Source organism: Streptomyces sp. KL116D (assembly GCF_030766975.1).
Classification (GTDB): domain Bacteria; phylum Actinomycetota; class Actinomycetes; order Streptomycetales; family Streptomycetaceae; genus Streptomyces; species Streptomyces longispororuber_A.
In genome coordinates this window covers 1-40,463 of the sequence record NZ_JASERH010000065.1, presented here as the reverse complement: position 1 = coordinate 40,463, position 40,463 = coordinate 1, and the positions used below count along the sequence as shown (strand labels likewise).

The window sequence follows — 40,463 nt, the reverse complement described above, 5'->3', positions numbered from 1 at the left end:
AGAGCTGCGCGAGATCCCGCTGCCCACAGCGAAGGCCATCGAGATCGTCGCGTTCGTGCCCACGAATCGATCGACCTGGATCCGCATCGGTGAGGGCGCCACCTCGAAGTCGACGGCCAGGTCGCAGCGAAACCGTATGTCCTGCTCAGACATGGCCCTGGAGCGGAATGCTGTGCGCCGCTGTCGCGTTCCGCCTGGCACGGGCGGGAACGACTGCCTGCCTGGGTGGTCGAGGCGTCATCGTTTCACGCCATGAAGTGGCCCGACGAGATCCGCTCCCGGAGTCCTTGCTCCTGACTCCGTCGACATCACCGACAAAGAGATCGACGAGGCCATCCTCCTGATCGACTCGATGACCCGCGAGGAGCCAATCGCCGACGCCGACTGGGCCACTGACCGCTACACGGACGCCCTCTCCGACGTCATCCGCGCCAAGTCCCAGGGCAAGAAGCCACCGACCGTCGAGGCCGAGGAAGCAGCCGGGCAGGTAGTCGACCCTATGGCGGCCCTGGAACAGTCCGTGCAGAAGGCCAAGGCATCCCGCGGCGACAGCGGCGACGCGCGACGGTCCACGAGATCAAGCCGAAGAAGAAGGCAGCGAAGAAGGCGCCGGCCAAGACGACCGCGAAGAAATCCGCGGCGAAGAAGACCACCAGCAAGAAGACGGCCGCGAAGAAGCCAAAGACTGCTTGACCAGGCGCCCTATCGCGCTACCCTCCGTCGCGCCGACCGCCTCCGGGGTGCTGGATCGGTCGCACACGTCGCACGAGGGCACCGTGAACTGCGTCAGCCGCCCGTTGAGCGCTATGCACGCCTTTGATCGCATCCAGGGGCATGGGACCGTCCTGATCACCCAGCAGTCCGCCCGGTGCAGGTGCGGCTCCGGGCGCTGGGCTTCGACTCCGCCGTGAAGCACCCCGGTCGAGCTTGGCCCACTGCTCATCCAGCTCACTGATGCTGCGCGTTCTTACGCCGAGCTGGTAGTGCGGTGGCGGCCATCGGGCGGCGCTGAGCCGGTCGTGGCGCCTCCCCGCTCAACTTCTTGACGGCGCCTTTCAGGCCCGGGGTGGTAGCCCAGCCAGGTCCGGTGGATGTGGTGCCGGCTTATGCCCTGCTCAATATTGTTCACCAGCCCACATGCTCGATGGCGCGGGCTCGTCGGCGCCTCCAACATCCACAGGCGACGCCTCGACCAGCCCACAGCCGCGGGCCCACTGCGTCATGCGCTGACAGGCGGCGAGACCTCTCGGGTCGGGAGCGACCTACTCCTCGGCTCCGCGAAGGGTGCCGCGACCTGCCGGAGTTCTTCTCGACATCGAACCGCTGAGACCTTGCTCGTCGGCGTGCGCGACCGCGGCCTGAGCCGCGGCCGCTCGAACTGCCGCGCGCTGCGTCAGCGGTCGCCCGTGTCGAGGTGTTCCATCTTGCGACCCTCGTCGTCGGCCGCTCGCTGCAATTCGATCAGTCACCGGGAAGATCCACGAGCGATCTTAAGCAGGCGCGCGGTGATCGGCGCGGTGGATGCGACGTAGCGCCCACCCACCAGAAAGACGGAGGCCTTTGACAGTGACCCGAATCCGGCCGACCGCGGCACTCGGACGGAAGATTCACCTGATCACCGACCGGAACGGACTACCCCTGCCTCCCTTGGCATCTAGGGCGCGAACGAGCACAACGGTCAGCTTGGAGCCGCTCGTCCTGAGCAATCCCGCCCATCCGCTCCTCGCTGTGGACCCCGGCGCCGCAAACTGGCGAAACTCGCACGCCGACAGGGGATACGACGACGTCCACCGGCGCCGATGGCTCCGTCGGCGGGGCATCCGCCGCCGCATCGCCCGCAAGAGCGTCGAATCACCGAAGGACTGGGGGCGACATCGTTGAGTGGTCGAGCGAACGTGTCCTGGATGGCTGGTCCGCCAACGGCCTCACCGCCGCTACGAACGCAAGGCCGAACACTTCCTCGCCTTCGTCGGCATGGCAGCGATCCTCATTGGCTAACACCGATGGGCGGCACCGATCAGCGCCCTGAGCCGGCCCCGCTGCACGTCGAAGCAGACCAGTCCCATGGACTCCGCGGCAGCCACCGCGTAGGCGGATCGCCTCTCCTCGGCCATGCTCCACCGCATGGCGAAGTAGATCAGCGGGCCGCTGGCCTCATCAATCAGCGGACCGGTCGACCAGGGCGAGGTGTCCTCGTCGTCCTCAGTGATGTCGCACCACCGCTCAAGCAGCACGGAGACGTAGGCCGCGATGCGTTGCGACGGAGGGTACCCACCTCGCCGTCGATGTAGCGGTCGTAGAGGTCGCTGAAGACCGCTGGCAGTCCTGCCATCCGCCGGCCCTCTCGCCTTCCCAGACAGCAAGGTCGTAGCTCATGACCGGAGGCTCTCATGCCGCTCCGACACCCACAGGAAGCAACGTCTAGAAGGTGCCGCACGAGACTGTGAGCGATCTCCAGGAGGCACGCGCAGCGCCAGATTCGAAAAATTTACCTCTGCACATCTCTGGCATATGACAAGCATGGATGGCACACCCTCCGCCGTGCGCAACTCGGTTAACTACGTGTTCAGTTTCGACATCTGTAGCCCCAAGTTGCCCGTGATTCTTACAGAGTTGGGACACACAACCAGTCAACCCGTGGGTACGTGGCCGCAACGCACGGAGATCAAGGCCGCTCACGGCCACTTTCGGAGATCGGATCGGAGGCGCCACCTGAGTGGAGAGGCCACAGCAGACTCACGCTCACACGGGGAGACTTCATGACACGACCAGGACACCACCAGGCATATTCCGTTGTTCGCAGGCGAAAAGCGGGCGCTCAATCGGTTCTGTACTTGCGGTTGCTGCCGCGCGCCACCGCAACCGCACTCACCGCCTGCTCTGCCACCAGCAATGAGGGTCCGGAAGCGACACTCGCCCCATCCACTCCAACGACAGCGTCGAACGAGTCGAGGTCCGCGCCCAGCCCCAGCCATAGGCCGCACCCCGATGCCGCCCCTCAAGAAGACCGTCTCAACACCTACGACCGCATGTGGGACGAGAGCAGGCTTCAGCGCCTACGCGCAGGGCAGCGTCAAGGGCACCGATCTTCGGAAGTTCTCCGCTGGGCCTCGCCTTTAGCGGACACACGGAGATCGCCATGGACTCCTACCGCGAAAAGGGCATAGTCGCCCAGGCGCTCCGGACCCACGACGTCACACTCACAGGGCTGAAGGCCGGACAAGAAGGCGCCCTGGGCCAGCCTGACTGACTGCCTTGACACCAGCTGGAAGCGTGTGTACGAGAAGACCGGTAAGCCAGCGGAAATGCCGAAGAACCGCGTCTTGAAGTACGCGACTGTCCAAGCCGAGAAGTGGGGGAAGGAATGGAAGATCGTCGAGGTCAAGCCATCCGCAACGTCCTTGCTGATCGGCACCTTCAGCGTAGCGCTTCTGCACCCCGCCACAAACCGCGATTTCGCCGATGTGCCACTGCTGGATGCAACGCACCCGACCCGTTCATTACCTGTGAAGCCAGCGGTAAAGCGGCCAATCGGATGGCACTTCCCGGCCAGGGTTGGCGAGCAAGCGTCCCCACAGGCAGCACTGAGAAAGTGACACAAGACCTCAGACTGCAAGGTGAAGAAGCTTGGACCCACAGCCACCGCCAGACAGTGCGTTTTTATAAGGGCGAGGGCAAGACCGTGTACGAGCGTGTCTCGTCCTGGTGGAGGCGCAACAGATCACTTTGGCGTTGTCGAGAGGGTGCCGCCGTTCCAGCCATCGACCCAGCAATTGTCGCCCAGCAGGCAGTGGACCAAACGAAGTTGCAGGTCCTGGCAAGGCGCGAGACTCGCGCACAGGTGCGGAAGTGCGCGGTCGGGGTCCCGATGTGGTTGTGGGTGACCCCGAGTGCGACGACGTTCGACCGAACACGCGTCGGCGTCGGCGGGAGGGGTGATCGGTCTCCGCGACGGCGAAGGTCTCGAAAGATCGTGTGGAACATGGGTGATGGCGAGAAGGTCGTCTGCAACGGGCCCGCACTCCGTTCCACGAGCACGCGCAGCGGCGTCGAGTCGCCGGACTGCGCCGCCACTCTACCAGGAGCCCTCCACTCAGGAGCCGGGCGCGAAGCGATCGGCTGTCGGCGACCGCGTACTGGGACGTGACGTGGCAGGCCAGCACCGGCGAACAGGGCCAGATCCCGACGACCCGGCAGACCGATGTGAGCGCCACCGTGCGTGAGTAGCAGGCGGTGGGCAGCTGGACACGCGCCGGACCGGAGCAGCGGATGAAAGGCAATCAAGCGAGCAGGACGGAAGTGCCCTCCGCAGACAGTAAGCCCGACGACGGCTGTCGTGACCCCCGGTGGGGGTGCGCAGGCGAAGTGGCAATCACGTCGTCGTCGGCCGGGGATGCTGGCGGTGCGGCGGTGGCGTGTATCGCGGCGTGTGCAGTGGGCAACTACTGGTACTGGACGCAGAACGGGCAGCGGCAGCCGGTGATCGAGCTGGGCCCGGGATGTCCCGCCGGCAGTGTCATCAGCGACAGTGACCTGCAGTGGAGGCGTCGGTTGCGCTGGATCCGTCGATGAAGGTGGCGGGAGTCCAGCAGCGCGACGAGGTGGGTGCCGGCATGCGCGCGGTCTCCGCGCTGCAGTCCGGTGCGCTGCTGCACTCCCGGCAGGTCACCCGCACGACACTGGTGAAGGCCGGTGAGCAGCTGGTCGGCTGGCGCTGAAGCCGGGGCAGTTGCCGGATTCGGTGCTGCGGCCGGGTGACACGGTGCAGGTGGTGTTCACCAGTGACGATCCGGCGGCCGATGCGGCGAAGGATACGGCTGGCCCTGCGTCGGTGCAGGCGCGTGGTGCGGGTCGGTGCGGCGCGGGAGTCGACGGGTGAGCGGGTCGGACGTCGCGGTGCCGCGCTCGCAGGGCGGCGCTGGCTGCCCAGGCAGCGTCCGGTGATGTGGCGCTGGCGGTGAACGGGGCGAGTGGGCTGATGGCGGTCATCGCGTTAGCCGGTTCCGCCCGGGCGCCCGGTGTGACCATTACGCGTTGGCCCTGTTGCGGAGTTGGCCGCTGGAGGGCGATCGGCGGATGCTGCTGGCCGAGTGCGACCCGGACGGAGGGGCGGTGCTCTCCGGCGCGTTGCGGGCAGTCTGTCCGCGGATGAGCCTGCGGAATCTGCGTCTGTGTCGCTGAGGGGCGAGCAGTCGTTGCGGGATGCGTTCTGACGCAGCTGGTGCGTTTATCGGATGACGGCGGGGTCAACGACGGCCGGCATGTACTGCTGCCCGGATTGACCGAGCCGTCGCAGGCGGCGGGTTTGGCGCCGGAGTGGTCGCAGCTGGCGGAGTTGTTCACGGTGATCGACCGATGCCGACGCTCGCCCATGACGTGATCGTCGATCTGGGCCGGAGCGGCGCGTACGGGCCCTTCGGGTGCTGGCACAGCGTGCGGATCTGGTGCTGCTGGTGGTGCGGGGCACGCTGCGCAGTGTGAACGCGGCCCGGGGACGGATCGGGATGCTGCGCCAGGTGTTGAGAGTGATCCGATCGTCCCACGCCCGCGCTCGGCATCCTGCTGATCGCCGAGGGCACCTACGGCCACCGTGAGGTGGGAGGAGGCGCTCGGAGACGCGGGTGGTTGCGACGTTGCCATGCCGGCCTGGTGAGGCGGCGGTGCTCTCCGATGGTGCGCCGCAGGACCGCAGGTTCACCAAGGGCCCTCTGCTGCGTGCTGCGGCGTGAGGCGCGTACGCCGATCCGGCAGCAGGCCGCCTCGCGGCGCCAGCGGTTGTACCTTTCCGCCGATGCAGCAGCGGCTGGCGGAGGTGCGGCGTGCGCGCTGAACCCGTCTACAACGGCCCTCCCCGTCCCACCCCCCGCGCCGCCAGGCGCCCGCGGGCCCTGGTGGAGTGTCGGTCGCCGGCGTCGTATCGGGCTACGGCACTCCCATAGCTTCCTCTGCCACCCGCACTGCAGTCGCTGTGGCATCCGCCCTCTGTGCCTGCCGCTGGTGGGCAGGCGGTGGACTATCGGGCTGCCCAGGAGATCAAGAAGATCGTGCTGGAGCGCCTGCACGGGAGAGCAGCACCGCGCCCCCGTCTCCCCAGGCCAAGGAACAGCGGGGCCGTCATCTGATCAACGAGCAGGTGGCGATCTGGTCGGACGCGCACGGGCTGTCGACCGGCGGCACGGTCGGGCACGCTCTCGAGCAGGAGCTCGCGTCGCTCGCCTTCGACATGCTTCGCGCCGGGCGGCTACAGCGCTACTCTGGACGACGAGCTGGTCGAGGACATCTGGCTGGAGGGCTTCGACGCGGGTCTTCCTCAAATACAGCGGCCGCCATGAACCGGCCCAGGTGGCCCGCGTCGCGGACTCGGAGGAGGAACTGCAGGACCTGGTGTGACTCTGATCCGCGCCTCCGGACAGAACGGGCGCACCTTCTCCACACACAGCCCGGATGTGGAGCTGCGGCTGCCCGACGGTTCCCGCCTGCAGGCGCTGGGACCGGAGATCACCGGAGGGCGCACCCATGTGACCATCCGCCGCCACCGCTATCTCGACATCGATCTGCCCCGCCTGGTGCAGCTGGGCACGGTGAGCGAACAGGTTGCCGACCTGCTCGCCGCTGCAGTGCGCGGGCGGCTGAACGTCATGGTCGCCGGGGAACAGGCGTCCGGGAAGACGAGACCCTGCTGCGCGCCCTGATCAAGCAGATCCCGCGCACTCAGCGGTTCGGCACCGTGGAGACCACGTTCGAGGGGCTGGCCGACCCGGCGTTCCACGAGCATGGGTGCCGATGGAGGCCCGGTTCTCAACGGCGAGCGGATCGGCCCGGCCGGCGCGGCCGCAGGCGAGATCACGCTGATGGATCTGATGCTGCGGGCGAAGCGGATGTCGCTGACCCGCACCATCGTCGGGGAGGTCTGCGGGCCGGAGATCACCGCGATGATGCAGGCGATGACGTCGGACCGGCCCGGCAACATGTGCACGATCCACGCCTCCGAGCCGGCCGCCGTGTTCGACCGAGTCGCCGAGCTGTACCTGCTGGCGCAGGCCAACTTCACGCCGGAGCTGGCCTACCGGCAGATCGCCAACGGCCTGCACCTGATCGCCTTTCTGTCGGTCGACGACAGCATCGGACGTCCCGCGCCGCTATCTCTCCCACATCTGGGAGATCACCGATCGGCCACGACGGCCGGCCGATGTACAACGAGGTGTGCTGGCCCGGCCGACGACCTGACGGGCCAGCTGTGCCCAGGGCGCGCTCAGCGAACGCAGACGGCACCGCCTGGAGCGGGCCGGCATGACCTCGCCGCCGCTGTCCGCCCAGGCCCTCGCCTATGCCCAGGGAGGCCGGTGTGATCACCAACCTGTGGTGGGTGGCCAATGGCACCCTGCTCGGCCTGGGCCTGGTCCTGACGGTGGCCGGCTTCGTCGGTACCACCGCGCCCAAGAAGCCGCTGCCCTGGCAGCGTGAACGCGGCACGGTGGCCCGGCGGTTCGCCGCCCAGCGGCGGATCCTGCTCGGCCCTCGCGGTGCGGCTGCGCTCATAGGGGTGTGGCTGGTCACCGGCATGGTGATGGCCGGGCTCATCGTCGGCGCCGTCATCGTGGGCGGGCCCTGGCTGCTGTCCGGGCCAGCCATGAACCGGACACAGATCGCCCGCCGGGACGCACTTCGGCGACTGGGCGCAACGCCTGTCGGAGATGGTGCGGCTCGGCAACGCGCTGGAGAAGGCGCTGATCGCCTCCCGCAAGCATGCGCCGGCCGCGCTCGCCGCGGGAGATCTGGGAGTTGGGCCGACAAGGTGCAGGCGCAGTGGCCCACCCACGAGGCCCTCAAGGACTTCGCGCACGGTTTCGACGATGTCACCGGGGACAAGGTGTGCCCGCGCTGATCCTGGCCGCCCAGGACCCCGGCCCCGGGCTCGCGCAGGCCATGGAGGACCTGGCTGCCTCGGTGCGGGAGGAGGTCAAGATGCGCCAAGGCATCGAGGCCGACCGGCAGAAGACCCGCACCACGGTCCGCACCTCACGTTGATCACGTTGGGGATCGTCGGGCTCGGGTTCACCGTGCCCCAATACACCGGCGTGTACGCCACCGTGATGGGCCAGTTGGTCCTCGCCCCGCTCGCGGCGGGCTTCGTGGCAACCCTGGTGGGTGCGCTGCTACGCCACCCGCGGGCACACCGCCCGCGTCCTGGTCCCCGACTCCCGCAGCCCCCGTCACCCCACCCACTCAGGCAGACGAGGCGCTACCGGCAACGCGGGCGGGAGTCTCGATGCACACCCTGACCATGGTCATCGTGTCCGGCGCATTGGGCGGCGCCGGGGTGGCGCTGCTGGTGAACGAACCGCTGCCGGCCGCTCCGAAACTCGGGCCGGCGCTGGAGCGCCTCCACCCGGCGCCTGCTGCGCCCCAACAGCCACGCGCCGAGACTCATTCGGCGCAGGCGCAGATAGGGGGGCGTGGCTGGTCAAGCGGCTGCCCGTCCGGCTGCCGGCCAGGACCTGGACCTGCTTTGGGCAGAGCGCGGAGATGTTCTTGCTCAACAAGGCGCTGCTTCGTGCTGCTCGGCTTGTTCGCCCCCCAGTATGTTCATCGCTGCCTGGACGCTGCTGGGCATCAGCGTCCCGCTGTATGCTCCCCGCGGTCGTTGGCGTGGTCCTGGCGGCCGTGTTCTGGTTCGTGCCCGACCTGATGCTCCGGCGCGATGCAGGCACCGCGCGCGCCGAATGCGCGCACGCCATCGCCGTCTACCTGGAGTTGGTCGCCCTGCGCCCGCGGCCGGGATCGCGATCGAGAGCGCCCTCGAGCAAGCCGCGAATGTGGGCCGCGGCTGGGTGTTCGTGCGCCTCCAGGATGCCCTCGATGCGTGCCCGGGTGGGAGCGCACCGCCCAGTGGGCGGCCCCCTCAGCGACCTCGGGGAACGCCTCGACGTCCCGGTGCTCGCCGATGTCGCGGACTTCGTCCAGATGTCCACCCAGGAAGGCGCGTCCGTCTACGACACCGTGCGCCACCGGGCCGCCAGCCTGCGCACCGAACAGCTCAACACCGAGGCCGCCGCGGCCAATGCGAACACCGAGAAGATGCAGGCCCTCGCGGTCCTGTGTGTCCCTCGTCATGGCGGCCCTGGCCTTTCCTGCCCTCCTGAACGCCTTTCAACCAGAGCTCCTGAACGGAGAACCCCCATGTCCGACCTGTTCCTGAAGACCGGCATGCTGCTCGCCCGGATACCGGCCGCTATCAGCCGACGTGTCGAGGAAGCGCACGAGGAGATCACCGAGCGTGGCGATCGCGGAGACAACCCGGTCGTCACGGTGATCCTGTGGGTGGCCGGGATCGGCATCGCGGTCACGATCGTCGCCGCCCTGGTCGCCCTCGGCAACCGGGCCAGCAGCAAGGTCGACAACGTCGACCTCGGCGGCTGAGACGACTGACCCGATGCGCAGACAGTGGGACGACCGCGGCTCGTCCCCGATCCAGCTCGCCATCCTCTTCCCCGCCGTCATCCTCATCACCTTCCTCCTCATCCAGGGTGTGCTGTGGGCGTACGCGCAACATCGCCTACATCGCCGCCCGTTCCGGAGTGGCCGCCGGCCCGGATCTACGAGGCCACTCCCCGGCGATGCGGCTCGGCGCGCGCACGGCAGGCGCTGGACGATCCTGGCGGGCAACATGCTCACCGGCACGCAGGTCAGCACCGCCGGCAGCAGCCCGGACACGATGCGCGTGCGCGTCGGTGGGCAGGCGCTGTCGATGCTCCCCGGCTTCCATCTGACGGTGCACGCGACCGTGACCGGACCGATCCCGAGCACTGGACCGTGAAGGGACAACGGTGACCACAAGCCGATACCCCACCGCGCCGAACGTGGGCCGCGGCGCTGCGCGAAGACCGGGGCAACGCAGCGATCGAGGCCGCGATCACGGTGCCGGTCCTGATCGTGCTGGTGCTGCTGTTCATCGCTGGCCGCCCGTCTCGCCGGGCCGGGCAGAAGACCGATGCCGCAGCACAGGCCGCCGCCCGCTGTCCGCCTCCTCTTCAGCGTACCCCCGGCCAAGGACAGGACGCCGCGCAGAAGGCCGCACGGCAAGCCTTGTCGGGCGAGCAGCAGGCCTGCTCCAGCATCGATGTCGGGCCGACACACGCCGGTCTTGCCGTACCCCGTGGGCACGGTAGTCCGGCGGTGACCGTCACCGTGGCCTGCCGGGTGCCGGTGGGGATCTGGTGCTGATCGGCGGTGGGCCCGGCGTCCGCACCGTCAGGAGTTCCTTTCACCTCCGTGGTCGACGCATATCGAGGCCGATCGCGAGGCGCCGCCAACGGGCCGCGCAATGGCGGCAACTGCGCTTCGATGACCGCGGCGGGGTGAGCATCTTCGTCGCCGTTATCACCGGCCCCCTCATTCTCCTCGCCGGGCTGCTCACCGTGGATGCGTTCGGGGCCCTGCGCGCCCGGCAGAACGCCGACGCGCTCGCCATCGAGGCTGCCCGCGCCGCCCAGCAGGCCGTCGACCTCGACACGGCGATCCCCCGCCCACGGCGTGCGCGTCGACCCTGGCGCCGCCACCACCGCCGCCCACACCTACCTGGCCCGGGCCAGCGCCCGGGCGCACGGTCGCATCACCGGCGCCGGACGCAGGATCACGGTGACCGTCACCGGCACCTACCGCGGCGTGTTCTACCCCCACACCTACCGCCGCAGGTCTCCAGCACCGCCACGTTGCTGTACGGCACGACCCAGCCCGAGGACGGTGAGAACCCATGACCCGCTCCCGCACCCGCACCCGTTCCCCTGTCACCGAGGCGGTTCGCGGCGCACGGCGGCGCTGCTGCTGCGCGCCCTGGGCGCGCCCTGCTCGCGCTCGCCGTCACCGTGGGCGGGCTGCCGTGGCTGCTGTGGCAGGCCAGCACGGCGCTCGCGCCGGGCGGCTGGGACGCGCTGCAGCACCTGTTCACCCGCCAGGACACCGGCAGTGTCGCGCTGCTGGCCGTCTGCGCCATCGGCTGGCTCGCCTGGGCGAGCTTCATCCTGTCCCTGCTGCTGCAGATCCCCGCGCAGCTGCGCGGAGTACAGGCGCCCGCCTGCCCGGCCTGCAGATCAGCCAGCGCGCCGCCGCCGCGCTCGTCGGCTCGCTGCTGGTGCTGCTGCCCACCAGCACGGCACTGGCGGCCACCTGCCGAAGCCGCACCCGCACCGTAGCCTCCGCCAGCGCTGCCACACAGTCGGCCGGCGGTTCCCACCAGGCTGCTGTCGCCTCCGCCGATGCGGCAGCAGCCAGTCAGACGGCGAGCGACCGCCGATCACCTACCGTCCGCGACATGCGCCCGGCCGAAAGTCTCTGGTCGATCGCGGAACACCTCTACGGCAACGGCGGGTTGTACACCCACCTCGCCGACGCAACGAAGGCCGACCGATGGCCGACGGCAGCATCTTCCGGGCCGACGCGCCGATCCGCCGGCTGGATCCCTGCGGCGCCGTCGGCATCCCGCGCCACGACAGCCTCTTCAGCCGACAACGCGGAAGGCGGGCCGTCGCGCAGACCAAGGAGACCCGGCCCGCAACTCATATCGTCGCACCCGCCGAGACCTTCTCCCAGATCGCCCATCCAGGAGACGGGTGACGCGGCGAACTGGCCAGCTGGCTATGCCGCCAGCCGCGGCCACAACCCGACGGACTGCCGCGCATCACCGATGCCAGCCTGATCCGCCCAGGCCAGCACATCACCATCCGGCCACACCCCCGACGGCGACCGAGACGCCCCGCCGGCGACCAGCACGAAGGCAGCCGGATTCCGAAGAGGCGGGAAGCAGCCTGATCGCAGCGGCGCGGGGGCGAACAGGACGGTTTCCGACACGGCGCGCGACCCGGAACGGGGCAGCGACACGGACGCGCGGGGCAGCCGCTCCCCCGACATCGACTCCGTCCGCAACGCCCAGCCAGCGCGGCGTCCCCGTCTGCGCGGCCTGGGGGTGCCGAGGGCGCAGAGGTGTCTTCGGCCCGCCTCCCGACGAGCAGGCCCGCCTGTCGGCTGCGCACCTCCGCGTGCCATCGGCATCGGCATCCGGCTCCGAGCGCTCACCGGCCACGGCACCTCCTTCGCCGGGACAGGCCGGTCCAGGAATCTTCGAGTGTCTCGCTGCAGCAGGGGGCAGGCGTGGGCGCGGTGCTGGCTGCCGCGCTGACCGGAACGCTCGCCTGGAGGCGGCTGCGGCAGCGCCGCTCCCGCAAAGCCCGGCGGAGCCCTTCCCGACACCGTGCCAGCGGCGGGCAGAGGAGCGAGAGTTGCGGACGGGCGGCTCGCGGCGGCGCCGACGGCATCCAGCGGCTCCAGGCCGCGCTGGCTGCCCTGGCGAGCAGGGCGGGCGCTCCGCCGCCGTTGCGGAGCGCGCGTGTCACCGCCAACGGAGTGCGCAGAGTTCTGCCCGACGAGGTCACCGCCGACAGCCACGCCGTTGCACTTTGTGTGGGGGTGGTGGCACCTGCCCGACGACATCACACTGCCCGCTGTATCTGAGGAGGCAGACCGCTTCTCCGGCGCGCTGGTCACCCTAGGCACCGATCCGGCGGGCAGTTTGGTGCTATTGAACCTCGAAACCCGCTCCAGGTGCTGCTCGTCGAGGGTAATCCGGTAGACGGACCGAAATCATGGCTGGTCTGGCTACCGAGCTGGTCGAGCCCGCACGCCGAGCACGTCGAGGTTCTGGCCTGTGGCCTGGGCGCGGGGGGCCGACCTCGGAGCACTCGGGGTGCGCTACCTGCCCGATCCTCGCCTGGTCGCCGGGAGTTCGCCGCACGCATCCTCAAAAGCCCAGGACGCTGAAGACCGCGGCATCCCCATCGTGCTCTGCGCCCGGCGGCCTGGACGACGACACCGCCTGGCAGCTCGCCCGCCCTCGACCGCTCCCACGACCTGACCCCGTGTGTCCTCATCCCTGCCCCGCCGCTGCTGCTGCGGTGTTCCCGGACGCGGAGACAATCTGACGCCAGCGTCTCAAACGCCCAACGCATAGAATGCACTCGGCGTCGATGTCGTTCTGCAGCGCCTGGACGCCCGCATCCCTCGCCGAACTCGCCGACGCCTTCCAGACCAACCGCCCGCCGAAGACCCGCACGGCGTAATGAACACGTCCCTCAGAGCCCGTCGAAGTACTCGGCCCCCGCCGTGCGCGCCGTCCTCGACCCACAACAACACACCATTTGACACCGGAAGGTTCCCCAGCCCATGACCGTTCCGGAAGCCCTGCGCGCGGATGCCCCGGCGACCGCAGAAGGGCACCACCGTCGCATTCCAGGTCCTGCTGAATGCGTCGGCCGACCCGGGCGGGCAGCGCTCGCAGCCGCCCCCAGCTGCTCCCGCCGAAGGCGGCGACGAGCCGGCCGAGCAGACAGAGCGGATCGGGCCGCGGTTCCTCATCCCGCCGGTCCACGCCCTCCTCGCCCCCGAACGCACCCCGCCGATCCCCGAGTCCGATGCCGACCAGGCACTCAGCCAGGCCGGGCCGGACGACACCGCACCCCGCCTGCGGGCGCTGGGAACCCTCGACATGCAAAACGCCGACGCCCTGGAGCCGCGTCTGATCGAACTCGCCGCGCACCTGCTCCTGAAACCGGACAGCGGCGCCGACCGGCTGTGCGAAGACCTCGGCGACGGCGCCCCCTGGTCCCCGAAGACACTCGGCTCCCGGCTCCGGGAACTACGCACCCGCCTCGGCACAGACGTCGACGGGAACCCCTACGTTCCCCCAGCGCAAGGGCAAGGCCTCCCCTACATGCTCTCGGAACAAGTGCGCTGCGACTGGTGGGAGTTCGAGCGACTCGCCACCCTCGGCCTCACCCGCGGCGAAGACGGCCTGCCCTACCTGGAGCGGGCCCTGGCCCTGGTCGACGGAATCCCCTCAGCCAGCACCCCGCCCGATGGATGACCGGGCTGCGCACCACGATGCAGGCCCGCATCGCCGACGCTGCCCACACCGTGGCCAGCTACCGCACAAGTGACGGGCCCCACCAGGACTTCCACACCGCACGCCGGGCCTGCACAACCGGCCTGACAGCCGACCCCCACGCCGAACCCTCTACCGGGCCCTCATGCGCACGGGAAGCAGCCGCTGGCAACCGCAGCGGGCTACAGGCCGCCGTCGCCCAATGGCACAACGTGAACGGACACCTGAGTCGCGAACACCTCGACAAGGAGACTCTCGCGCTCGCCGACAAACTGCTGGCCGCCTCCTGATGTCCGCTTCAACAGGCAATCCCAGACCGCCGAACGCTGAAGGGGCAGCACCGCGAAACCGGCACCAGTACACCGCCACCTCAGGTCACCCGTGCCCATCGGTGGCTGATCGGGATGATCGTTGGCGGGGCGGTGGTGATCGCGGGTATCGGTTTCGCCGGTTCGTACGCGGCAGTCCGCGAGCTGGCCCTGGCCAGAGGGCTTCGGGAACTTCTCCTACGTCCTGCCCATCGGCATCGACGCGGGCATCTGTGTGCTGCTCGCCCTCGACCTGCTGCTGACCTGGATCCGGATCCCGTTCCCGCTGCTGCGGCAGACGGCGTGGCTGCTGACCGCGGCGACGATCGCGTTCAACGGCGCGGCGGCCTGGCCCGACCCGCTGGGCGTCGGCATGCACGCCGTGATCCCGATCCTGTTCGTCGTCTCGGTCGAGGCGGCCCGGCACGCGATCGGGCCGGATCGCGGACATCACCGCGGACAAGCACATGGAGGGCGTGCGCATCACGCGCTGGCTGCTCTCCCCGTGCCCACGTTCCTGCTGTGGCGCCGGATGAAGCTGTGGGAGCTGCGTTCCTACGAGGCCGTGATCAAGCTGGAGCAGGAGCGCCTCGTCTACCAGGCCCGCCTCCACTCCCGGTTCGGCCGGGCCTGGCGCCGCAAGGCCCCGGTCCGAATCCCTGATGCCCGCTGCGCCTCGCCCGCTACGGCGTCCCGCTCTCCGACACCGCCCCGGCGGGTCTCGCGGCCGCGGGGATCGAGCCAGCGCGGCAGTCCAGCGATCCGGACACACGCACCAACCACAACCATGCCGCCACCGCCCGAAATAGCCGCCACAGCACACTCCGCGGCAAGCCCCTTCCCTGCAACCAGATCCCGAACATGAAGAAGCAGAGCGGCACCCGCGGAACCCGTGTTTCGCACCCACCGAGACGCTTGCTGGATCAGACACCCAACACGAAGGCCTCCCCGGCGCCCTCCAACAGCCTCCGGACAGTCCATGGAGCACCAGTCGGTCTCAACCAGTCCGCTCACGGCCAGCACCACGTACATGGCGCCGTCCAGCCCGGCCAAAGCCCAACGATGCACCGGCCAGAGCCCTTCCTCGCTGAGAACACCGAACTGCCCAACCTGGGTCGGGCGGGCCCTGGACAGGGCCACCACGCCAGAGGCCCAAGTGGGCGCCGACCCAGAGGCGGAACAGGTCGAGTCGTCGCTCTACCAGGAGGACGACCAGTACCTGAGTCAGCCGAGCACTCACCTGCGGCCGGACCAGCCCCACGGGTACCCGCCACCTCCGAAGCCGGAGCCGGAGCCGGATGAGGCACCGGACACGACGCCCAGATCAGTCGTCCCACCGGCCCCCCGTGCCATCCAGGCAGCCCCGCAGCACGATTGACGTCCCACTCGGCCAGAACGCCGCCAGTGCATTTCAAAGCACACCGTCGGAAGCGCCGCACCTCACGGCCCCCGACCAGTACTTCCTCGCCTACCAGCACTACCTCAACACTCACAACAACACAGAACCCAAAGGCGCGGCCGCTTTCGAAGAACTCTCCCAACACCTCGCTGACCTGGGCATTCGCGGAGCCAAAGGTAGGCCAGTCAGTCCCAGTACCCTGCGCCGCTACGCCCTCGAACAACGCATCTACAAACGGTGGCCGAGCAATACGCAGAACTGGGCGAGCCACCATCCCCTGAGGCTCTCCTCAAAACGACTGGCCCAGGACGGCATCCGCGCCGCAAAGCCGCCACCCCACCCCTCGACGACGTTAAGCAGAGCGCAACAACTAGCCTCCGGCTTCCGACGCCGCCACACAACCCTGCGCCACCACCAAGAAGACAACACTCGCCCGTAGTTCCAATCTGGAGCGTGTCTGACTCTCGCCCGCAGGGCGGGACCCCAGGCCGCCATCCGACGTCTGGCCTACCCTGCTTTTCAGGCGGGACCGATCGCCGAGCGCTGCGGGCTCGCTCGCGCGCGTGTCGGGCCCGGAGATGGGCAGCAGGGCCCGACTGCTCCTTACTCTGCGGCCTCGCGCTCGCGCCGCTCCTCCATCTCGCAAAAGCTGCGATTAACGGTGTCAGCGAGCCCAGGTGAGGCAGAGGCCGGCATTGTCGGCACCGCGATAGCGACCCATCCAGTGAGAACACATCGTGATTTTTGCATGTGATGTCATGAATGAGCGTGTCCTCTTGAACTAACCGGCCAAATATATGACAAAAGTATGTACCCTACAACAAGTGCAGGATGGGGTCACGTGGTCAGCAGCAGTCCAGTCAGCCGTCGCCGGGTCCGTACCGCGCTGCTCGCCGCCGCGCTCGCAGCCCTGTCGTGGGCCCGTCGGACCAGCCTGGCCCACCTTCCCGGCGGCTGGCGCTTTCGCCGCCTGCCAGGGGGCAGATGTCGTCGAGAACGCCGACACCGTGAAGATGGCCTGGGTTGGAACCCCGCTCAACGCCCTGCGGATTCCAGCCTGTTGACGCTTCAGGCCGCACTCAACGCTGCCGCCGACGGGCGAGCGGGTGTCGTTCGACCCGAACGACTACGTCTTCGCCAAGCGGCTCACCGTACCGCGCCGGGTGCTGCTCGACGCGTCGGGTGCGTCGACCCTCTTCGCCCAGTTCACCGTGGCCGGGGGCGGGTTGAGCGCCGCGAGTGCTGTGACGTTCGGTGTCTCCGCGACGGGCGCGACGGTTCTCGTGAACACCGCGGACGCCGCACTCGACGGCATCAAGGTCGTCAGCCAACGCCGTCCTGCGGCCCACCGGCATCCAGCTCGCCGCCGCTGCGACCGGTGTGAGCATCAGCCGGTTCACGATGCACGGCGGCGACCAGACATCTCCTCCTACGGCATCAACCTGACCACCGGCTCCGCCACGGTCACCGACCCCGCCATCAGCGGCGTGGCCACCGGCATCACGGCCACCGCCGCCTCGACGGCCTCCGGCATCGCGATCAAGGGCGGCACCGTCTCCGGCGCGACCAGCGGCATCTCGCTGGGCACCGCCACCGCGCCCGCCGTCACCGGCACCACCGTGACCAACACCGCCACCACCGGCACCGGTATCGACCTGGCCAACTCCAGCAGCGCCACCCTCACCTCCCCGACGGTCACCGGCTTCTCCCGAGGCATCGGCGCGAGCACGACGAGCACCGCGCCCGGACCGACCATCGACGCCGCCAGAGTCACCGGCGCCGGGAGGGAGGGGCATCGCCCTCGGCTCCACCGACAAGGCCACCGTCACCTCGGCACACGTCACCGGCACCGACACCGCGAACTCCGTCGGGATCCAGATCCACAAGGCCACCGGCGTCACCCTCGACCAACCCGTCGTAGGCCACTTCAGCAACGGCGTCTACACCCACCTCGACAACGAGGGAGCCGGCCCGAAGATCCACCTCCCGGTGGTCACCGCGCGTGACGACCGGCGCGCATCGCCCTCGGCTCGACCCAAGGCGCGAGCGTCACCGAACCGGAGCTCACGGGCGTCGGCACAGGAAGCGGCATCAACCTGATGAACGCCGGCCGGGCAACCGTCACCGGCGCGACAATCAGCGACTTCAACACCGGCGTCGCAACACAGAGCTCCTTCACGCCCGCCTCCCGACCGCACCGGCATCACGCTCAAGGATCTGAAGATCACCGGTCCGGTGGCCTCCTCCACCGGCATCTCGCTGCTCGCCACGAAGAGCCGCAGATCAGTGACGTACAGGCGGAAGGTCACCGGAGGCGCCGTCGTGGTGCACCAGTCCACCGATGTAGACGTCAGCAACGTGACCGTCACCGGGCATCTGAAGGGGCCACCAGGCCCGCCGGTTCTCGCGATCCTCCAAGGCATACGACTCGCAGGACGTCGCCGTCGACCGCTCCTCGATCGACGGCGGCGCCTGCAGTTCTTCTACTCAGGGACCTCAGGCGCCACCGTCACCGCCTCGAAGCGTCGCGAACGTCGCCGAGAACGCCCTGTACAGCCGGGGCGTCGCCGACCTGGAGGTGAGCGGCTCGACCTTCAGCGACAACAAGGCGCTCGGCAGCCTCAGCGCCGGGGACGCGGCCTTCGGCGTCAGCCACGACATCGACGTCCACGACAACACGATGAGCGGCAACCGCGCCGGGCTGCGCCTGTACACCGGCACCAGCACCGTCACGTTCACGAAGAACACCGTCTCCGGCCAGCCGAGCACGGTTGTCGCCGCCCCGGCGCACGGCGTCACCGTCGCCTCCAACACCGTCACCCAGTCCGAGCCCGCCGAGAGCCAGGCAGCGGTCATGGCCGCCCCGCTCTACGAAGACGCCGCGACGTCCGGCTCGTACTCCTCCTCGGACATCGACGTACGCGACAACACGTTCAAGGGCACCGGCACGTGGATCAGGTCGGCTCCCGGACGCGAGCGCACCCGACGCCGCCCGCCGGACCCTGCGGGACCCGCTGCTCGCCGTCGGCAACACCTTCCCGGCGGACTCGACCGCCGTACGGAACTACGCGAACGCGGTGGCAGGCGACGACACCGCAGCCACGGCGAACCGGGCCCGCCAGCGCGCGGCGGACACCCCCGTCGCCGTCGACGCGCGCGACTATGACAATCCGAACGACTGGGGTTCGCCGTGCCGGGCCACCGGGTACCGCGATGGGAGCCTCGTCTTCGACGGTGGTGGGGCGCAGGTCCACGAACTCACCGAGGCGCCCGCGCTGTATCCGACCGACTGTTCGGAACTGTCCCTCACCGAGACCGTCACCGGCAAAGACTCCGCGGACCACCACGTCGGCGACCTCGTGACCTGGGAGCTGACACCGCACAACGACGGTCCCGCCGCCGCCCCCCGCGGGCTGGTCCATCCACCAGCTGCTGCCCGACGGCGTCGACCTCGTCTCCCTGAGCGGCTCGAGGCTACACGGTGAAGGGCCTGACGGCGACGGCCGGCACCGCGCTGCCTCCCGGCGCCGACGGGCCCGTGCTCACCGTCACCGTACGCATCACTGCCGAGCCGAGCGCCCGTACGACGATGAAAAACGTCGCCTACGTTGCGCCCCCTCCCCGAGGACGAGGCCACCGACCTCGACGGCGACGGGTATGCGGACGTCATCGCCGAGCACCTCAACCCGCTCGTCGTGCCGACGCTGGACACGGACACCGACCGGTCCGACACCGACAACGACGCCCAGGGTGTCTGGACCGTCGAGGGAGCGGCCCTCAGCCCTCACCCAGTCCGACCCCCACCTCAACGGTCACGCCTTCGCCGGCGCCCAGCCCTTCGGGCGGGAATTCGGGGTCCGGCGGCGGTCTGGCGGACACCGGCACGGACCGGACGGCAACAGCGGCGGCCATCGGTTCCGTCCTTCTGCTGAGCGCCGGAGCCACTGTCATGACGGCCGTACGGCGTCGACGCCGCCGCGTCTGAACCGGTTCCGCGTGCGGGGTGCTACGAGACGAACGGGTTGGTGTGTGCCCGTCGCTGCACCGTGTTCCCCTGGCGGGGAAGCCGGGCCGTCATCAGGTGTTGGGACGTCTGGTCGACACTGCAGGGTGCAGGAATGCCGTGCCCGAATCCGGTGAGGGGGCACGAGCGCGGAGCGGCGAGCCGGGCGCGGCCTTCATGCGCTGGGCCCAGGCCAGGGACGTGGCCTGGTCGTGGGTTTTCGTTGAGGAGGAGGACTGGGCCCTTGCCGCGGTTCCACGGGCCGGTGTAGCGGGGCAGGTTGGAGCGGTCGCGCAGGCTGCGGCAGGTCGCGTAAGCGGCGGTGATGCCGGAGCCATCGACCAGCGAAGCGGCCCGGGCGGCACCCAGATGCCGGCCCATCCGGCCTCGGTGCGCGGGGTGAGCGGGAAGTCGAGGCAGTTGGTGACGATCGAGACGTCCTCGCTGGTGTGGTCGGCGCTGTAGGAAGCCAGGGCGCGCTGTCCGAGGGCGGCTCGGGGACGGGCTTCAGCTGCGGCAACCGCAGTTCTCTTCTTCCGTCGGTGGGGAACACCGCCTGGTAGAGGCCTGGAGTTTCTCGGCGGCGGGCCGCGCTCGTTCGGCCGGAACGTGTTGCCGAGGGCGCAGGGCCGTGCCGACGGTCTGCAACCACGCCTGGAGGAAATCGACGCCACCTGCGCCGGTGCTGCTGAGGCGCTTGGTGAGCCGGTCGTACTTGGACTGCGCGCCGCCCGCGAACGCGCATGCGGACCGGGCCCGCCCGGTCGCAGGCCATGAGCATGGCCGACATGGTGCGGTTCGACTCGTAGGCGTCGGAGACGACGTAACGCCGGAAGTCGTTGAAGCGGGCCGGGTTGTCGACAACGCCGTGCAGCACCATCGAACGCACCGTGTTCGGAAAGACGTTGCGGTACACCGCGCCGATGGTCGTGCCGTAGGAGACGCCGAAGTAGTTCAGCTTCGGGTCGTGGAACGCCATGCGCAGCCGGTCCAGGTCGCGCACGTTCTCCATCGTCGACATGTGCGGCAGCAGGGACGGGCGGGGGTGGCGCGCAGTCCGTTGACGGTGGCAGGACGCGGCCAGGGAGTCGGACGTACGCAGGGTGCCGTTCAATTCCTTCGTGGTGCGCGGCGCGCTGTAGGGGCCATCGCTTCGTCGAGGCGCGTCGCGGGCCTGGTCGGTGGCCGCGCACCTCAGCGCCGGGGTGCTCTCACCGACGCCGCGCGGGTCCCAGGTCACCAGGTCGAAGTGGCGTTTGACCTGCGGGGCCGACGTAGTTCTCCCAGCCGCCGCCGCGCGCGATGTCGATGCCGGAACCGCCGGGTCCGCCGGGATTGAAGAACAGGGGCGCCGATCCGGCCCTTGGGCGTGTCGGCGGGCCGGTGAGCGATGGCCAGCCGCACCGTGGGTGCGGCGGTCCGGCCGGTGCGGCCGTAGTCCAGCGGTACGTCGACGTAGCCGCACTTCCAGCCCCTGCGGCATCGGGTCCTCGCCGCTTGGGCTGGGTGCAACGCCGCGGGTGCACGTCCGGCGGCTGGCCGTCACTGCCGGCGTTCGGCGCGCTGTACGCGGTCGTGGCGGGGCTCACAGCCGCGCCAACCAGCAGCGCGATGCCGACCAAGCGAGCCATCAGCCCTCTGCCGCGCGGCAGTTGTGCCTGCACACCCATGGACCTGCACCTCCATGTCGGGGCGGCGCGGGTGCGAGTCACCGGCGCCGGCCGTCCCGTGCATGCATGTCCGTCTCGCCGTGCCCGCCTTCGGCGGACGGGGGCGTCAGAACCACGGATGCCGCCGAGGATCACCCGGGGAGTCGGTCCCGGGGTGCGAGGTGCCCGTGGCCGCTCTACCTTCGTGCGACAGCCACCACCACACGCTCCGACCGGCGGAGGGCCATGCGTGTCACGATCGTCCTGCTCGCTCTGACCGTCCTGCTCAGCGGTCCGGCATCGCTGCCGTCCGGCGCCGCCGCTGCAGCGGCCGAATGCCCGGCCACCACCGGGGGTCAGGACCGCTTGTGTCGACCTGACCCACCAGCGGATGTGGGTGCGCCAGGGCCGCAAGGACGTCTTCGGGCCGGTCGACAGCCGCTCCGGCAGCAGGACATATCCCACCCGTACGGGCTGGAAGCGGATCCACCTGCGCAACCGGCATCACTACTCCACGCTCTACAACGTGCGCATGCCCTACGCCCAGTTCTTCGACGGTGGCCAGGCGTTCCACGGCGTCGACTACCCGCTGGATCTGCCACCCGGCTCCCACGGATGCGTCAACCTCTCCGAGGCCGACGCGGAAGAGCTGTGGAAGGTGCTGCGTCTGCAGGGATCCAGTGGCCATTTGGGGCCGCAAGCCCCGCAGTTGACACTTGGCCGGAACCGTTCACCCGATCGCACGCTGTACGTGCAGGCCGCAGCGAGAAGGCTTTCCTGTCGGAGAGACAACCGCCGACCCGAGGAGTGCAGCGATGCCCCCTGACGCAGCCCGCCCCGACTCCGCGGAGCCGGGCGTGGCCGTCGGCTGGGATTCGGGTCCGCTGCCCGGAACGAGGGAGCCCAGGGCCAGTGCGCAGGCGTGGCCCAGGACCGCTACCGGGCGGGGGCGCGGCAAACGGTTCGCCCAGATGACCTCGCTGCGCGGCGGCGGCGCAGGTGGCGTACAGCGTGTGGTCCTCGAAGACACCGGGGCGACGCGCGAGCAGGACGTCGCGCAGCACGCCGCCGCCGACCGTGATGGTGCCCAGCAGGATGGCGGGCAGCCACCCGAGCCCGGCGGCCAGCGTCTTCTGCGCGCCTGCTGTGGTCCAGCGGCCCAGCGCGAGTACGTCGAGCAGCAGGTAGGTGCGTTGCCACAGGCGTCCGCCGAGCGCTATGAAGAACGCGACGAGCGCGGCGGACACGGCAACGGCGAGCTACCAGAAGTCGGTGAGGGCGACGGGCGTGCTGTGCTGCCGCAGCACATCGCGGATCATGCCGCCGCCGAGCCCGGAGATGATGAGCGGCGGAAGACGAACGGGCCTTGCCCGCACCGAGGACTGCGTTGGCGTCGACGCCGGGCCAGGTCGAGTCCCCGGGTGACGTCCGCGATGGTCACGGCGGAGACCAGATCGGCCACGCCGTCCCCCCCTCTAGGGCACTTTGGGCCGGTATGCGCAGAACGTTCTCGGAACCGCAGACTGACCGATATGACGGGCACGAGTGAGCGCGAGGCGCCGGGTGACGAGGTGCTCTGGCCTGGTCGCACGGCTGGCGGAGTTGCTGGTGGCCGGCGGGGTTCGAGGGCACCCTGCGCTCCGAGGACCGACTGCGTGCGGTGGCCGCCGCCTATGGGCGACAGGCCGAGGTGACGGTGCTCGCGGAGTCGGCCGTGGTGGCGATGGACGGCGCGACCCGCGTGGTGACCGGGGTGCCGGAGATCCCGCAGCTCGACCGGGTCAGCGCCCCTCAAGCCGTGGCTGGCCGCGGTGCGGTCCGGGCAGCTCCCGGTGACCGAGGCCAGACAGCGGCTGGAGGAGATCGCGGCATCGCCCGCGCCCTACCCGCGCCCTGGCTGCGGGTGCTCGGCGTCGTGCTCTTCTCCGTCGGATTCGGCGCGCTCGATCCAGCCCACCCTCCAGGAGGTCTGGATCACCGCCGTCCTGGGCCTTGCCGTCGGTCTGATCCAGGTCGGCGTGCAGCGCCTGGGCCGACCGGGTCGACTCGCCCCGCTCGTGGCGTCGGCGGTCGTCGGTGTGGTGGTGCTGACGGCGTCCCACGCGGGCTGGGTGACGGGCGGAACGATCGAGCTGATGATTCCGGGTGCTGTTCGTGTTCATCCCTGGCGACGCGATCACCATGGCGATGATCGAGCTGTCCGTGGGGCGGATCACCGCCGGCGCAGCCCGGCTCGCGCAGTCCGTCGCTCTGCTCGGCGCCCTCGCGTTCGGCCCCGTCCTCGCCTCGGCCGCACTGGGCATGCCACAGAGCGAGATCCCCGACTCGCCCGTCGCACCCGACCTGGGCTGGGTGGCGGCCTGGCTCGGCTGGGTGGTCTTCACCGTCGGGGTACTGCTGGTCTTCGGCATGCGCCGCGGCGACCTGCCTGGGCGCTGGCCGTCGTCCTGGTCACGTACGGCGTCCAACTGCTCGCCGTACGCGCTCTGTCCACACTCGCCGGAACCTTCGTCGCAGCCGCCGTGATGGCCGCGGTCTCGCCTCCTCCTCGGACGCCGCCCCCGTACACCGCCGCCCTACGTGCTCTACCCCGCCTTCTTCGTCCTCACCCCGGCTCGCACGGGCTACGCGGCCTGGACGCCTGGCTCGGCGGCAGCCCGATCCACGGCGTGAAGGACATCGGCACCATGTTCGCCCTGATCGCGGCGATCGCCCTCGGCATGCTCACCGCCGCGACCCTCGCCCCCAGCACCCGGAACGACCCCCGCCCACAGGACTGGTTGAGACCGCCCACGAATCGTGAACGAACTGCGATTGGCACAACGCGCCCACTGCGTGCGGACTTCCTTCCTGCCGGCCCGGCGGCGGGAGCTCAGTGACGGGCTCGCAGTCGTCTACAACCACCTGCCCAAGCTCGCCCTCGCCCAGATCCCACAGCTGTTCCCCCGACTCGCCCGACCGCCTCGCCCAGACCTGCCACAACGCCATCCTGCTCGGCAGCACACACCTGGACGAACAACTCGCTCCCACGACGACCTCGCGGGCTTACCCCCTCTCTGCACCCCACCCGAACGGCCCAGTTCACCAACGCCGACCGGCCTCTCCAGCGGAGAGCTGGGCGCAGCTCATCCCGCCCCCGGAGTGCGCATGAGCACGATGGACGTGCAAGACCTCCCACAGCGCCAGATCAGCGTGCCCGCCACGGCCCGCACCGCCCGCCGCACCTCCACGATGACATGGGTGACGCTGGCGCTGATGACGACGTCGTCCGTGGCCAGCCTGCGGGCCTCCCACGATGGCCGTGTACGGCCTTGCCTGCGTGTTCCTGTACATCGTCCCCGCGATCGTGTTCCTGCTGCCGACGTCGCTGGTGTCCGCGGAACTCGCGTCGGGCTGGAGCGGCGGTGTGTACCGGTGGGTGGCCGAGGGGCTGTCGAAGCTGCTCGGGTTCCTCGCCGTGTGGTGCCAGTTCGCGATGACGATCTTCTACTACCCAGCCTGCTGGCCTTCGTGGCGAAGCACCATCGCGTACGTGATCGACCCGGCACTCGCAGCGAACGGCGTCTACACGGCGATCGTCATCATGGTCCTGTACTGGACCGGGGTCTGGGTCTCCTCACGCGGTACGAAGGCGCTCGCCAGGGCTCTCCTCGTGGGGCCTGGTCATCGGCACGCTCGTGCCGGGCACCGTACTCGTCGTCCTCGGCCTGGTCTTCCTCGGCCAGGGCAGCCCGTCGGCCGCGCCGATGGACAGCAGCCATCTGCTGCCCCGGTGGACGGGCCTGGCAAGCCTCGTCCTCATCGTCAACAACTTCCTCTCATACTCCGGCATGGAAATGAACGCCGTGCACGTGTCCTCGCTCAAGGACCCGGCGAAGGGAGTACCCGAAGTCGATGTTCATGGCGATGGGGCTGGTGCTGGTGATCTTCATCCTGCCCGCCCTGGCGATCAGCTGGAGTGGTGCCGGCTCATCAGCTGAGCCTGACCGCCGGTGTGATGCAGAGCCTTCGACGCCTTCTTCTCGTACTTCCATGTGGGCTGGATGACCCCGATCGCTGCGGTGATGCTGATCTCGGCCTCGCTCGGCGGCATGCTGACCTGGCTGGCGGGACCGTCCAAGGGCCTCTGGAGATCTCCCGCAGCGAGGGTTATCTGCCGCCGTTCCTGCAGAAGCTCAACAAGTTCGGCATCCAGCAGAACATCCTCGTCACCCAGGGCATCGTCACCACGGTCATCGCCCTCATGTACGCACTGATCCCCCAACGTCTCGAACGTCTACTGGATCTTCTCGACCATCACCACGCAGGTGTACCCTCATCGTCTACTCTGCTGATGTTCGCCGCCCCCGCGATGCGGCTGCGGAAGACCCAGCCGGACCATCCGCGCGGCTATCGCGCCCCGGCACTCGGCCTGTTGTGCACGGTCGGCCTGCTGGCGTCCATCGCCGCCCTGGCCATCGGCTTCGTACCCCCTCACGGTTCGGCAGCGGCAGCGTCTGGGCGTACATCGGCAATCATCGGCGGCAGGTCTGGCGATCCTCGGCCTGCTGATCCCACTCGCCTTCCTTCAAGCTGCGCAGACCTGACTGGAGCAAGCAGGATGGCGGTGAAACGGCATGAGCTCCCACCCAGCTCGCCCCAGCCAGCACATGTGGCTGTACATCGGCGTGATCGATTCCGCTCAGCTCTGACCGTCACGTCGGCATCATCCGGCACGAGAACGGAAGAAGACCAACGACGCCACCGCAAGGAAGGCGAACCAGCTCGCCGACGCTGCACAGTCCGCCGGCTACCCGGAGGCCGAACACCGACGCGATCGTCCGCGCCCTCGGCACGGTCGGACGGCGGGACGGTGCGCGACGATCCTGCGTCCGCGCTGGAAACCGCCCTGTGGGAAGATCAACATGTCCAACGGGGGCGACGGGCCCAGGTCAGCGGCCCGTGATCGCCGACACCAAGGCCGTACGCGCCGAGGAGAAAGTCCTGAGATCTACTGCCCCGACAAGCTCTCGACGACTTCCGCGACAAGGTCGACGACCCCAAGACCGAGCACACCGTGAGGCGATGATCACGATGACCGCCACGCTCGACGAACTGGGCCACTGCATCACCGGATTGATGGCGCGCCCCGACCGATCTCACTCGAACTCGTCGCCATCCCTTCGGTCGCCGACCCACGCCAGTACTGCCGGAGGAGTGCGCCGCGCAGGCAGCACAATGGGTCGCCGACGCCTTCACCCGACGCGGGACCGCACGACGTACGCCTCGTCAGAGACCCCGACGGCACACACTCGGGTCGTCGGTCACCGCCCACTACCACCACCCGGCGCGCCGACCGTAGCTCCTGTACTGCCACTACGACGTGCAGCCACCGCCCGGACGACAACGCCTGGACCATCGCCCACATCATCCGAGCAAGCGACGGACGCTGGTGCGCTGACGGCGGCACAGCCGACCGCAGGCGGGCAACATCGTCATGCACCTCACGGCACCGCGAGCCCTCGGCGACGACATCCCGGTAGGGCTGGAAGTTCGCCGCCGAAGGGTCAGAGGAGCAGGGCACGGGCGCGGGCTCGAAACAATACGTCGCCCAGCAGCACCTGAGGAGTTCCTGGCCGACGCGCTGCTGGGTGTGCGACACCGGCAACGCCGGAGGTCGGCGTGGGGACCGCGACGGATCACCCTGCGAGGCCTTCGCGAACCAAGGTCGTCGCCGTCGGACACGTCCCACGGCGAGGTGCACTCTGGCATGTTCGGCGCGCGCGCGCCCGACGCGGTCGCCGCCTCTGAGTCCAAGCCCTGCCGACACCCAAGCGACCCAGAAACCGGCGCGCGACCCGCATCAACGCGCCTCGACTGTGACGGCACATGGGAAGGCGTCGGTTACGACGAGCGTACAGTTCCGAGCTTCGACGCCGGAGTCCTCGACGGCGCAACCGACCGGAACTGGCAGCGTCGCGGACCGGCTCTGGGCCCGGCCCGCCGTCACCGTCGGTATCGACTGCCCGCCGGTGGTGTCCTCGGCTTCCGTGCCACTCCACAGCACGGGCCTGGGTCAGCCTGCGCGTGCCGCCATGACCGACGCCGACGAAGCCCACGCCCTCTCACCGCCCATCTGACTGACGTCGCCAGCCCCGTGCGCGGGTCACGGTGGAGCCGGAAAGCACCGGGTCCGCGCCTGCGCGCGCGCTCACCGACGGCCCGCCGGCGCCGCGCTTCGCGAAGCGATGCACGTGCGGCATACGGCAAACCGCTGGCATACCTCGCGGCAAGGCGGCCTCGATCGCAGTAACGTGCTCGCGCAGATCGCATCCCGGCGCGCGAAATCGTGCTCATGGAGTCGAGAGCCATCGCTGTCTCTATCCACGCTCCGAACGAGAGCGTGTACCTGACCGAGATCCAGCACATGGCACACGTGGAAGCACTGTTCCTGCAACGCTACGCCACGGCGTCGCGCACGAACTGACCGTTTGTCTCAAATGCGACCCGCAACTGTGCTCCACAACCCGGAGGGCCCCTCCCAGCGGGTGCGTGCCCCGGCCGAGACCGCGACGCCTGTACGGGATAGCGATCCGCCCGACAGCAGCGACTGGAAGAGTCCGCTCGCGAGGCTGGGCGCCTTCGGTCGAGTCCGCATCACCAGCACGCTCTGTGAAATCAGGGCGAGCGAGCTGGTCAAGGTCGTGACCATCAGGACGGTGCGGGAGGTGAGGGAGCCGACGACTCGCGGGGGACAACGCCGGCGCAGAGGCCCGCGACCGGGTTGAACCCGGCGATGGCCGCGTACGCCGTAGCTCCCCTCCGGGATGGAGAACAGGCCGGTGACGACTCCGGAGCCGACATCGGATGACGTCGGCTTCCCGAGCCCCGGCAGCCGCTTCGCAGACGGCCCGGTGTTTGCACACTCACCCGGCGAGGCCGCTGATGGCGTCCCCACGTACTTGGCTCCGAGCACGACGAGCAGCGTGGTCATGATGGCCGCATTGTGCCTGGCCATCCACTCCTTCCAACTGGCAAGCACATGGGCGGAGTTGGATCCGCCCAGCACATACACGGGCGAGCGGCGCAAGCGCGCACAGTGAGCCGATGACGACCATCAGCGCGGCGGCGACGGTCCTGCCGCCGGCCGAGGCGTCGCTGCTTGCGATGGAGACCGCGCCGCCGAGGGCGAGGACCAGGTTCTTCGGGTTGGCGACGGCGAGCAGCGCGGCCAGGCCCGCCGCCTTGGCGGGGGAACTTGTCGATGGCCTGCATCCAGCCGGGCGTCTCGGCCTCGTGGCCCTCGCGCGGGCGCCCCTTCCACTGCTTGACGCCGAGCAGCAGGAACAGCACACCGAGGACCAGCTTGAGCCAGAGCGTCCAGGTGGCGGGACCGTCGTCGCCGGAGTGCGTCGGCGCCCGAGCCGAGCAGTACGACGGCCGTCACGACGACGCCGAGCGAGATCACCCAACTGACCGTGAAGGCCGTGCCGTTGACCTTCCCCTCGCGGGTGTGGCCAGCATCAGCACGACGGCGATCAAAGGCACCGGACTGATGGCGATACCGACCGCCGAGGCCAGCATCTGCCCGATGGCGTCACCCACCGTCGGCACCTTCGACGGGCTCGAACTCGCCGGGCCGCCACGACCCGTCGAACCACGGCTCCAGCGGCCCGTACAGGCGCAGCATCCCGAACCACGACTTTCCGGGCACGGTCTGGATCCAGTTCGTCTCCCCTGCCCGCGGGTGCGACGGGCCCGAAGTGGAGGTCGGTGGAGCCGTCGTCGTTGGCGGTGACCGTTCCGGGCAGGCTGCTCAGCGCCGGGTAGGGGTTGTCGGTCTGCAGGAGCGACCGGGATGCTGGGTGTCGTACAGGTCCATCGCCCAGAAGTTCTTCGCCGGAACGCCGGCGGGCAGTCGCGGCCGGTAGGTGCGCCCGCCGTCCAGCCAGGCCCCTGTCGAGTCCTCCGCCGTGTATGCGTACTGCGATCCGGTGCCGACCGTCTTGGCCGCCATCGCCGGGGGGTGATGACGGTGGCGAAGTAGTGGAAGGAGGGTGCGGGCGTCGAGCAGTCGCGCCCCGTCCCGCAGGAACGCGTAACTCCCGCCCACGAAGGGCGTCTTCCACGACGACTCCCCGGATACAGGTAGACGGCCGGGTCGCGCGGCTTGTAGACCAGCGCGCGGGCGATCCCGGCGGCGATCGGCGCGGCCTGGGCCAGCAGTCCGCGCAGCCGCTCGTCGGGCGCGAAGGGCTTGCCCTTCACGATCCCGATCGCCGCCACTCGCCCGGCTCGCTCTGGGTCGAGGGCCTCCACCGGCTCCTCCTGCACGACGCGTCGATTTCCTCGTAGTACGAGAAGTCGTTGGAGTGGACGGTGTTGTGGCGGGGTGTCGGCGATGTTGAGGTGGGTCATCGGCGGCGGGTCGTCCGCCTGCGCGAGCGGATACACCTTCGTGTTCTTCAGCGCGGGTACACCGCCCAGAGCCCGCACGACGAGCCAGTTGGTGAAGGTGGGCGAACGGAAGACGAAGTAGCCCTCGGGCACCTCGCCCTCCCAGCCTGGCGGCAGGAAGAGGTATTTTTGCCGCCCGCCCCTTCGTCGGGCCCGGCCATTCCGAGGTCGGCGACGTAGCGGAACCAGAAGTCGTCGACGACACACAGCGACTCTGGGCGGATTCTCGACGACGGTCGGCCCGTCCGCGCGCAGATCCAGGAACGTCGTCCCGTACGTGCGTCTCGGTGTTCGGCGTGAGGTAGTAACTCCCTGAATTGGCTCCGGGGATCGGTGAAGGCGAGGGTGCGCGCGTCCTTCACCCCGACCGAGCGCAGCCCGGCGCGCAGCGCGACGAGGGAGGCGCCCGGGATGGTGTTGAGGTAGACGTCGATACCGCGGATCAGGTCCAGCAGGTCGTACGAGGAGGAGACCGTGGCCGCGTCCGGAAGGCCGTCGAAGAAGGTGAGGCCGCCCAGCGGGGTGGCGATGTGGTCAGGCATCGCGATGGAGCGCAGGGCATCGGCCGGCATGGCGTCGTTCGAGCCGTTCATGAGGGCCTTTCGGAGCGGGATGCGGATGCGGGCGGGGCCTCAGTCGGCCGGTTCGATCTCACCCGGCTGCCAGGTCTTGTCGAAGAAGGACGGCAGCGGGCTGTAGAAGCGCAGGATCGCGAACCAGTTGTGACCGGGGGCGGTCTGCACCCAGTTCCCCTCGGACACGTCCGCGGGACGCTCGGGAGCGAAGCGCAAAACCGTCGAGCCGTCGGACTCGGCCGTCGCGGCCGGGGTCGGATAGGCCTGCGAGCCGGCCCGCGGGAAGCGCTGCGGCGTGGCCAGCATGGAGCGGCTCTGGTTGTCATAGAGCGTGATCGACCAGAACTTCTCCGCCGGGATGCCGGGCGGCAGGGTCAGCCGGTAGGAGCGGGAGCCGTCGAGCGCCTCGCCACGCGCGTCCATCGTGACGCCGACGTACTGCGAGCCGATCCGCGGGAGGTTCATGCACATCGCCGGGGTGATGCCGGTGGCCAGATAGAAGAACGAAGTGCGCGCGTTGAGCATCTTCGCCCGCGGGTCGGGGAACGGCTTCACCCCCTCCTGGGTGATCAGCGGTGGCGGGGTCTGGAAGGTGTGGCCGCCGGCGAACAGCGGGGACGTCCACCGCGAGCCCGTGCCCGGATAGAAGTGGAAGCCCTCGTCCGGGTGCGGGCGCATCGCGACGGCCCGCGCATACGCGTTGGCGGTTGCCGCCGCGTCGTCGAGAACCGCCTCGACGGCGGGCGTCCGGCTGGAACGGCCGGTCCCTTGACGATGCCGATCGCGGCGGCGCCGGCGACAACCTCGGGATCGAGGGCGGTGGCGGGCTCGGCCTGCACCGCCTCGTCCAGGAGCGTGAAGTACGTGGCGTCGACCGGCGCCACCGTGTTGATCGACAGGCCGCTGCCCTCGACGAACCGCGGGGTGCGCGGTTCACCGAGCAGGGGCGAGCGCGGCCTCGCCCAGGGAGGAACGAGCCAATCGAGGTGCCGTAGCCGCCGGGCACGTACGGCGTGATCTTCAGCTGCTCCTTGATGCGGCGGGCCGCCGGCGCCGGATCGTCGTCCTCCAGGAAGCAGCGCCCCAGCATCCACACCCGTGTGGTGCGGACGTGGTGGACGAACATGCCGCCCTCGGGAAGCGGTCCGGTGTGGCCGGGCCCGACGAACAGGTAGCGCCCGCCCGCCCCGCGGTCCCGGCCCCGAGTACGCCCAGGTCGGTCACCCAGCGGAACCACATGTCGTCCGCGACCGTGAGGCAGTCCTCGGGGATGTCGACCACGACCGGCCCTTCGGACAGGTCGACGAACGTGAAGAAGTGAGACGGTGTCCGCGTTCGCGGTCAGGAACAGCGACGCGCAGTCCATGAGGTCGGAGAAGAGCAGTACGTCGTTGTCGGCAACCCCCGCGCCGAGCATCGCCTTACGCATCGCCCACAAGGAAACCGCGGGCAGCCCCGCCAGATACGCCTCGACGCCGTGCATCCGATCCAGCTGCGCGTACACCGCCTCGACCGTCTCGGCAGTCGGCATTCCGTCGGAGAAGGTGAACGCGCCGGCCGAAGACTCCCACAGTGTCGGGAGTGACCAGGGGACGCGGGAACGTACTCACTCTCGGGCACGAGCCCCTCTCGGCACGGTCCGGTGGCGCCCCGGCGGCGCACCGATGGGAATCACGCTAAACGGAGCCCTCAAAAGCCGCATTTCAGTCGGCTTTTGACCGTGCCGTCTGCCCGTTCGTCCGGCTTCGGTCACGGCGCCCATCAAGACGTCGTCACTTGTCTGTGTCCAGGGCGTCGGCGAAGCGTTGGTGGGTTCGGTTCGTGGCCTGGGAGTCCGTGTCTGGACAGAGGGTGGTGGCAGTCAAATCCTGGTCCGTGAGGCTGTGGGGTGGAACAGAGCGGCTGGATCTTTGAGCGAGTAGCGGCAGTGTTGGTTTCCGTATCCGCCGACCGGCAGCATCACGATGCGCTGCGCTCCGGCCGCCTGAGAGCAAGCGAGGCGTTTATCCAGGTCAGCCCCTGCGCACGATCCAGGCGTAGTCGGAGCAGGCGCACCACCGACGTCCGCCTGTCCCCTGGGGCTGGTCGTAATCGCTACGGCGAACCCCCAGCAAGCGCGATGCATCGCCGTCTTCCGCCGCTGTTCGCCCACGGCCGGCGTCGACACCACCCCGACCACCCGCCGGCCGTCCCGGGTCCGCGCGAGAAGAATCCCAGCTCACCAAAGAAGCCAGCACCGGACGAGACGGAAGCGGGCGGATCGGGGGCGCTCGTCACGACCTCTGATCGCGCGCAACATGGTCACCCCAAACAGGGAGTGCCGGCCCGTCCCAGCCCTCGACTGACTGCCTCGGCTCACTGCCACGACTGCGCAGGACGGCGTCCTCTCCCCGCGGCGCTCACGACGTCCCGGGCGCCGGTTCCAGGCGGTGCTGACCTGGCCACACCGGCCACCCCGGCCACGAGGGCCTCGATCATGGCCCGTCGGTGGCGCCGGATGGGTGAGGGCTGGTCGCGCGGTGCGGTCTCTTCTAACCCGGCCAGCAGGACAACCCCGCTACCCGCGTGCCCCTCGCCAAGTGGCACGCCGACCGCGAGTGACCCCTTCGGGAGTGGCCTACTCCTCCGGCTGCGGAGGGTTCCGGGTGATCTGCCGCAGCGCCTTCTCAACGTCGAACCGGGTGAGGGCCTTACGACGCGGTCGCCGCCGCGCCGCGTTGCACCCTGAAGCCGGTCGCGGTGGCGAGCTGCTGCCGATTCACCGCGACCGCGGTAACTTCCGCCGAGGCCGAGATCAGCGAATTGCTGCGCGGTATCCAACATCGCGGAACGGCGCGCGGCACGCGCCACAAACGTGTTCACAGACAGGCCAGCCGCCTCCGCGGCCTGCCGGATCGCAGGAGCAAGCTCGGCAAGGAAACGAAGCGTCATCGCGGAACAGATGTGACACCACTTGCTGGTGGCGTAACCCAGTAGCGCAGCTGGCAGCACGAGCGGACCCACGAGCTGGCCGGTCCGCTCGCTGGCCAGCGCCCTGACCACATAGGTTCGTCGGGTTGGTGGCCCTGGCGGTTGCATGGGCGTTGATGTTCTCATCAGCTTGCCTTCACCACCACACAGACCGCCCCCGTCTGCGTGATACCGGAGTCTGCGGGATCCACCGACAGGGTACGACCACGTACCCCGGAGACGGACGTGTTGTGGAGAACCAGGGCCCTAGCTTCGACCGCGCTGATCTCCAAACGTCCGCACGGTCACTGTGGCCGCCGTGCTCACCCTGGCCCTGTCTGCGCCGCTTCTCGGCGCCACACCGGACGCCTCCGCCAACGCAGCGCAGGCCGCGCCCCAAGTCCCGTACAGCAGCGGGTTACAGCTGCCGTCCCCTACCGGCCCGTTCCCCGTGGGCCGCCGTACCCTGCACCTGGTCGAGCGGAACCGCACCGATCCATGGGTGCCGACGGCGGTCACCGGCAGCTGATGGTGACGGTGTCCTACCCCGGCACGTTCGGCGAGCGGATTACCGGCGGCCTACATGACCGACGAGGAGGCGCAGCTCCTCCTGAAGGCGAGGGGACTCGGCGGTGTCGTGCCCCCGAAGCGGTTGCCGGGGCGCGTACCCATGCGTACCGCACGCGCCCGGCGCCAGATCGTTTTCCCCCTGGTGCTGCTCTCCCCGGGGGTTCTCCATGCCGCGCACCACGCTGACCTCGCTCGCTGACGATCTCGCCAGTCGCGGCTACGTCGTCGCATCGGTGGACCACGCGTACGAATCCGTGGGCACGGCCTTCCCGGGCGGCCGGATGCTGACCTGTGTGGCCTGCGAGCGGGTCGACACCCCGGAGGAGCAAGCTGCTGTCGTACGCGGGCGCGCCAAGGACATGTCCTTCGTGATAAGCGAGTTGACCAGCGGCCGAGAAGGCGGGCGCGCTGTCCCGCATGATCGACCCGAGGCGGATCGGAATCGGCGGGCATTCGATCGGGTGCGACCGCATCGGCAACCATGGCCGCCGATGGTCGTGTGCGGGCTGGGGTCGACCCTGGACCGGCGACTTCTTTCTGCACCCTGCCGCGGCAGGGCTCGGTAGGCGCCCGCTCATGATGCTCGGCGCCGAATCCACGCACCGCCCCGACAGCCGGGTACCGACTGGCCCGAGGCGTGGAAGCACCTGAGCGGGTGGAAACGCTGGCTGACCGTGTCCGGCGCTGAACACTTCTTCACGGATCTGCCGTATCTGGCCGGACAGCTGGGCCTGTCGGACCCCGCCATTCCACTGTCGGGAGAACGCGCGTGGTACATCACCCGCGACTACGTGTCAGCCTCCTTCGACCTTCACCTGCGGGGCATATCGCAGCCGCTCCTCGATGGCCCCAAGGCCACGCATCCCGAAGTCGCATTCCAATGAGCGGAGCGTGAAGGTCCCCGAGTTCGGTGCCGTGGGTGCGTTGGTCGCGTCAGTTGCCTGCCGAGCGCCCGCGGCGCCAGCCGATCCGCAACGCACACACCCAGTCCCAAAGCCCTGCGCAGTGGTGGCAGGATGCGCCCGCCGGCTCAGCCGATCAGTGCCCGCCGCGGCGCTTCTGGACGAAGCAGGACCAGCCCTGACCGCCCACCACGAACGGCCCGATGTCACGGTCCTTGCTGTCGCGCACGGCCACGCTCCCCTCCCCAGGAACGCCACCTCCACACGCCCCACTGCCGTTGGACGCCTGCGCCGTGAACCAGTGAAGACCTTGCAGGTGCTCAAGACACTCACTCATGCCAACTCCTCAGCGGCACACACCAAACGCACAGGGAGCTCGCGCGAGCTGGGGCGGCGGCTTCCCCGCAAGGGCAAGACGGGCTGCTGCCGCCCCGAGCCCATGTCGTGGAAAGCCGGTGCATCCACCCGCCCTGCACGAGCAGAACTACCCAGGCAGAGCTGCACGCGCCCGACCCTGCATCGGTGCCCCACCTCCCGCTCCACAAAAGGAACTCCAACCCTCCTGAGATTCCTCCGCATTTAGGCGGATGTCAATGGATTCGCAGAATAAAGGCGATCCCTGGTGTTTCAGAGTCCACTGGTGGACGCGCGTAGGGCCTGTCGGCACCGAGGGACCCATGGCACGGATGATCGCTGCGAGATTGCCCGGGGAATGAGGGACAGCACCGCCGCGTGCGGTGACGGCCGTCCTCGGCCAGAATGTCGTCGACAGCGGAGTAGGGCGTGCACCAGAGATGGCCGGGGCCCCTCTCGAGAGGAGGGGCGGCCATCTTGACCTCTCACACAGGGTGAGGACCTGGATGTACGTGGTCGGGGCGGTCCCGCCGATGTCTTTGAGGGCTCAGTGCGGCGTGGGTGCGCCGTTCGTCGAGATTCGAGGTCCCACTGTGCGGCAGCGGCATACCTCGTCGATCACTCTGTGAGGCTGCCCCCGCCGCTGTCACTACCTGCGGCGCTGAAACAGACTGATCGAGCGGTCCCCATGAGACCGCCCCCGCACCTTCGGAGTCCCGCTACACTCCCGCAACCCGACGAAGACCAGGGTCAGACAGCGAACTCCTGCTGCAGTGCTCAGTGTCCCTGCGCCGGAGATCCGCTGGCAAGAAGCGGGCGAGTGAGTCGAGATCTCTTCGGCCGTCTTGGTCCCAGGTGAACGGGGTCGAGGATTCTGTTCCACCGCTTGACCCACGCGCGGGATGTCGGCCTCCCGCGAACGCACGCTTTTGTGTGCGCCGCGGCGGGATCTTCTGGTCGGCGAGGAAGCCGAACCCACCGCTCCGCCTGGTTGATCCAGGAGGGAACCTGTGAGGCGTGGAGTGCAGGTGGAAACCGCAGCGGGTGTTTGGCGAGCCATGCCTTGATGACCGGAGGTCTTGTAGGTTGCCGTAGTTGTCGCAGATCAAGTGGACCTGCAGATGCTCAGGGACCTCATTCTCGATCTTGATGGGGAACTTCTTGAACTCCGCTGCCCGGTGCCGGCGGTGCAGTGAGGTATTATTGACTACGCCGGTCGCGACGTCGAAGGCTGCGAACAAGGTGGTCAGACCGTTTGCGGACGTAGTCATGTGTGCGGCGCTTCGGCGCACGCCTGGCATCGTGGGCAGCACCGGCTGGGAAACGGTCCAGGGCCTGGATCTGGGACTTCTCGTCGACCGACAACACCACCCGCACCTTCGGGCGGTTGAAGCACAAGGCCCACGCACGTCATAGAGCCTTCGCGACGAACAACGGGTCCGTCGACAGTCTGAAGGTGTCGGTCAGGGTGCGGCTTGAGTTGGAACTTTCGCTTCAGCTCGGGCCCACGGTCGGCTTCGACAGGCCGCTGCGGTCGGCCATCGATGAGACGCGACCCAGTGAGTGGCATTCTTCGGAATGTCACTCCAGCGATGCTGACCACAACTGCGTCCCTTGGTCGACGCTGATGCGTGGGTGGCCGGGCACCGAGCCGCTCGTCCACCAACCCGTCCAGTCGGGCGGCCAGGACCGGCGGCGCCATGCTTGCGGACCGTGTCCGCTGCGATTCCGTAACTCCTCGCCACCACAGCAATCGGTGGGACATCCAGCACCATCACACGCCAGCGTCAATGCGGGCCCCGCAAAGCCACTGCCTGGGCGAGATGGCGCCCGCCGGGCCCAACGTTCCAACACCACACGCCTCATCAGCGGACAGCTAAACAACGGTACCAACCCTCGGGCCACGACGGGGCACCGGCACATCTGAAGAAGCAGTCATACACAAACTAACGACGGGATCTCCGGCGCAGGACACTAGCCTCACAACGCCTGTGGCCGCCGGAATTCACATGGCCCCCTGACTCGCTGGATGATCCGAGAGTGGTGCCAGCGCCACCCCCTGGATTCGGGGCCTGGGTCAACTGCTTCCAGCGAGCGACGGCGGAGGTAGGGCTGCTCCGTCACCAGATCTGCGGCCGGCAGAACCGGCAGCGACAACGGAGCGGAGGCCTGATGGCCAGTCACACACGGCGGAATCTGATCAAGGGCGCCGCGGTTGCGGCAGCGGGCAGTGTGGTCGGGAGCGGCCCCGGTCCTGACTCTTCACAGCTGCGGCGCAGACGAGGGGCGCGACCGGGAAAGATCGGTGTGGCGGGGGGCAGTCCTGTTCCTGCAAGGCGTTCGCTCCGGTCACCGAGAGTTGACCGCTCGACCTCCAGGTCACCGGCCGCATTCCACGGGACCTGGACGGCCGTTACCTGCAACGGTCCGAACGCTCTGGGCCCGAGGACGTCCGCGCCCACCACTGGATGCTCGGCGACGGAATGGTGCACGGGGTCCGTCTGCGCGGCGGGCGCGCGGAGTGGTACCGCAACCGCTGGGTCCGGTCCTCCCAGGTGACGACGAAGCTGGGAGAGGCGTACCCGGGCCAGGCGCCGCCGGACGACTTCGCGTGCAACACGGCGTGATCCCGTACAAGGGGCCGCATCCTGGCGATGCAGGAAGGCGGACCGCTGCCGTACGAGTTGGACGGCGAGCTGAACACCGTGCGCCCGGTACGACTCCGCTCCACTCTCCAGGGCGCCTTCACCGCGCACACCAAGTACGACGCGCGGCCGACGAGCTGCACGCGATCGCGCACTACCCTCGCCTGGGACCATGTGCGGCACATCATGATCGACCGACTGGCCGGGTGGCCCCGGACGACCCGCGTTCCCGTCGCGGACGCGCCGATGATGCACGACTTCGCGCTCACCGAAAGTACGTGGTGATCGTGGACGTGCCGATCACCTTCGACGGCGCCCGCCGCCGAGGCCGGGCGCGATCGTGCCGTATGTGTGGAACGACGAACATCCCATGCGCATCGGGCTGCGCTGCCGCGCGCCGGTGGCAGTACACGCTGGTTCGAGATCGCCCCGGTGTACTACTGCACACGCTCAACGCCTACGACCAGGGCGACACGGTCGTGGTGGAGTACACCGGGTTCCCCGCGCCTTTTCTACGCGGCCGGCCGCGGTGCCGGCGGCTTCGGCGACCGGTGCGCCGACACTCGACCGCTGGATGATCGATCTGCGCACAGGCCGGGTCCGAAGCAGCCGGCTGGACGACCGTCCGCAGGAGTTCCCCCGCATCAACGAGTCCCTGGTCTCACGACGGCACCGCTATGCCTACACCGCGAGCGCGGCCGAGATGTGGCGCGCGTACGGGACCGTCGACGGCGCACCGCCGGACGAGAAGTTCAGCAACTACCTGATGAAGCACGACATGCCGCGCGGCAGAGGCAGGTCCACCGCCTTGCCTGGGCGCGGCGGCCGGCGAGGCGGTGTTCGTCCCGCGGCGCGGGGCGCGGGACGAGGACGACGGTTACGTGCTGTCGTACGTGAACGACCCTCGACCGCGGGGCGACCGACTTGATGATCTCCCCGGCCCAGGACTTCGACGGCCGCCCGCTGGCCCCTGATTCACCTGCCCGGTCGGGTACCAGCTGGGTTCCATGGCAGCTGGATCGCGGACGCCTAGGGACATGGCGTACCGGCTTCTGAGCGCTGGCACCTCGCCCACACCGACCGGCCGGAGCATCACAGCGGAACGCGACGAGGCCGCATCCGCGGTGGCGGCCCCGGCAGGCTCATGAGGTTACGGGCACCTCCGTGTATTGCCGACCGGAGTCGGCAGCTGCGTGGGGGGCCTGTCCCCGTCGATGCGGCACCTAGGCGGTCCGGTGCGAGTTCGGCACGGCCGAACAGCAGCTGCGTAGCCAGAGGAGCTGGCGCAGGATACGGAGTGAGAAGGTCAGGACCGGCATAGGGCTGCGACGGCGCACAGGACGGAGCCGACGCGTCCCCAGCGCGTAGGACCCACGGCGCCGCTGGGTGGGTGGCGAGTGTCCTGACGAAGGCCCAGCCGGTGAGGGGCTGGATGTCGGGGATCTGGGCAGTGAGGACGCGCGCAGCTTCGAGGGGCAGGCGGGCGGCCAGTTCGACGCGTTCGTCGCCTGTCAGCCGACGTCCGAGTCCGGCGAGGACCAGATGGACGGCTTCCCCGGCCTGCTCCCGAGTGGGGTAGGCGCCTTCATAGCGAACCTCCAGCATCTGCTTGTACGTCATGACGGGCAGATGCTGGAGGGTGCACGCCAGCTCGGACATCACTGCGGTGTTCGCCTTCTGTTGCTGATAGTGGTGGGGCCCGCACCCGAAAGGGGCGGGCCCAGGGCGGTCAAGTGTAGGGGCTGAGGGCGGCCGAAGAACAGGTCGTAGCCCGCGGGGGAGCTGAACAGAATCTGTCCCAGCAGGTCGTCGCCGGCCGCGTCGGCGACCGTGCTGAGGACGGCGCTGACGTCCCAGGTCAGCCGTCTGCCTCGGTGGCGCCCTCGATCCAGGCCGCCGTTGCGCGCACGAACCGGGCTCCGGTGGAAGGTTCCGCGCTTTGCAGCGGATTGAGGAGGATCAGAGCGAAGCCTTCCGGCAGGCGCGCCGCCAGCTGGGCCCGCACCTGCCGACCAGGTGGGGCCCAGCAACGCGAGGACGACACGCGCCGCGCGTTCCGCTTCCTGCTGACTCGTACTTGCCGCGTTCGGGTCACCTGGTCGAGAACGCGTCCCGTCGCAAAGTCAGCGTCGGTCGCCCGTCGCCGCGGTGAGTGATGCGGAGGACGGCACCAGTGAAAGTCAGGCGCCCGTCCTCCGCCATGGTTCGGACTCCTCGTCATCCGGCTCAGCCGAGATCTCCAGGGTCGGCCCTCCGCCGATCGCGATTCAGGGGCTTGGCGCGTTCGGCGATCGGGATGCGTGCAGGGTGAGCACCCTGGCGTCGTATCGGTCTTGATGCGCTCGGTGTCCAGGGTGTCGGCGAGCAATGAACTGGCGAGAGAAGCGCCCAGTGGCCGCTCCGCCAGTTCCATCTGCACGTCGTCGGCTCCTCGCCGCGGGGCGGCGCTCGGCCTTGACGGTCAGCATGTTGCGTTCGACATCGATGTCGATCGACTCGGCGCTGACGCCGGAAGGTCGAAGGCGACCACGTACTCGTCGCCCCTCCCGGTAGGCGTCCACGTCATCGTGGCCGGCCGCGACCAGGTGCCCGGGCTCATCAGCTGCTGAGCGAGCCGGTCGAGCTCACGGAAGGTCGGTGCGCACTGCAACATGGTTGAAGCGGCGCACGAAAACGCGAAAGCGTTTCACGATAAATGCGAAAACGGTTAAACACCCAATTCCATTGAACGAAGTACAAC

General features: G+C 69.1%; 31 protein-coding genes and 12 pseudogenes. 27 read left to right on the top strand and 16 right to left on the bottom strand.

The genetic code is table 11. From position 1 onward, the window contains the following. Nucleotides 1-1,994 precede the first annotated feature (1,994 nt). A complete protein-coding gene (locus RBJ77_RS27305) occupies nt 1,995-2,234 on the bottom strand; it encodes a hypothetical protein (RefSeq protein WP_372347452.1) in 240 nt (79 codons plus the stop codon). A 1,041-nt stretch (nt 2,235-3,275) separates the two neighbouring features. On the opposite strand from RBJ77_RS27305, the gene RBJ77_RS27300 reads away from it, so the two are divergent. The 15 genes from RBJ77_RS27300 to RBJ77_RS27230 all read left to right on the top strand — a co-directional run bounded on the left by RBJ77_RS27300 (nt 3,276) and on the right by RBJ77_RS27230 (nt 17,646). Next, entirely contained in the window at nt 3,276-3,596 is a 321-nt protein-coding gene (locus RBJ77_RS27300) for a hypothetical protein (protein ID WP_372347451.1), read from the top strand. 972 nt (nt 3,597-4,568) lie between these two features. Continuing rightward, nucleotides 4,569-4,718, top strand: a complete 150-nt coding sequence (locus RBJ77_RS27295; protein WP_372347450.1) for a hypothetical protein — start codon at nt 4,569-4,571, stop codon at nt 4,716-4,718. A gap of 1,668 nt (nt 4,719-6,386) precedes the next feature. Then, the gene (locus RBJ77_RS27290; RefSeq protein WP_372347449.1) at nt 6,387-6,692 is read left to right on the top strand and encodes a hypothetical protein; all 306 of its coding nucleotides are present in this window, start codon (nt 6,387-6,389) and stop codon (nt 6,690-6,692) included. Between the two features lie 81 nt (nt 6,693-6,773). Beyond that, nucleotides 6,774-7,349 (top strand): hypothetical protein, encoded by a 576-nt coding sequence (locus RBJ77_RS27285; RefSeq protein WP_372347448.1) that lies wholly within the window; start codon nt 6,774-6,776, stop codon nt 7,347-7,349. Next, a complete protein-coding gene (locus tag RBJ77_RS27280) occupies nt 7,346-7,885 on the top strand; it encodes a hypothetical protein (protein ID WP_372347447.1) in 540 nt (179 codons plus the stop codon). Before RBJ77_RS27285 ends, RBJ77_RS27280 begins: the two co-directional genes overlap by 4 nt. Then, a complete protein-coding gene (locus RBJ77_RS27275) occupies nt 7,873-8,028 on the top strand; it encodes a hypothetical protein (RefSeq protein ID WP_372347446.1) in 156 nt (51 codons plus the stop codon). Before RBJ77_RS27280 ends, RBJ77_RS27275 begins: the two co-directional genes overlap by 13 nt. A gap of 504 nt (nt 8,029-8,532) precedes the next feature. Then, the gene (locus RBJ77_RS27270; protein ID WP_372347445.1) at nt 8,533-9,420 is read left to right on the top strand and encodes a hypothetical protein; all 888 of its coding nucleotides are present in this window, start codon (nt 8,533-8,535) and stop codon (nt 9,418-9,420) included. Nucleotides 9,421-9,433: 13 nt separating this feature from the next. After that, entirely contained in the window at nt 9,434-9,817 is a 384-nt protein-coding gene (locus RBJ77_RS27265) for a TadE family protein (RefSeq protein WP_372347444.1), read from the top strand. Nucleotides 9,818-9,918: 101 nt separating this feature from the next. Further along, nucleotides 9,919-10,224, top strand: coding sequence for a hypothetical protein (locus RBJ77_RS27260; RefSeq protein WP_372347443.1), 306 nt, complete (start codon nt 9,919-9,921; stop codon nt 10,222-10,224). A gap of 641 nt (nt 10,225-10,865) precedes the next feature. Next, nucleotides 10,866-11,192, top strand: coding sequence for a hypothetical protein (locus RBJ77_RS27255; protein WP_372347442.1), 327 nt, complete (start codon nt 10,866-10,868; stop codon nt 11,190-11,192). A 214-nt stretch (nt 11,193-11,406) separates the two neighbouring features. Next, nucleotides 11,407-11,613, top strand: coding sequence for a hypothetical protein (locus RBJ77_RS27250; RefSeq protein ID WP_372347441.1), 207 nt, complete (start codon nt 11,407-11,409; stop codon nt 11,611-11,613). 1,630 nt (nt 11,614-13,243) lie between these two features. Next, complete coding sequence (locus RBJ77_RS27245; protein WP_372347440.1) at nt 13,244-13,915, top strand: hypothetical protein; 672 nt, start codon at nt 13,244-13,246, stop codon at nt 13,913-13,915. After that, a complete protein-coding gene (locus tag RBJ77_RS27240; protein WP_372347439.1) occupies nt 13,912-14,223 on the top strand; it encodes a hypothetical protein in 312 nt (103 codons plus the stop codon). Before RBJ77_RS27245 ends, RBJ77_RS27240 begins: the two co-directional genes overlap by 4 nt. 253 nt (nt 14,224-14,476) lie before the next feature. Continuing rightward, a complete protein-coding gene (locus RBJ77_RS27235) occupies nt 14,477-15,106 on the top strand; it encodes a DUF2637 domain-containing protein (RefSeq protein ID WP_372347438.1) in 630 nt (209 codons plus the stop codon). Between the two features lie 1,640 nt (nt 15,107-16,746). Beyond that, a complete protein-coding gene (locus RBJ77_RS27230) occupies nt 16,747-17,646 on the top strand; it encodes a hypothetical protein (protein WP_372347437.1) in 900 nt (299 codons plus the stop codon). Here RBJ77_RS27230 and RBJ77_RS27225 read toward each other — a convergent pair. Then, nucleotides 17,634-17,819, bottom strand: coding sequence for a hypothetical protein (locus RBJ77_RS27225; protein WP_372347436.1), 186 nt, complete (start codon nt 17,817-17,819; stop codon nt 17,634-17,636). The genes RBJ77_RS27230 and RBJ77_RS27225 overlap by 13 nt on opposite strands. Before the next feature lie 279 nt (nt 17,820-18,098). Here RBJ77_RS27225 and RBJ77_RS27220 point away from each other — a divergent pair, with 279 nt between their 5' ends. Then, the gene (locus tag RBJ77_RS27220; RefSeq protein ID WP_372347454.1) at nt 18,099-18,806 is read left to right on the top strand and encodes a right-handed parallel beta-helix repeat-containing protein; all 708 of its coding nucleotides are present in this window, start codon (nt 18,099-18,101) and stop codon (nt 18,804-18,806) included. A 1,012-nt stretch (nt 18,807-19,818) separates the two neighbouring features. Here RBJ77_RS27220 and RBJ77_RS27215 read toward each other — a convergent pair. Further along, nucleotides 19,819-21,126 (bottom strand): alpha/beta fold hydrolase, encoded by a 1,308-nt coding sequence (locus RBJ77_RS27215; RefSeq protein WP_372347435.1) that lies wholly within the window; start codon nt 21,124-21,126, stop codon nt 19,819-19,821. A gap of 488 nt (nt 21,127-21,614) precedes the next feature. On the opposite strand from RBJ77_RS27215, the pseudogene RBJ77_RS27210 reads away from it, so the two are divergent. Further along, nucleotides 21,615-21,947, top strand: a pseudogene (locus tag RBJ77_RS27210) (L,D-transpeptidase); the annotation flags it as partial. Here the strand turns inward: RBJ77_RS27210 and RBJ77_RS27205 are convergent. Together RBJ77_RS27205 and RBJ77_RS27200 are read right to left on the bottom strand one after the other, a co-directional pair. Further along, nucleotides 21,913-22,539, bottom strand: a complete 627-nt coding sequence (locus RBJ77_RS27205) for a trimeric intracellular cation channel family protein (protein WP_372347434.1) — start codon at nt 22,537-22,539, stop codon at nt 21,913-21,915. The pseudogene RBJ77_RS27210 and the gene RBJ77_RS27205 overlap by 35 nt on opposite strands. Before the next feature lie 12 nt (nt 22,540-22,551). Further along, nucleotides 22,552-22,668: a TRIC cation channel family protein gene (locus RBJ77_RS27200; RefSeq protein WP_372347433.1), complete on the bottom strand. Its 117-nt coding sequence runs from the start codon at nt 22,666-22,668 to the stop codon at nt 22,552-22,554. A 435-nt stretch (nt 22,669-23,103) separates the two neighbouring features. On the opposite strand from RBJ77_RS27200, the pseudogene RBJ77_RS27195 reads away from it, so the two are divergent. The 4 genes and pseudogenes from RBJ77_RS27195 to RBJ77_RS27180 all read left to right on the top strand — a co-directional run. Further along, nucleotides 23,104-23,430, top strand: a pseudogene (locus RBJ77_RS27195) (threonine/serine exporter family protein); the annotation flags it as partial. 16 nt (nt 23,431-23,446) lie between these two features. After that, a complete protein-coding gene (locus tag RBJ77_RS27190) occupies nt 23,447-23,818 on the top strand; it encodes a hypothetical protein (RefSeq protein ID WP_372347457.1) in 372 nt (123 codons plus the stop codon). 769 nt (nt 23,819-24,587) lie between these two features. Continuing rightward, nucleotides 24,588-24,878: pseudogene (locus tag RBJ77_RS27185) on the top strand (amino acid:proton antiporter); the annotation flags it as partial. A 91-nt stretch (nt 24,879-24,969) separates the two neighbouring features. Then, nucleotides 24,970-25,272: a hypothetical protein gene (locus RBJ77_RS27180; protein ID WP_372347456.1), complete on the top strand. Its 303-nt coding sequence runs from the start codon at nt 24,970-24,972 to the stop codon at nt 25,270-25,272. Here the strand turns inward: RBJ77_RS27180 and RBJ77_RS27175 are convergent. Continuing rightward, complete coding sequence (locus tag RBJ77_RS27175; RefSeq protein ID WP_372347455.1) at nt 25,242-25,556, bottom strand: hypothetical protein; 315 nt, start codon at nt 25,554-25,556, stop codon at nt 25,242-25,244. The two genes, RBJ77_RS27180 and RBJ77_RS27175, sit on opposite strands and share 31 nt — an antisense overlap. Here RBJ77_RS27175 and RBJ77_RS27170 point away from each other — a divergent pair. Beyond that, nucleotides 25,446-26,237, top strand: coding sequence for a hypothetical protein (locus RBJ77_RS27170; protein ID WP_372347453.1), 792 nt, complete (start codon nt 25,446-25,448; stop codon nt 26,235-26,237). The two genes, RBJ77_RS27175 and RBJ77_RS27170, sit on opposite strands and share 111 nt — an antisense overlap. 1,960 nt (nt 26,238-28,197) lie before the next feature. On the opposite strand, the gene RBJ77_RS27165 is transcribed toward RBJ77_RS27170, so the two are convergent. The 6 genes and pseudogenes from RBJ77_RS27165 to RBJ77_RS27140 all read right to left on the bottom strand — a co-directional run. Continuing rightward, on the bottom strand, nt 28,198-28,626 hold the full coding sequence (locus RBJ77_RS27165; RefSeq protein WP_372347432.1) for a GAP family protein: 429 nt from the start codon (nt 28,624-28,626) through the stop codon (nt 28,198-28,200). 461 nt (nt 28,627-29,087) lie between these two features. Beyond that, nucleotides 29,088-29,384 carry a DUF1214 domain-containing protein gene (locus RBJ77_RS27160; RefSeq protein WP_372347431.1) on the bottom strand — a complete coding sequence of 99 codons (297 nt, stop codon included), beginning with the start codon at nt 29,382-29,384 and terminating at the stop codon, nt 29,088-29,090. A 431-nt stretch (nt 29,385-29,815) separates the two neighbouring features. Beyond that, nucleotides 29,816-29,983 (bottom strand): annotated as a pseudogene (locus RBJ77_RS27155) (hypothetical protein); the annotation flags it as partial. A gap of 377 nt (nt 29,984-30,360) precedes the next feature. Then, entirely contained in the window at nt 30,361-30,981 is a 621-nt protein-coding gene (locus tag RBJ77_RS27150) for a DUF1214 domain-containing protein (protein ID WP_372347430.1), read from the bottom strand. Nucleotides 30,982-31,324: 343 nt separating this feature from the next. Then, nucleotides 31,325-31,540 (bottom strand): annotated as a pseudogene (locus RBJ77_RS27145) (DUF1254 domain-containing protein); the annotation flags it as partial. Continuing rightward, a pseudogene (locus RBJ77_RS27140) lies at nt 31,531-31,605 on the bottom strand (hypothetical protein); the annotation flags it as partial. The pseudogenes RBJ77_RS27145 and RBJ77_RS27140, both read right to left, overlap by 10 nt. Before the next feature lie 2,891 nt (nt 31,606-34,496). On the opposite strand from RBJ77_RS27140, the gene RBJ77_RS27135 reads away from it, so the two are divergent. Further along, nucleotides 34,497-34,706: a hypothetical protein gene (locus tag RBJ77_RS27135; protein ID WP_372347429.1), complete on the top strand. Its 210-nt coding sequence runs from the start codon at nt 34,497-34,499 to the stop codon at nt 34,704-34,706. A 154-nt stretch (nt 34,707-34,860) separates the two neighbouring features. Here RBJ77_RS27135 and RBJ77_RS27130 read toward each other — a convergent pair whose 3' ends face one another. Continuing rightward, complete coding sequence (locus RBJ77_RS27130) at nt 34,861-35,061, bottom strand: DUF397 domain-containing protein (protein WP_372347428.1); 201 nt, start codon at nt 35,059-35,061, stop codon at nt 34,861-34,863. A gap of 2,189 nt (nt 35,062-37,250) precedes the next feature. Here RBJ77_RS27130 and RBJ77_RS27125 point away from each other — a divergent pair. The 4 genes and pseudogenes from RBJ77_RS27125 to RBJ77_RS27110 all read left to right on the top strand — a co-directional run. Beyond that, nucleotides 37,251-37,328 (top strand): annotated as a pseudogene (locus tag RBJ77_RS27125) (twin-arginine translocation signal domain-containing protein); the annotation flags it as partial. Between the two features lie 140 nt (nt 37,329-37,468). Continuing rightward, a pseudogene (locus tag RBJ77_RS27120) lies at nt 37,469-38,008 on the top strand (carotenoid oxygenase family protein). Nucleotides 38,009-38,093: 85 nt separating this feature from the next. Continuing rightward, a pseudogene (locus tag RBJ77_RS27115) lies at nt 38,094-38,456 on the top strand (carotenoid oxygenase family protein); the annotation flags it as partial. A gap of 103 nt (nt 38,457-38,559) precedes the next feature. Then, nucleotides 38,560-38,697, top strand: coding sequence for a hypothetical protein (locus RBJ77_RS27110; RefSeq protein WP_372347427.1), 138 nt, complete (start codon nt 38,560-38,562; stop codon nt 38,695-38,697). 259 nt (nt 38,698-38,956) lie between these two features. Here the strand turns inward: RBJ77_RS27110 and RBJ77_RS27105 are convergent. The 3 pseudogenes from RBJ77_RS27105 to RBJ77_RS27095 form a co-directional block, all read right to left on the bottom strand. Beyond that, a pseudogene (locus tag RBJ77_RS27105) lies at nt 38,957-39,382 on the bottom strand (DUF2267 domain-containing protein); the annotation flags it as partial. Further along, a pseudogene (locus RBJ77_RS27100) lies at nt 39,382-39,850 on the bottom strand (DUF2267 domain-containing protein). The pseudogenes RBJ77_RS27105 and RBJ77_RS27100, both read right to left, overlap by 1 nt. 99 nt (nt 39,851-39,949) lie before the next feature. Next, nucleotides 39,950-40,376, bottom strand: a pseudogene (locus RBJ77_RS27095) (Hsp20/alpha crystallin family protein). Nucleotides 40,377-40,463: the final 87 nt, after the last annotated feature.

Excerpts from the sequence above, each read along its gene's own strand:
- RBJ77_RS27295 (WP_372347450.1), top strand. The coding sequence starts at position 4,569 with ATGAAGGTGGCGGGAGTCCAGCAGCGCGACGAGGTGGGTGCCGGCATG.
- RBJ77_RS27285 (WP_372347448.1), top strand. The coding sequence starts at position 6,774 with ATGGGTGCCGATGGAGGCCCGGTTCTCAACGGCGAGCGGATCGGCCCG.
- RBJ77_RS27265 (WP_372347444.1), top strand. The coding sequence starts at position 9,434 with ATGCGCAGACAGTGGGACGACCGCGGCTCGTCCCCGATCCAGCTCGCC.
- RBJ77_RS27250 (WP_372347441.1), top strand. The coding sequence starts at position 11,407 with ATGGCCGACGGCAGCATCTTCCGGGCCGACGCGCCGATCCGCCGGCTG.
- RBJ77_RS27245 (WP_372347440.1), top strand. The coding sequence starts at position 13,244 with ATGCCCCGGCGACCGCAGAAGGGCACCACCGTCGCATTCCAGGTCCTG.
- RBJ77_RS27240 (WP_372347439.1), top strand. The coding sequence starts at position 13,912 with ATGACCGGGCTGCGCACCACGATGCAGGCCCGCATCGCCGACGCTGCC.
- RBJ77_RS27215 (WP_372347435.1), bottom strand. The coding sequence starts at position 21,126 with ATGCCGCAGGGGCTGGAAGTGCGGCTACGTCGACGTACCGCTGGACTA.
- RBJ77_RS27150 (WP_372347430.1), bottom strand. The coding sequence starts at position 30,981 with ATGCGCCCGCACCCGGACGAGGGCTTCCACTTCTATCCGGGCACGGGC.
- RBJ77_RS27130 (WP_372347428.1), bottom strand. The coding sequence starts at position 35,061 with ATGAGTGAGTGTCTTGAGCACCTGCAAGGTCTTCACTGGTTCACGGCG.